This window comes from Bradyrhizobium sp. GW821-FHT13H05 (genome assembly GCF_058804065.1).
In genome coordinates this window covers 55,760-112,640 of sequence record NZ_JBXAPO010000019.1, presented here as the reverse complement: position 1 = coordinate 112,640, position 56,881 = coordinate 55,760, and the positions used below count along the sequence as shown (strand labels likewise).

The 56,881-nt window shown below is 63.9% G+C and carries 51 protein-coding genes and 1 tRNA gene (2 of these 52 cut by a window edge); 18 read left to right on the top strand and 34 right to left on the bottom strand.

The window, feature by feature from the left end; all coding sequences use genetic code 11:
• Nucleotides 1–1,297, bottom strand: the 5' portion of a protein-coding gene (locus tag AC1RR3_RS34990) for an ABC transporter substrate-binding protein (RefSeq protein WP_492829252.1). It extends 17 nt beyond the left edge of the window; 1,297 of the gene's 1,314 nt are visible here — the first part of the coding sequence; its start codon is at nucleotides 1,295–1,297; its stop codon lies off the left edge, out of view.
• Between the two features lie 60 nt (nucleotides 1,298–1,357).
• The gene (locus tag AC1RR3_RS34985) at nucleotides 1,358–2,419 is read right to left on the bottom strand and encodes an ABC transporter ATP-binding protein (protein WP_492829250.1); all 1,062 of its coding nucleotides are present in this window, start codon (nucleotides 2,417–2,419) and stop codon (nucleotides 1,358–1,360) included.
• Between the two features lie 201 nt (nucleotides 2,420–2,620).
• Here AC1RR3_RS34985 and gntR point away from each other — a divergent pair, with 201 nt between their 5' ends.
• The 8 genes from gntR to AC1RR3_RS34945 all read left to right on the top strand — a co-directional run bounded on the left by gntR (nucleotide 2,621) and on the right by AC1RR3_RS34945 (nucleotide 10,228).
• On the top strand, nucleotides 2,621–3,721 hold the full coding sequence (gene gntR, locus AC1RR3_RS34980; RefSeq protein ID WP_492829248.1) for an HTH-type transcriptional regulator GntR: 1,101 nt from the start codon (nucleotides 2,621–2,623) through the stop codon (nucleotides 3,719–3,721).
• 122 nt (nucleotides 3,722–3,843) lie between these two features.
• Nucleotides 3,844–5,673, top strand: coding sequence for an IlvD/Edd family dehydratase (locus tag AC1RR3_RS34975; protein WP_492829246.1), 1,830 nt, complete (start codon nucleotides 3,844–3,846; stop codon nucleotides 5,671–5,673).
• Nucleotides 5,674–5,801: 128 nt separating this feature from the next.
• Complete coding sequence (locus AC1RR3_RS34970) at nucleotides 5,802–6,533, top strand: SDR family oxidoreductase (protein WP_492829244.1); 732 nt, start codon at nucleotides 5,802–5,804, stop codon at nucleotides 6,531–6,533.
• 17 nt (nucleotides 6,534–6,550) lie between these two features.
• A complete protein-coding gene (locus AC1RR3_RS34965) occupies nucleotides 6,551–7,297 on the top strand; it encodes an SDR family NAD(P)-dependent oxidoreductase (RefSeq protein WP_492829242.1) in 747 nt (248 codons plus the stop codon).
• A 31-nt stretch (nucleotides 7,298–7,328) separates the two neighbouring features.
• Nucleotides 7,329–8,501 carry a serine hydrolase domain-containing protein gene (locus AC1RR3_RS34960; protein ID WP_492829240.1) on the top strand — a complete coding sequence of 391 codons (1,173 nt, stop codon included), beginning with the start codon at nucleotides 7,329–7,331 and terminating at the stop codon, nucleotides 8,499–8,501.
• A gap of 3 nt (nucleotides 8,502–8,504) precedes the next feature.
• Nucleotides 8,505–8,897 carry a GFA family protein gene (locus AC1RR3_RS34955; RefSeq protein ID WP_492829238.1) on the top strand — a complete coding sequence of 131 codons (393 nt, stop codon included), beginning with the start codon at nucleotides 8,505–8,507 and terminating at the stop codon, nucleotides 8,895–8,897.
• Between the two features lie 164 nt (nucleotides 8,898–9,061).
• Nucleotides 9,062–9,742: a site-2 protease family protein gene (locus AC1RR3_RS34950; RefSeq protein ID WP_492829236.1), complete on the top strand. Its 681-nt coding sequence runs from the start codon at nucleotides 9,062–9,064 to the stop codon at nucleotides 9,740–9,742.
• A gap of 63 nt (nucleotides 9,743–9,805) precedes the next feature.
• Nucleotides 9,806–10,228, top strand: coding sequence for a hypothetical protein (locus AC1RR3_RS34945; RefSeq protein ID WP_492829347.1), 423 nt, complete (start codon nucleotides 9,806–9,808; stop codon nucleotides 10,226–10,228).
• Here the strand turns inward: AC1RR3_RS34945 and AC1RR3_RS34940 are convergent.
• From AC1RR3_RS34940 to AC1RR3_RS34910, 7 genes are all read right to left on the bottom strand, one after another.
• Complete coding sequence (locus AC1RR3_RS34940; protein WP_492829234.1) at nucleotides 10,216–11,067, bottom strand: TonB family protein; 852 nt, start codon at nucleotides 11,065–11,067, stop codon at nucleotides 10,216–10,218. The genes AC1RR3_RS34945 and AC1RR3_RS34940 overlap by 13 nt on opposite strands.
• Before the next feature lie 9 nt (nucleotides 11,068–11,076).
• Nucleotides 11,077–11,541 carry a TonB system transport protein ExbD gene (exbD, locus tag AC1RR3_RS34935; protein WP_492829232.1) on the bottom strand — a complete coding sequence of 155 codons (465 nt, stop codon included), beginning with the start codon at nucleotides 11,539–11,541 and terminating at the stop codon, nucleotides 11,077–11,079.
• 3 nt (nucleotides 11,542–11,544) lie between these two features.
• On the bottom strand, nucleotides 11,545–12,456 hold the full coding sequence (exbB, locus tag AC1RR3_RS34930; protein ID WP_492829230.1) for a tonB-system energizer ExbB: 912 nt from the start codon (nucleotides 12,454–12,456) through the stop codon (nucleotides 11,545–11,547).
• Nucleotides 12,453–13,142: a Fe2+-dependent dioxygenase gene (locus AC1RR3_RS34925; RefSeq protein WP_492829229.1), complete on the bottom strand. Its 690-nt coding sequence runs from the start codon at nucleotides 13,140–13,142 to the stop codon at nucleotides 12,453–12,455. Before AC1RR3_RS34925 ends, exbB begins: the two co-directional genes overlap by 4 nt.
• A gap of 20 nt (nucleotides 13,143–13,162) precedes the next feature.
• Nucleotides 13,163–15,706 (bottom strand): TonB-dependent receptor, encoded by a 2,544-nt coding sequence (locus AC1RR3_RS34920; RefSeq protein WP_492829227.1) that lies wholly within the window; start codon nucleotides 15,704–15,706, stop codon nucleotides 13,163–13,165.
• 304 nt (nucleotides 15,707–16,010) lie between these two features.
• On the bottom strand, nucleotides 16,011–18,416 hold the full coding sequence (locus AC1RR3_RS34915) for a TonB-dependent receptor (RefSeq protein WP_492829345.1): 2,406 nt from the start codon (nucleotides 18,414–18,416) through the stop codon (nucleotides 16,011–16,013).
• 228 nt (nucleotides 18,417–18,644) lie between these two features.
• A complete protein-coding gene (locus AC1RR3_RS34910; RefSeq protein WP_492829225.1) occupies nucleotides 18,645–18,884 on the bottom strand; it encodes a hypothetical protein in 240 nt (79 codons plus the stop codon).
• Between the two features lie 400 nt (nucleotides 18,885–19,284).
• Here AC1RR3_RS34910 and AC1RR3_RS34905 point away from each other — a divergent pair, with 400 nt between their 5' ends.
• The 3 genes from AC1RR3_RS34905 to AC1RR3_RS34895 all read left to right on the top strand — a co-directional run bounded on the left by AC1RR3_RS34905 (nucleotide 19,285) and on the right by AC1RR3_RS34895 (nucleotide 24,231).
• Nucleotides 19,285–20,457 (top strand): efflux RND transporter periplasmic adaptor subunit, encoded by a 1,173-nt coding sequence (locus tag AC1RR3_RS34905; RefSeq protein ID WP_492829221.1) that lies wholly within the window; start codon nucleotides 19,285–19,287, stop codon nucleotides 20,455–20,457.
• Complete coding sequence (locus AC1RR3_RS34900) at nucleotides 20,454–23,600, top strand: efflux RND transporter permease subunit (protein WP_492829220.1); 3,147 nt, start codon at nucleotides 20,454–20,456, stop codon at nucleotides 23,598–23,600. The genes AC1RR3_RS34905 and AC1RR3_RS34900 overlap by 4 nt, the downstream gene beginning before the upstream one ends.
• Before the next feature lie 64 nt (nucleotides 23,601–23,664).
• On the top strand, nucleotides 23,665–24,231 hold the full coding sequence (locus tag AC1RR3_RS34895) for an invasion associated locus B family protein (protein ID WP_492829217.1): 567 nt from the start codon (nucleotides 23,665–23,667) through the stop codon (nucleotides 24,229–24,231).
• 138 nt (nucleotides 24,232–24,369) lie between these two features.
• Here AC1RR3_RS34895 and AC1RR3_RS34890 read toward each other — a convergent pair whose 3' ends face one another.
• Entirely contained in the window at nucleotides 24,370–26,658 is a 2,289-nt protein-coding gene (locus AC1RR3_RS34890; protein WP_492829215.1) for an arylsulfatase, read from the bottom strand.
• Between the two features lie 97 nt (nucleotides 26,659–26,755).
• Here AC1RR3_RS34890 and AC1RR3_RS34885 point away from each other — a divergent pair, with 97 nt between their 5' ends.
• On the top strand, nucleotides 26,756–27,442 hold the full coding sequence (locus tag AC1RR3_RS34885; RefSeq protein WP_492829213.1) for a TetR/AcrR family transcriptional regulator: 687 nt from the start codon (nucleotides 26,756–26,758) through the stop codon (nucleotides 27,440–27,442).
• On the opposite strand, the gene AC1RR3_RS34880 is transcribed toward AC1RR3_RS34885, so the two are convergent.
• From AC1RR3_RS34880 to AC1RR3_RS34810, 15 genes are all read right to left on the bottom strand, one after another.
• Complete coding sequence (locus AC1RR3_RS34880; protein ID WP_492829212.1) at nucleotides 27,424–28,143, bottom strand: ABC transporter ATP-binding protein; 720 nt, start codon at nucleotides 28,141–28,143, stop codon at nucleotides 27,424–27,426. The two genes, AC1RR3_RS34885 and AC1RR3_RS34880, sit on opposite strands and share 19 nt — an antisense overlap.
• A complete protein-coding gene (locus tag AC1RR3_RS34875) occupies nucleotides 28,140–28,907 on the bottom strand; it encodes an ABC transporter ATP-binding protein (protein WP_492829211.1) in 768 nt (255 codons plus the stop codon). The genes AC1RR3_RS34880 and AC1RR3_RS34875 overlap by 4 nt, the downstream gene beginning before the upstream one ends.
• Entirely contained in the window at nucleotides 28,897–29,883 is a 987-nt protein-coding gene (locus tag AC1RR3_RS34870) for a branched-chain amino acid ABC transporter permease (protein ID WP_492829209.1), read from the bottom strand. Before AC1RR3_RS34870 ends, AC1RR3_RS34875 begins: the two co-directional genes overlap by 11 nt.
• 13 nt (nucleotides 29,884–29,896) lie before the next feature.
• Entirely contained in the window at nucleotides 29,897–30,760 is an 864-nt protein-coding gene (locus tag AC1RR3_RS34865) for a branched-chain amino acid ABC transporter permease (protein ID WP_492829207.1), read from the bottom strand.
• 64 nt (nucleotides 30,761–30,824) lie between these two features.
• Nucleotides 30,825–32,078 (bottom strand): ABC transporter substrate-binding protein, encoded by a 1,254-nt coding sequence (locus tag AC1RR3_RS34860; protein ID WP_492829205.1) that lies wholly within the window; start codon nucleotides 32,076–32,078, stop codon nucleotides 30,825–30,827.
• A gap of 320 nt (nucleotides 32,079–32,398) precedes the next feature.
• A complete protein-coding gene (locus AC1RR3_RS34855; protein ID WP_492829203.1) occupies nucleotides 32,399–32,761 on the bottom strand; it encodes a DUF1428 domain-containing protein in 363 nt (120 codons plus the stop codon).
• A 166-nt stretch (nucleotides 32,762–32,927) separates the two neighbouring features.
• Nucleotides 32,928–33,001: transfer RNA gene (locus AC1RR3_RS34850), tRNA-Gln, on the bottom strand.
• A 168-nt stretch (nucleotides 33,002–33,169) separates the two neighbouring features.
• Nucleotides 33,170–33,373: a hypothetical protein gene (locus AC1RR3_RS34845; protein WP_492829201.1), complete on the bottom strand. Its 204-nt coding sequence runs from the start codon at nucleotides 33,371–33,373 to the stop codon at nucleotides 33,170–33,172.
• A gap of 306 nt (nucleotides 33,374–33,679) precedes the next feature.
• Nucleotides 33,680–34,489: a hypothetical protein gene (locus AC1RR3_RS34840; RefSeq protein ID WP_492829200.1), complete on the bottom strand. Its 810-nt coding sequence runs from the start codon at nucleotides 34,487–34,489 to the stop codon at nucleotides 33,680–33,682.
• Between the two features lie 462 nt (nucleotides 34,490–34,951).
• Complete coding sequence (locus AC1RR3_RS34835; protein ID WP_492829198.1) at nucleotides 34,952–35,923, bottom strand: Bug family tripartite tricarboxylate transporter substrate binding protein; 972 nt, start codon at nucleotides 35,921–35,923, stop codon at nucleotides 34,952–34,954.
• 55 nt (nucleotides 35,924–35,978) lie between these two features.
• Complete coding sequence (locus AC1RR3_RS34830; RefSeq protein ID WP_492829196.1) at nucleotides 35,979–37,109, bottom strand: iron-containing alcohol dehydrogenase; 1,131 nt, start codon at nucleotides 37,107–37,109, stop codon at nucleotides 35,979–35,981.
• Nucleotides 37,110–37,122: 13 nt separating this feature from the next.
• Entirely contained in the window at nucleotides 37,123–38,160 is a 1,038-nt protein-coding gene (gene pdxA, locus AC1RR3_RS34825; RefSeq protein WP_492829195.1) for a 4-hydroxythreonine-4-phosphate dehydrogenase PdxA, read from the bottom strand.
• Nucleotides 38,157–39,263, bottom strand: a complete 1,107-nt coding sequence (locus tag AC1RR3_RS34820) for a four-carbon acid sugar kinase family protein (protein ID WP_492829343.1) — start codon at nucleotides 39,261–39,263, stop codon at nucleotides 38,157–38,159. The genes pdxA and AC1RR3_RS34820 overlap by 4 nt, the downstream gene beginning before the upstream one ends.
• Nucleotides 39,264–39,265: 2 nt before the next feature.
• The gene (locus AC1RR3_RS34815) at nucleotides 39,266–40,705 is read right to left on the bottom strand and encodes an FAD-binding oxidoreductase (RefSeq protein WP_492829193.1); all 1,440 of its coding nucleotides are present in this window, start codon (nucleotides 40,703–40,705) and stop codon (nucleotides 39,266–39,268) included.
• Nucleotides 40,706–40,732: 27 nt separating this feature from the next.
• Nucleotides 40,733–41,653 (bottom strand): dihydrodipicolinate synthase family protein, encoded by a 921-nt coding sequence (locus AC1RR3_RS34810; RefSeq protein ID WP_492829191.1) that lies wholly within the window; start codon nucleotides 41,651–41,653, stop codon nucleotides 40,733–40,735.
• Nucleotides 41,654–41,773: 120 nt separating this feature from the next.
• On the opposite strand from AC1RR3_RS34810, the gene AC1RR3_RS34805 reads away from it, so the two are divergent.
• Nucleotides 41,774–42,631: an IclR family transcriptional regulator gene (locus tag AC1RR3_RS34805; RefSeq protein WP_492829190.1), complete on the top strand. Its 858-nt coding sequence runs from the start codon at nucleotides 41,774–41,776 to the stop codon at nucleotides 42,629–42,631.
• Nucleotides 42,632–42,726: 95 nt separating this feature from the next.
• A complete protein-coding gene (locus tag AC1RR3_RS34800) occupies nucleotides 42,727–43,458 on the top strand; it encodes a DUF3750 domain-containing protein (protein ID WP_492829188.1) in 732 nt (243 codons plus the stop codon).
• Nucleotides 43,459–43,473: 15 nt separating this feature from the next.
• On the opposite strand, the gene rnz is transcribed toward AC1RR3_RS34800, so the two are convergent.
• Nucleotides 43,474–44,376, bottom strand: a complete 903-nt coding sequence (gene rnz, locus AC1RR3_RS34795; protein ID WP_492829341.1) for a ribonuclease Z — start codon at nucleotides 44,374–44,376, stop codon at nucleotides 43,474–43,476.
• Nucleotides 44,377–44,431: 55 nt separating this feature from the next.
• The gene (locus tag AC1RR3_RS34790; RefSeq protein ID WP_492829186.1) at nucleotides 44,432–45,442 is read right to left on the bottom strand and encodes a zinc-dependent alcohol dehydrogenase family protein; all 1,011 of its coding nucleotides are present in this window, start codon (nucleotides 45,440–45,442) and stop codon (nucleotides 44,432–44,434) included.
• Between the two features lie 85 nt (nucleotides 45,443–45,527).
• On the opposite strand from AC1RR3_RS34790, the gene AC1RR3_RS34785 reads away from it, so the two are divergent.
• On the top strand, nucleotides 45,528–45,821 hold the full coding sequence (locus AC1RR3_RS34785) for a MerR family transcriptional regulator (RefSeq protein WP_492829184.1): 294 nt from the start codon (nucleotides 45,528–45,530) through the stop codon (nucleotides 45,819–45,821).
• Between the two features lie 77 nt (nucleotides 45,822–45,898).
• On the opposite strand, the gene AC1RR3_RS34780 is transcribed toward AC1RR3_RS34785, so the two are convergent.
• From AC1RR3_RS34780 to AC1RR3_RS34770, 3 genes are read right to left on the bottom strand one after another with little or no spacing between them, the layout of a single operon-like run.
• Nucleotides 45,899–46,882, bottom strand: coding sequence for an antibiotic biosynthesis monooxygenase (locus tag AC1RR3_RS34780; RefSeq protein WP_492829183.1), 984 nt, complete (start codon nucleotides 46,880–46,882; stop codon nucleotides 45,899–45,901).
• 15 nt (nucleotides 46,883–46,897) lie between these two features.
• On the bottom strand, nucleotides 46,898–48,295 hold the full coding sequence (gene guaD / locus AC1RR3_RS34775; protein ID WP_492829181.1) for a guanine deaminase: 1,398 nt from the start codon (nucleotides 48,293–48,295) through the stop codon (nucleotides 46,898–46,900).
• A gap of 15 nt (nucleotides 48,296–48,310) precedes the next feature.
• Nucleotides 48,311–49,528: a multidrug effflux MFS transporter gene (locus AC1RR3_RS34770; RefSeq protein ID WP_492829180.1), complete on the bottom strand. Its 1,218-nt coding sequence runs from the start codon at nucleotides 49,526–49,528 to the stop codon at nucleotides 48,311–48,313.
• Nucleotides 49,529–50,033: 505 nt separating this feature from the next.
• Between AC1RR3_RS34770 and AC1RR3_RS34765 the strand changes: the two genes are divergently transcribed.
• Nucleotides 50,034–51,530, top strand: coding sequence for an amidase (locus AC1RR3_RS34765; protein ID WP_492829178.1), 1,497 nt, complete (start codon nucleotides 50,034–50,036; stop codon nucleotides 51,528–51,530).
• 154 nt (nucleotides 51,531–51,684) lie between these two features.
• On the opposite strand, the gene AC1RR3_RS34760 is transcribed toward AC1RR3_RS34765, so the two are convergent.
• The 4 genes from AC1RR3_RS34760 to AC1RR3_RS34745 form a co-directional block, all read right to left on the bottom strand.
• A complete protein-coding gene (locus tag AC1RR3_RS34760) occupies nucleotides 51,685–51,867 on the bottom strand; it encodes a hypothetical protein (protein WP_492829176.1) in 183 nt (60 codons plus the stop codon).
• A gap of 41 nt (nucleotides 51,868–51,908) precedes the next feature.
• A complete protein-coding gene (locus AC1RR3_RS34755) occupies nucleotides 51,909–52,214 on the bottom strand; it encodes a hypothetical protein (RefSeq protein ID WP_492829174.1) in 306 nt (101 codons plus the stop codon).
• Nucleotides 52,215–52,496: 282 nt separating this feature from the next.
• Nucleotides 52,497–53,891, bottom strand: coding sequence for an NAD(P)-binding protein (locus tag AC1RR3_RS34750; protein WP_492829172.1), 1,395 nt, complete (start codon nucleotides 53,889–53,891; stop codon nucleotides 52,497–52,499).
• A 307-nt stretch (nucleotides 53,892–54,198) separates the two neighbouring features.
• The gene (locus AC1RR3_RS34745) at nucleotides 54,199–54,837 is read right to left on the bottom strand and encodes a TetR/AcrR family transcriptional regulator (RefSeq protein WP_492829170.1); all 639 of its coding nucleotides are present in this window, start codon (nucleotides 54,835–54,837) and stop codon (nucleotides 54,199–54,201) included.
• A 201-nt stretch (nucleotides 54,838–55,038) separates the two neighbouring features.
• Here AC1RR3_RS34745 and AC1RR3_RS34740 point away from each other — a divergent pair, with 201 nt between their 5' ends.
• Together AC1RR3_RS34740 and AC1RR3_RS34735 are read left to right on the top strand one after the other, a co-directional pair.
• Nucleotides 55,039–56,283: an efflux RND transporter periplasmic adaptor subunit gene (locus AC1RR3_RS34740; RefSeq protein WP_492829168.1), complete on the top strand. Its 1,245-nt coding sequence runs from the start codon at nucleotides 55,039–55,041 to the stop codon at nucleotides 56,281–56,283.
• Nucleotides 56,284–56,447: 164 nt separating this feature from the next.
• A protein-coding gene (locus tag AC1RR3_RS34735; RefSeq protein ID WP_492829166.1) for an efflux RND transporter permease subunit crosses the window boundary here: on the top strand, nucleotides 56,448–56,881 show its 5' portion. 2,770 nt of this gene lie beyond the right edge of the window; the window shows 434 of its 3,204 coding nt (coding positions 1–434); it begins with the start codon at nucleotides 56,448–56,450; its stop codon lies beyond the right edge, outside the window.

The following is a 56,881-nucleotide window of genomic DNA, read 5'->3' as shown; positions in this document are numbered from 1 at the left end:
GCTTGGCGCGCTCGGCAGCGCGCGCGGCCGCCTGCTTCGGCGTCACCGAGCCCGAGGCCGCCTCGGCGAACATGTCGACGACGACGAAGTCGCCCATCACGGCGGCGGAGGCGTAACCGAGATCGCCGGCATAGCCGTTGTCGCGGCAGCGCTTCAGGCAGTCGCGGTACGGCGTGATCTTCGGGTCCGACGTCCACACCGGGTTGTCATTGTAGGCCGGCAGCGGCGGCGACACGTAGCCGTTGGAAGAGACCTCCCAGGCGTCGTAGTTCGCCTTGTCCATCATGAACTTGATGTATTCCTTGACCGCCTTCGGATACTTCGAGTGCTTGTAGCCGTAATAGACGAGCACGTTCTGCTGCTCGGTCGACACACCCACGGGGCCGATCGGCATCGGCGCGTGGTTCATGTCCTTGGCGATTTCCTGCTGCTTCGGATCGGTGGAGTTCTTTCCGACGGTCCAGATCGAGATGCCGTTCAGCGTCAGGCTGAGCTCGCCGTTCAGGAACGCCTTGTTGTTGTTCGAGTCGTTCCACGACAGCACGCCGGGGATGAAGGTCTCGTAGAGCTGCTTGACGTATTCGAGCGCGGCGATCGTCTCGGGCGAGTCGATCACGACCTCGTTCTTGTCGTTGACGACCTTGCCGCCGAATGCCCAGAGCGCCCACTGGCACCAGCCGTTGGCATCGCCCGTGGCGTGACCAAGCGCGAAGCCGGCCGGTGTGTTGTTCTTCTTCAGGGCCTGGCACAGCTTGAGGAAACCGGCGGTGTCCTTGGGGAATTCATCGAAGCCCGCGGCCTTCATGTGGCTGATGCGGTAGTTCAGGCAGCCGCCGGTCGCGCCTTGCGGAATGGCGATCCAGCTGTTGCCCTTCTTGCCGTAGCGTTCGGCAACCGGATACCAGCCACCATATTGCGCGCCGAGATAGTCGGCGACGTCAGTCATGTCGATCAGCTTTTCCGGGAATTTGTGGGGATCGTCGAGCGTGCCGATGATCAGGTCGGGACCGGCGCCGACATTGGCGGCGACCGCCGCTTTGGGGCGGATGTCCTCCCAGCTCTCGGCCTCGAGCTTGACCTTGACGCCGGTCTTCTCGGAGAACGCCTTGGTCTGCTCGGCGAACTTGTCGAACTCGGCCTGGATGAACTGCTTCCAGCGCAGGACGCGGATGGACGCGTTCGGCTCGGGCGTGTTGGTCCATTCTGCAGCGCGGACCGGGACGATGCCCGGGCCGGCCAGCAACGCTGCGCCGCCCAGGCCGGCTTTAAGCACACTTCGCCTGTCGAAATTGCTCATCGTTCTCTCCCTAATTTTTATATTTGTATTTGGTAGTTCTTCGTCAGTCCTTCGGCGTCGCTACAGGCGTTTGCCCGTCGCGTCGTCGAACAGATGAACCAGCGACGGGTCAGGCTTCAGCTTGACCTTGTCGCCCGGATTGAACTGGTGACGCTCGCGGAAGACCGCGACGACCTGCTCGCCACCCACCTTCGCAAACACCTGCGTCTCCGAACCGGTCGGCTCGACCACGATGATCTCGGCATCGGCGCCGTCGTCCGCGATGGTGAAATGCTCGGGCCGCACGCCATAGACGACAGGGCGGCCGTCGGACGCCGCCGGCGCGTTCTTGAGTGGCAGCTTGACGCCGTTCGGTCCTTCGAAGGTCGCAACGCCGTTGACGCGCACATGACCCTTCAGGAAGTTCATGGCGGGCGAGCCGATGAAGCCGGCAACGAACTGGTTTTCCGGCTTGTCGTAGAGCTCGAGCGGCGTGCCCATCTGCTCGACGATGCCGTCATGCATGACGACGATCTTGTCGGCCATGGTCATGGCCTCGATCTGGTCGTGGGTGACGTAGACGGTCGTGGTCTTGAGCCGCTGGTGCAGCTCCTTGATCTCGGTACGCATGGCGACGCGCAGCTTGGCGTCGAGGTTCGACAGCGGCTCGTCGAACAGGAAGACCTGGGGATCGCGCACGATGGCGCGGCCCATCGCGACGCGCTGGCGCTGGCCGCCGGAGAGCTGACGCGGATAGCGATCGAGCAGCGGCGACAGCGCGAGAATTTCGGCGGCGCGCTTGACGCGCTTGTTGATCTCGTCGGAGCCGGCGTTCCGAAGCTTCAGCGAGAAGCCCATGTTTTCGCCGACGGTCATGTGCGGGTAGAGCGCGTAGTTCTGGAACACCATCGCAATATCCCGCTCCTTGGGCTGGATATTGTTGACGACGCGGTCGCCGATCGAGATCGTGCCGGAGGTGATGTTCTCGAGGCCTGCGAGCATGCGCAGAAGCGTCGACTTGCCGCAACCGGAGGGACCGACCAGGACGACGAACTGGCCATCCTCGATCGGAATCGAGACGCCGTGCAGGACTTCAAAATTGCCGAACGATTTCCGCACGTCGCGGATTTGCACAGACGACATCTAGCTCCCTCCTCGAAAGTCCACGACGCCACCTGCGCCGCGACCGTCTTGTTTTTCAGACTTCACCAACCGAAGCCCGATCTTAACGGGCGACATTGTCGGCAGTTTGTGCGGTTTTGGCAATTTGTCTTTGGTTAGTCGTTGCTGGTAGCGCTGTCAACGTTCCTTTGTTTGCGACAGTGACTGTGTTAAGAGCAGCAAATGGGTCGAAAACGCACCAAGTCAGGCAAAATCCGGCTGGCGGAAGTCGCCGAGCTTGCCGGCGTCAGCCCGATCACTGCGTCCCGCTTTTTCCGTAATCCCGAGGCGCTGTCGGTCGCCAAGCGCACGCGGGTGGAAAGCGCAGCCAGGGAGCTCGGCTACGTGCCGAATCTGGCGGCACGCGCACTCGCCTCGCAACGCACCGAGGTGATCGGTGTCTTGATTCCGTCACTGACCAACAACGTGTTTTCCGACGTGCTGCGCGGCATCTATGACGCCTCCGAAGGCAGCCGCTACTCGATCCAGTTGTCCAACACCCGTTACAGCATCCTCCAGGAAGAGAAGCTGCTGCGCCTGTTTCTTGCGCAGAAGCCGGCCGGGCTGATCGTCACCGGCATCGACCAGACCGCGGAATCGCGCGCCATGCTGGAGGCCGCCGACTGCCCGATCGTGCAGATCATGGAGCTCGGGCCCAATCCGGTCGACATGATGATCGGCTTTTCCCACTATGACGCAGCCCGCGCGGCGATCGCGCATTTGTTCGCGCAAGGTCGCCGCCGGATCGGCTTCGTCGGCGCGCGGATGGATCCGCGGGTGCAGCGGCGGCTGGACGGATATGTCTCGGCCATGAAGGACGCCGGCCTGTTCGAGCAGCGCCTCGTCGTCACGACGGCGACACCGACCTCGGTGACGCTCGGCGGCGCCCTGTTCACCGACCTCCTCGCACGCGAGCCCGACATCGATGCGGTGTTCTGCGCCAATGACGACCTTGCGCTCGGCGTGCTGTTCGAATGCCGTCGCCGCGAGATCGGCATCCCCGAGCAGATCGCGATCGTCGGCTTCAACGACCTCGAATTCATGGCCTCCGCCGTCCCGACCCTGACCAGCGTGCGCACCAATCGTTACGAGATGGGCAACACGGCCGCCAGCATGCTGATCGAGGCGATCGACGGACGGCGTCCGGAGCGGCCGGTGCTCGACCTCGGCTTCAAGGTGGTCGAACGGCAGAGCTCGTCGGCACGGCATCCCGACAGCAGGCCGGCCGCAGCGGGCACGGGTGCGGCGAACAAAATGGTAGCGTTACCAAGTAGCCATGACTAGTATCGAACTTGTGAGGAAACGACCCACCAACGGGCAGGCACACCATCGCTCACGCCGTTGGGCATCGCACAAGCCGACACCATGATACGGACGCCCGTGCGTTTGCATTGCAGGAGAAACCAATGACAAAAAAGCCAACCAATGGGCACGCGCCCGCCGGTAACGGCACCCGCCGCCACCTTCGCTCGCAGGAATGGTTCAACAACCCGCACAATCCGGGCATGACCGCGCTCTATATGGAGCGCTATCTGAACTACGGCCTCACCCGCGCCGAGCTCCAGTCCGGCAAGCCGATCATCGGCATCGCGCAGACCGGCAACGACCTCTCCCCCTGCAACCGCCACCACATCGAGCTGGCGCATCGCGTCCGCGAAGGCATCCGCGAGGCCGGCGGCATCGCGATGGAATTTCCGACCCACCCGATTCAGGAGACCGGCAAGCGCCCGACCGCGGCGCTCGACCGCAACCTCGCTTATCTCGGCCTCGTCGAAATCCTCTACGGCTACCCGCTCGACGGCGTGGTGCTGACCACCGGCTGCGACAAGACCACGCCCGCCTGCATGATGGCGGCGGCAACGGTCAACCTGCCCGCGATCGTGCTGTCGGGCGGCCCGATGCTGAACGGCTGGCACAATGGCGAGCGCACCGGCTCCGGCACCATCGTCTGGAAGTCGCGCGAGCGGCTCGCCGCCGGCGAGATCGACTATGAGGAGTTCATGGAGATCGTGGCGTCATCGGCGCCCTCGGTCGGCCATTGCAACACCATGGGCACGGCGTCGACCATGAACGGGCTTGCCGAAGCGCTCGGCTTCTCGCTGCCGGGCTGTGCGGCGATCCCCGCCCCCTATCGCGAGCGCGGCCAGATTGCGTATGAAACCGGCAAGCGCGCCGTCGAGATGGTCTGGGAGGACCTCAAGCCCTCGGACATCCTGACCCGCAAGGCGTTCGAGAACTGCATCGTGATCAACTCGGCGATCGGCGGCTCGACCAACGCGCCGATCCACATCAACGCGCTGGCCCGCCATATCGGCGTCGAGCTGTCGATCGACGACTGGCAGAAGGTCGGCCACGACGTGCCGCTGCTGGTCAACATGCAGCCGGCCGGCTTCTATCTCGGCGAGGAATTCCACCGCGCCGGCGGCGTGCCGGCCGTGGTGCGCGAGCTGATGAAGCACAAGCGCATCCATGAGGACGCGGTCACCGTCAACGGCCGCGGCATCGGCGAGAACTGCAAGGATGCGCCCGCGCCCGACAACGACGTGATCCGGGCCTACGACAAGCCGCTGGTGAAGGACGCCGGCTTCCTGGTGCTGAAGGGCAATCTGTTCGACTCCGCGATCATGAAGACCAGCGTGATCTCCAAGGAGTTTCGCGACCGCTACCTGAGCAATCCGAAAGACCTCAACGCCTTCGAAGGCCGCGCCATCGTGTTCGAGGGCCCGGAGGACTATCACGAACGGATCGACGATGCCTCGCTCGACATCGACGAGCGCTGCGTGCTGTTCATCCGCGGCACCGGCCCGATCGGCTACCCCGGTGGTGCCGAGGTCGTGAACATGCAGCCGCCGGCAGCCCTGATCAAACGCGGCATCCACTCCCTGCCCTGCATCGGTGACGGCCGCCAGTCCGGCACCTCGGGCTCGCCCTCGATCCTGAACGCCTCGCCGGAAGCCGCCGCCAATGGCGGTCTCGCGATCCTCAAGACCGGCGACAAGGTGCGCATCGACCTCAACAAGGGCAGCGCCAACATCCTGATCTCGGACGACGAGGTGAAGAAGCGTCACGCCGAGCTGATGGCGGGTGGCGGCTTCAAGCATCCGGCAAACCAGACGCCGTGGCAGGAGCTTTATCGCAACACCGTCGGCCAGCAATCGACCGGCGCCTGCATGGAACTCGCCACGCGGTATCAGAACGTCGCCGGCACCTTTGGTGTGGCGCGGGACAATCACTGACCACTCGTCACTGCGAGGAGCGAAGCGACGAAGCAATCCAGACTGCCTCCACGGCAAGATTCTGGATTGCTTCGCTTCGCTCGCAATGACGGCTCGAAATTCCAATTCAAGGTGAGGAGAACAACACCATGGCAGACCGCCTCAAGGGAAAACGCGCCGTCATCACGGCCGCGGCAGCCGGCATCGGGCGCGCCTGCGCTCTCGCATTCGCGCGTGAAGGCGCAACCGTCATCGCCACCGACATCAACGAGAGCGGCATCGCTGATCTGACCAAGGAAGGCATCGCCGAGGTCGCCAAGCTTGACGTGCGCAACACCGCCGACGTCAACGCCTTTGCCAAGCGTATCGGCAAGATCGACATCCTGCTCAACGCAGCCGGCTTCGTGCATCACGGCACCATCCTGGAATGTTCGGAAGAGGATTTCGACTTCTCGTTCGACCTCAACGTCAAGTCGATGCACCGGACCATCAGGGCGTTCCTGCCCGACATGCTCGCGGGCGGCGGCGGCAGCATCGTCAACATCTCGTCCTGCGCCGCGCTGCGTCCGCCGGCCAACCGTTATGTCTACAGCTCGTCGAAAGCCGCCGTGTCGCTGTTGACGCGCGCGGTCGCGCTCGACTTCATCACCAAGGGCATCCGCTGCAACTCGATCTGCCCCGGCACCGTCGAGACCCCCTCGATGCTCGACCGCGCCGCGGCGCAAGGGCCCCAGGGCAAGGAGATGTTCATCTCCCGCCAGAAGATGGGCCGGCTCGGCACCGCCGACGAGATCGCGTCCATGGCGGTCTATCTCGGCAGCGACGAGAGCGCCTTCACCACCGGTGTCGACCTCGTCGTCGACGGCGGCTACATGCTCTGACGCCAGAGGCCTCCAGCATGAACAAGATCGATCTCAACGGCCGCGTCGCAATCGTCACCGGCGGCGCGCAAGGCTTTGGCCGCGCCATCACCGAGCGCTTCGTCGCCTCCGGCGCCAAGGTCGCGATCTGGGATTTCGATGCCGCACTGGCTGAGAAGACCGCCAAGGAAGTCGGCGGCGAAACAAAAGTCTTCAAGGTCGACGTCACCGACACCGCAGCCGTCGAGCAGGCGCGCGATGCGACGCTGGCCGCGTTCGGCAAGATTGACATCCTCGTCAACAATGCCGGCATTGCCGGCGTCAACAAGCCGGTCTGGGAGACCGACCTTGAGGAATGGCGCAAGGTGCTGCGCATCAACCTCGACGGCCCCTTCATCGTCTGCAAGGCGATCGTGCCGGTGATGCTCAAGCAGAAATACGGGCGCATCGTGAACATCGCCTCGATCGCCGGCAAGGAAGGCAATCCCAACGCCTCGCACTATTCGGCCTCCAAGGCCGGCCTGATCGCGCTGACGAAGTCGCTCGGCAAGGAATTGGCCGCACATGACATCCTGGTGAATGCGGTGACGCCGGCCGCGGCGAAAACCGCGATCTTCGACCAGATGACGCAGCAGCATATCGACTTCATGCTGTCGAAGATCCCGAAGGCGCGCTTCGTGCTGGTGGAAGAGCTCGCCGCTATGGTGAGCTGGCTCGCATCCGAAGATTGTGCCTTCTCCACCGGCGCGGTGTTTGATATTTCCGGTGGACGGGCGACCTACTGAGGCAGTGGCCGCCCTTGCGAAGGGGCGGACCATGCGGCTTGGACGTCGGGATTTTGGACGACGGGATGTCGTGAAGCTCGTGGCGGGCGCGGGCGCGCTGCCACTGCTGTCGCGCGCGGCGCTCGCGCAACTCGCGCCCAACCCACCGAGCATCCGTCCGCCCTCGCCGGCCGAGCGCGGCGCCATGGCACGGCTCGCACACAGCTTCATGGACAAGTACGGCGTGCCGGCACTGTCCGTTGCGATCGGCTATGCCGGCACCGTTGTCCACGAGGAGGCCTTCGGTGTTGCCGATATCGAGCGGAGCGAGGCCGTGACGCCGCGGCATCTGTTCCGGATCGCCAGCGTCAGCAAGATGATCACGTCGGTCACGATCTTTCGCCTGATCGAGGAGAACCGCCTCAAGCTGACCGATCGCGTGTTCGGCCCGGGGGCGCTGCTCGGCACCGATTACGGACCGCCGCCCTACTCCGCCGGCATCGACCAAATCACGCTCGAGCATCTCCTGACCCACACCGCTGGCGGCTGGAGCAACGACAACCGCGATCCCATGTTCACGCATCCGCACATGGATCACGCGCAACTGATCACCTGGACGCTTGCCAACCGGCCGCTCGACCGGCCGCCCGGCCAACGCTACGCCTACTCGAATTTCGGCTATTGCGTGCTCGGCCGCGTGATCGAGAGGCTCACCGGCCAGCCCTATGCCGAGCATGTCCGCACCGAGGTGCTCGCGCGCTGCGGCGTCACGGACATGACGATCGCGGGCGACACGCGTGAGCAGCGCCAGGCCGGCGAAGTCGTCTATTACGGCCAGGGTGAAGGCCCCTACAGCATGAATGTCCGGCGGATGGATTCCCATGGCGGCTGGATCGCGACGCCGGCGGATCTCGTGCAATTCCTGATGCATGTGGACGGCTACACCAGGCCGGCCAACATCCTGCGGCCGCGCACCATCGAGGTCATGACCACCGCGCCCAGCTACAGCCCGGACTATGCCAAGGGTTTCTGTGTCAACAAACACGACAATTGGTGGCACAATGGCAGCCTGCCGGGCACCAGCACGATTGCCGTGCGCACCCATGGCGGCTTCTGCTGGGCCGCCTTCACCAACACCAGACGCAGGAATTCCGACATGGATGGCGATCTCGACAATCTCAACTGGAACATGGCGCGCCAGGTCGGCGAATGGCGGGTGGGCTGAGCCATGATCCGGGAAGGTGGATGCCTGTGCGGCGCGGTGCGGTTCAAGGCGGAGGGCGAGCCGCTCAACGTCCGCATCTGCCATTGCCGCATGTGCCAGAAGGCGATGGGCTCGCCCTATTTTGCTCGCGCGCAGTTCGACCAGCGCGCCCTCACTGTCGAGGGCGACACCGAGCGCTATGCGTCGTCCGAGGCCATCGACCGCGTGTTCTGCAAGCGCTGCGGCACGCGCCTGTTCTCCTGGCGGCGCAACGGCACGCTGGCGGGCGTTTCGCTCACGACCTTCGACGATCGCAACGCCTTTACGCCGACCGAGCACATCTGGGTGTCGGAGAAGCTCGCCTGGCTGAAGCTCGACGACGGCCTGACGCAATATCAGGGGACGATTCCGGCTTGAATTCGCGCGGCGCCACGGCTGGCCCGGCGCGACGGCTGCGGTCTCACCCGTCATTTGCAGCGTGGCATTTCAGAATCGGCCACCCTATGTTCAGGTGAAGCAGCGCTGCACCGCCGGTTCGGCTGGTCGGCTGGAAGCCGCAGGCAGCACCGGAAAGACGAGCCGTGAACATTTCCTTCTATGACCTTTCGGTGTGGGTACTGCCGCTGGTGCTCGCCATCACCTTTCACGAGGCCGCGCACGGCTTCGTCGCGCATCGCCTCGGCGACAACACGGCCTGGCAGCTTGGCCGCGTCAGCTTCAATCCTATCAGGCACATCGAGCCGTTCGGCACCCTGATCCTGCCGGCGATGCTGCTGTTTGCGCATTCGCCGTTCCTGTTCGGCTACGCCAAGCCCGTGCCGGTGAATTTCCGCAAGCTCAATAACCCCAGGCTCGACATGGTCTGGGTGGCGCTGGCCGGGCCCGTCACCAACATCCTGCTGGCGCTCGCCGCGGCCCTCGCCTTCCACGCCCTGCCCCTGGTGCCGGCAAGTGCGGCGAAATGGGTCGCCGACAACCTCAAGAACGCCCTCGTGATCAACGCCATCCTGGCCGTCTTCAACATGATGCCGATCCCGCCGCTCGATGGCGGCCGCGTCGCGGTCGGGCTGTTACCGCGGCCGCTCGCGCTGCCGCTGGCCCGGCTCGAGCCGTTCGGGATGTTGATCCTGATCGGCCTGTTGATCCTGCTGCCGCTGGCGGGCTCGCAGTTCGGTCTAAATCTTGATGTTATTTCAGCAATACTGCGAACGTTGACCGGTTATGTGATTCAGGCTGTTCTCTTTCTGACCGGCAATGCGTAGTTGAACAGCCACCCACGAACACAAGCCGAAGGGCCAGAGGCCGACTTGGTCAAAGCTGCCGATATGCTGATCGCGCGACGCGCGGACACCCGTGCCCGCGCCGATTTTGCCACCTGGAAGATGATGGCCAAGCTCAACGGCTCGTCCGCGCTGCCTCCGGAGGCCCAGGAGTTCCTCGCCAGCTACAAGAACCTGCTGGCGCAGATGAGCGAGGGCGAGGCCAGCGAGGCCACGATCGGCGCGATCTACAGGGCCTACTATGCCGAGATGGGCGGCGCGGGAACCCCGCCCGACGTCCGCACCCGCCCGCCCGAAGCGGCAGCGGACAATGTTACCGCCTTTCGCCGCCCGGCCCCGAAACCGAAGAAGGCCAGCTTCTTCGGGGCGGCCGCGGCTGGCGGAACCCAGAAACGGCCCCTTCCGGTGGCGCTGATCTTCGCCTGCCTGGTGGTGGTCTATGTCGGGATCCGGCTCTACTGGCGCTGAGCCTGTTTCTTCTTTTTCTTCTCTTCCGATGGCGGCTTGAAGACGATTTCGACCGTGCGCTCGATCCGGTCCTCGGTCAGCGCGGCAGGCGGTTGCGGGAACGGGTCGGACTTGCGGACCATGGCGATCGCGGCGGCATCGTAGGATTTATCCCCTGATGACGTCACGACCTCCACCGAAAGCACGTTGCCCATCCGGTTGAGCGCAAAGCTCACCTTGGCCGTCTCGTTGTTGGGGTCCTTGCCTTCCGGATTGACCTTGTGCGCCGAAAGATGCGCGCTGATCTTGCGGTTCCAGTCGGCCGTCAGCTTCAGGAGGTCCTTGCCGATACCGAGCACCGGCGCCATGGCTTTCTCGGCCTCGCGCGTTGCATCCTCGAAGGTCTGCCGCTCCATCGCAATCGACTTCTGCGCGGCCTCCATGGCCGGCGTTTCGACGGCGGCGATCTTCGGCTCCTCGTCCGGCTCTTTCTTCGGCTTGTTCTCGGTGACGAGGCGATCGGCCTCCTCAACTTGTTGCGGCCGATCCTGCGGCAGGTCCGACTCTTTGACCTCGGCCTTCTGCTCGGGCATTTCCGGGCGCTCTTCCTGCTCCTCGGAATCCTGGGGCCCGGGTGCCCTGTCGGATTCCTGAGCCGGCGGCGACGTCATCTCGACCGCGAACTCCGCCCCTGCAGCGCCCAGCCCTTCGTCGCCGTCGTCGGCCTTCAGATTTGCAAGCGCGAGCGCCGCACCACCCACATGGAGGGCGACCGCCGCGACGGCAGCCAGCGTCCAAAGGGCGACAGGCAAAATCCAAAGCCTTCGGAACGATCTGGGTTCGAGCTCGGCGTCTGACATGACGAACCTCTAATGCTGCGCGGCGCCCACAGCAGGCGCTCCCGCCGCCGTGGGAGGCCCTTCGAGCGCAACCAGCTTCACCCGCGAATAACCGCCGGAACGCAGCAGCTCCATGACGTTCATCAACTCGCCGTAAGGAACGGAACGGTCGGCACGCAGGAACACGTACTTGTCCTTGCTCATGTCGGACATCGAGTCGAGGGTCATGGTCAGCTCGGCGCGGTGGACCGTCTCCTCGCCGATGGCGATCGTCAGATCGCGCCTGATGCTGAGGTAGGTCGGCTTGTCCGGCTTCTTCTGCGGCATCGCGCTCGACGTCGGCAGATCGATCGGCAGGTCGACCGTCGAGAGCGGAGCCGCGACCATGAAGATGATCAGCAGCACCAGGATGACGTCGATGAACGGCGTGACGTTGATGTCATGCGTTTCCGAGAAATCGTCGTCGTCATCGTTGTCTGTAAGCGAAACGGCCATGGTTCACTCCGCCGCGCGCGAATGCACGCTGCCGTGGCTGCGGTCGAGATCGCGCGAGAGCAGCCGCGCCGCCGCGCCGGAGGCACGGCTGACGAGCTCGAGATAGCTCTTCGTCACGCGCGAGAAGTGGTTGTAGATGATGACGGCGGGAATGGCGGCGACGAGGCCGATCGCGGTGGCGAGCAGCGCCTCGGCGATGCCGGGCGCGACGACGGCGAGGTTCGTGGTCTGCGACTTCGAGATGCCGATGAAGCTGTTCATGATGCCCCACACCGTGCCGAACAGGCCGACGAAGGGCGATGTCGAGCCGATGGTCGCGAGCACGCCCATGCCGATGCGGATGCGCCGCGCCTCCGCGCGCACGATCTCCGAGAAGCTCGAAGCCGCCCGCTCCTTGATGCCGGTATCGCTGGACAGGCCGGCCGACATCCGCGCTTCGCGCAACGCCGCCGCCAGGAAGGACGGAAGGATGCCCGCCTTGGCGCCCAGCGCCATTTGCGCCTCGGCCAGCGAGCGCGCTTCCGCGATCTTCTTCAGCGCCGAACGCAGCTTGGCGGACGCGACCGACAGCTCGAACGACTTGGCGATCAGGACGGTCCAGGTCATCAGCGAGGCAAAGGCGAGCCCGATCATCACCGCCTTCACGACGACGTCCGCCGACAGGAACATCACCCAGGGCGACAATTCCTTCATGGCGGGCACGCCAATGGACACCACGTCGGACTTCGCCGCCGCCGGTGCGGTGGCCGAGGGCGCGGCCGGCGCAGCAGCAGCCGGGGCCGGACTGGCGGCGGGCGCTTGAGCTGCCGGCGGCGCCGCCGGGCTTTGTGTCTGGGCAGAAACAGGGGATGCGAGCCAGGCGGCCGCCAGCATCAAGGCGGCGGCGAGGCTTGCTTGGAAGGACATGATCTTCATACTTCGGCCCAGTAGCGAATGAGGTTGTGATAGATACCCGTCAATTTGACCGTTTCGGGATCGTCACGCCCGAGCCGTTCCACCAGCGCCTGAATCGCGGTGTCGAGGTCAAAAATCATGGTACGGGCTTGATCGTCCCGTATCATGCTCTGAAGCCAGAAGAAAGACGCAACCCGCGTCCCCCTTGTCACCGGCGTCACGAGATGCAGGCTTGTCGAGGGATAGAGCACGCAGTCGCCGGCTGGCAACTTGACTTCGTGCGAACCGTAGGTGTCCTCGATCACAAGTTCGCCACCATCGTACTCGTCCGGCTCGGCGAGGAACAGCGTAACCGACAGGTCTGTGCGGATGCGAAGGCCGGTCAGGCGGTCGCCGCGGATCGCATTGTCGACATGCAGGCCGAAATGGTGGCCGCTGTTGGCCGCATAGCGGTTGAACAGCGGCGGGAAGATCTGGAGCGGGATCGCAGCAGCCAGGAACCGCGGATTCGACGTCAACGCCGAAATGATGCGGTTGCCCAGCTTGCGTGCGACCTCGCTGTCAGGAGGCAACTGCTCGTTGCGCTTGACCATTGCTGACTGCGCGCCCGCGGTGGAACGGCCGTCTTCCCAATCGCTGGCGTCCATGATGCGGCGGAACTCCGCCACATCGTCCTTGCTCAGAACGCCCTCTATGCATGTCAGCATGGCACCTCGTCATGTCTCCATCAGTAGCGCGCCGAAATCACCAGATAGGCGGCGCGACCCGGTGCTTCGAGCACGAAGGGCGCGGCGCTCTGGTACAGAGCGTCGTAGTAGCGTTTGTCGAAGATGTTGTTCACGAACAGCTTCAGCTTCCAGTGCTGGTCGAGCTTGGCTTCAGCGAAGGCGTCGAACCGCCAGTAGCTCGGGATCGAGGTGCCCTGGTTGGCAGCGAGGAACGTGCCTCCGTAGACCTTCGACCGGTAGACCGCTTGGCCGCCGAGCTCCCACATGTCGTTCACCTGGTACTTGCTGAGCAGGCTGAAGGATTGGTGCGCGACGTTCGAAAGCGGAAGGCCAACGTTCGTGGTGTAGAGCGCCAGATTAGCCGGCTTGATCAGAGATTTCGTAACCTCCGACTGCATCAAGACGAGACCGCCGAAGACGCTCCACTTGTCGGTAATCTTGCCGCTAACTCCAAGGTCGATGCCGCGAATGCGATACGCGGCCCCTGCGCTTATGCAGGAGACATTCCCCGATGTCGCCGTGTAAGGACACGCAGCGGTCGCAGTCGCGGCGGTCACGTTGAACGACTCGCGAGCATTTTCTTTTTCGGTCTGGAAGAGCGCAGCCGTGAGCAGCAAGTTCCGGTCGAACAGCTCCCACTTGGTACCGAGTTCGATCGCCTTGTTTTTCTCCGGCCCGAAAATCTGAGGAGGGTTGCCGTTCAATACGGGCGAAAGTCCGCCGTACTGAATGCTCGTGCCATCGAACTCCGCGCCGACCGGATTGGACGACGTAGCGTAGGCAACATATACGCTGCCGTTCGGCAAGGGCTTGAGGGTCAAGCCGAGATTAAAGTTGGGCAGGCCGTAGTCCTGCTGCTGCTGTCCGAAGATGCCGGCAACGCCGTTGACGGTGCCGTAGCCGTTCACCCTGACGTTGTAGTCGTCGTATCGGACGCCGCCGTTGAGAATCAGCAAGTCGTTGTAGTTAGCCGTATCCATCACGTAGACACTCTTGGTGTCGATCTTGATGTTGGTTGGCCGCCCCGTCAGACCGCCGGGAATTCCGAAGGCGAGGTTCGTGTATTGCGGACTGAACACGCTCACGCCTGTCAACGAGCTTCCAGTGAACCCGCCCGGCAAAGCTTCCGAAGCGAGGCCGGTATAGCTGTCGATGGACGATGTTTCGTGATCATATTCGAAGCCGGCAAGCGCAGTGTGCCTGAAGCCGACGCCGTCAGCGAACTTGTAGGTCGCCTCGGTCTGGTTGGCGATCACGTCAGTGGCCTGGTAGCGGCTTTGCGGATTCGCGCTCAACGTATAAGCCGTAAACGGAGCTCCAGCGACCAGCGTCGGCGCCTCCGGCAGCGTTCCGATATAGTTCTGGGTGGAATGCGAATCCCGGAACCTGTTGGTGATCAACAGGTCGGGCGTGACCTGCACTTCGGCATTGAGCGAGCCGATGTCCTGACCGGTCCGATAGAAGTCGCGGTTGAGAAAGCCATACCAGTTCTTTCGGTTCGAACCGAAATCCGGGAACGGGCCGCCTGCGGTGGTGGCAGTGCTGGGCCGGTAGTAAGGCACGCCGAAATCCGGAAGGCCAGTCAGCTCGGTATGGATGTAATTGGCGGTGATTTTGGCCGCATCGACCGGCTTCCAGGTCGTGGCGACAAACGCGCCGTCGCGATTGTCCGTCACATAGTCACGGCCGGCGACATTCGCGTCCTGAAACAGGCCGCCCGCACGCACCGCCCAAGTCGGATTGATCACCTGGTTGACGTCGAGCACCACGCGCTTGGTCCTGTCGGTGCCAAACGTGCTGTCCATGTTGTAGAAATTACCTGCAGTCGTCGCCTGCTTGGTCACGATGTTGATCGCGCCGCCGGTCGTGCCGCGGCCGGCGAAGGACGAGCCGGGACCACGCAGGATCTCGACCTGCTCGGTGAAGAAGTTTTCACGGACGCTGACGCCGGAATCGCGCACGCCGTCGATAAAGACGTCGTTGCGGGCATCGAAGCCGCGGATGAAGAAGCGGTCGCCAAAGGCATTGCCGCCTTCGCCGGTGCCGAGGGTGACGCCGGCCGTGCTCAGGATTGCCTGCTTCAGCGTCGTGGCGTTCTTGTCCGCGAGCACATCCTTTGTAAGCACGGTGATCGTTTTTGGCGTGTTGAGGATCGGCTCGGGGAATTTGCCCGACGCCTGCACCCGGGTGGCCATGTAAGGCGCGGCAGGATTTGCGTACGGATCGCGATCGGGAGCGCCAGGGCTCGGGTTGGCAACCGGAGCCGTTGCGGCCTGCTGCCGCTGCGCCGCGCGCCGCAGCGCGTTACGCGCGCGGACCTGCTCGGCGGTGGGCTTCGACGCTACGGGACGCGGCCGGGCAACCGGCGCTTCGACCGCGACCGGCGGAACCGGCGTTTGCGCTTCTGCGCCAGAACATGAAGCAACCGCGATCAGCCCAGCGACCGCGGAGACGGTTTTGCCCGTCGCAGCATCGAAATTATTGCCGAACGATTTCTGAACCGCGACCGAACGCAACGATCGCGGTGTTTTTGTCATGCCCATCACACGCCCCACAGTGCTTATGCTTCCATTGGCCGCGTTGCGACAACGCGACGCATCGGTGCTATCGGGCGTGTTAATGGGGGTCAACGCGATCACGGCAACACTGCGGGGGAATCCGCCCGTTTCAAAGTAATTCTAAACTTGTCTGAGCGCGTCACTTTGTAATCGTTCTAAGCTTGAGTTTGTAACCGTTCTAAACTTGCGTCGCTCTTGTCCTTCGATGCTGGTGTCACACACGCGCCATCGGGTGCGGAAGCCGGAGGGATGCCTGCGATGGCAGACATCCCCGATCTGACCGGCGCGATCAGAACTTGGCCGTCGTGATGAGATAGAACGCCCTGCCCGGTGCGACCGCGACGAACGGCACTGCGCTGCGATAGAGCGTGTCGTAGTACAGCTTGTTGGTGAGGTTCTGGGCGTAGAACTTCATGGTCCAGTTCTTGTCGATCTTCTTCTCGACGAACGCGTCGAAGCGCCAATAGCTCGGCAGCTCGTTGCCGGTGTTGGCCGCGAACGTGCCGCCATAGACCTTCGAGCGGTACACCGCCTGCCCACCCAGCTCCCAGCCGTCGTCGAACTTGTACTTCGTGAGCATGCTGAACGACTGGTGGGCGACGTTGGCCAGTTGGAGGCCGATGTTGGAGGCGATGTTGCTCTGGGTGACCTTCGACTGCATCAGCACGATGCCGCCAAAGACGCTCCAGCGATCGGTGATCTTCCCCTCGGCCTCGATGTCGATGCCCTGGATGCGGTAGGCCGCGTTCGCGGTGAGCAAGCCTGCGGCGTTGGTTTCACGCGCATTGTCCTTGGTGGTCTGGAACAGCGCGCCGGACACCAGCAGGTGACGATCCACCAGTTCCCACTTGGTGCCGACTTCGGCGGCCTTGTTGCGTTCGGGTCCGAGCAGGACGGTCGTGTTGGCGGGAACGCCACCGTAATCGGTGCCGGTGGCGTCAAGCTCGGAGCCGAACGGATTGGCCGAGGTTGCATAGGCGGCATAAAGGCTGCCGATCGACACCGGCTTGTAGACGAGGCCAACGTTGTAATTGACGAGATCGTTGTTCTGCTTGAGGTAGGCCGTGTTCGTGGACGAGCTCTGGCTATAGCCATCGTAGCGCACGCCGCCATTGACGATGATGGTATCCTGCCAGTTCGCGGTGTCCATGACGTACACGCTGCTGGTGTTGACACCATAACGCGTCGGATTGCCCGTCAGCGACGGTGTACCGAAAGGAGCGTAGGTGTACTGGGGCGAGTAGAGATTGACCCCCGAGACGGCTCCACTGCTCGTGAACGCGCTGCCGGCCAGTTCCGACGCGAGGCCCGAGTAACGGTCGATCGAAATATTCTCGTTCGTATATTCGACGCCGAACACCGCGGTGTGCTTGACCCCACCGGTATCGAGCTTGAACGTCGCCTCGTTCTGGTTGGCCCACACGTCCACGGTCTGGTAGCGGCTCTGCGCGCTCGCCGTCGTGGTCCACAGCAGCGGATTGGCGTTGGTCGTCACCGGATTCTGCGGCAGCGTGCCGATGTAGTTCAAGAGCGAGTGCTCGCCGCGCACCTTGCTGCTCAGCGTGATGGCCTCGTTGACCTTGTACTCCACCGTGCCGGTGCCGAAATCCTGCCGCGCGGTCTGGAAGTCGCGGTTGAGGAAGCCGTACCAGGCGCCACGCGGAATGCCCGCCGACGTCACCGGCACGTTGCCCTGCTTGTAATAGGGAACGCCGAAATCCGGCAGGCCGCTGAGATCGGTATGAACGTAGTTCGTCGTGATCTTGAGATCGGTGGTCGGGGTGTACTTGGTGGAGAGGAAGGTGCCCCAGCGATTGTCGGTCACGTAGTCGCGGCCTGCGACATTGGCGTCCTGGAACAGGCCGCCGGTGCGCACCGAGAAGGTCGGATCGACGACCTGGTTGACGTCGATCGTGACGCGCTTGGTCCTGTCGGTACCGAACTCGGTATCCATGCGCTTGAAGTTGACGTCACCGGCCTGCTTGGTGACGATATTGATGGCGCCGCCTGCGGTGCCGCGGCCGGCATAGGAGGATGCCGGACCGCGCAGGATCTCGATCTGCTCGGTGAAGAAGTTCTCACGGATGGAGACCGCGGGATCGCGGATGCCGTCGATGAAGACGTCGTTGCGCGCATCGAAGCCGCGGATGAAGAAGCGGTCGCCGAACGCGTTGCCGCCCTCGCCCGAGCCCAGCGTCACGCCGGCCGTCGAACGCCCGATTTCCTTCAGCGTCGTGGCGTTTTTGTCCTGGAGCACTTCCTTGCTGAGCACCGTGATGGTCTTCGGCGTGTTCAGCATCGGCTCGGGAAACTTGCCCGAGGCCTGGACGTGATCGACCTTGTAGGGCGCAGCCGGATCGGAATAGGGATTCCGGTCCACTTCGCCGGCCGGGACGGCGGGAGCGGCTTGCTGGGCCGCCTGCTGGCGCTGTGCGGCGCGGCGCAGTGCGTTGCGCGCGCGGACCTGATCCGGCGTCGGCTTCGACGCCGCCGGACGCGGACGCTGGACCGGCGCATCGACCGTCACCGGCGGCAGGTTCGACTGCTGCGCCTCTGCGCCGCTCGACACCGACGCCGCCGCGATCAAGCTCGCGACCGCCGAGACCTTCTTGCCGGAAATGCCCGCGGACTTCTCATCCACCGGATTGAACGCTGCCACCGCACGCAACGACTTCGGTGCAACCACCTGCCCCATACCAACACGCCCCATCTTCATGTCCGCTCATTCACTTCGATGAGCGATAAGGCGGTGCTATCGGTCGCAAAAAATCACGTCAATGCAGCGGGACCGGCTAGATCACTTGAATTGGTCTAGTTCAAATCGATTCTAAAATTTCGAATCTGAAACCGCTGAAATCTCGAGCGACAAATTGATGCAGTCAGACACAGTGAGGTTGCTTTCAGACCTCAATTTGTGCAGCCGTCAGTCACTGCTCGGTGGCTTCATCAGCGAGAACAATTCGTCGACGGTCTGCTGCGCGACCGCACGCACGCGATCGGAATTGTCCATACCGGCGATATTGACGCCTTTCACAACGGCTTTGATCTCGTCGCGGAAGTCGGTGAGGAAGCGCAGGGGATCGCGCTGCTCGTTGGCGACGCGCGCGATCAATCCCGTGATCAGAATCTGACACGCGATCAGCTTGCCGTTCAGTTCGTCCATCCTGCGCTCCTATGTGGTGGCGCCGCTATGAACGATGCGGATTTTCCTGACAACCGAAACGCGACCCGCGCGACTTAGAACCATTCTCGCAAAGCACAAATCCCGCGGCTCCCGGCCGAGCGAGGCGCCAGCCCTCTCCGGACTCGCCGCGCTCGGCCTACACCGGCTGCGAGCATTGCCCAATTTTTGCACGCCGATCGTTCGCGCCGGGAAAATGCAGCACTGCACACCGGCGCGCCAGAGAGTTGCCTAGGCAGTGCAAAGCTTTCCAATTGTTTAGGATTCTCAGCCGATAGTGCTGTTTACACTGGAACTTGGCGTGTATTATACAAGCGCGCTGGAACCCTATCATTGCCCCAAAATTTCTTTGCCTAGGGCATACGAGCCGACACGAGACGATATGAAAAAGTCCCGGCCGATCCTCTGGATTCTGATCATCGCGGCCGTGGCCTCCGCGGGTTACTATGGTTGGCAGAAATTCGGCTCGCCGGAGGCGGGAAAAGCCCAGACCGCACAGAAAGGCCCGCCCCGCGCGCCCGCCATTCCCGTGAGCGTTGCGCCGGTCCAGAAGGTTGATTTCCCGGTCTATCTGACCGGTCTCGGCACGGTTGCGGGTTTCAACACCGTACAAGTCCGGACAAGGGTTGACGGCCAGATCGACAGGATCGCCTTCACCGAGGGCCAGATCGTCCGGGAAGGCGAGCTTCTGGCCTCGATCGATCCCCGCCCCTATCAGGCCACGCTCGACCAGGCCAAGGCCAAGAAGGCGCAGGACGAGGCGAATATCGCCAATGCCAATCTCGAACTCCAGCGCGCCATGAAGCTCGGCGAGTTCGCCACCGCGCAGCGGGTCGACACCCAGCGCTCGACCGTCGCCCAGCTGACCGCGCAGATCGCCGCTGACGAAGCTGCGATCTCGAACGCCCAGACCCAGCTCGATTACACCCAGATCAAGTCGCCGATCACCGGCGTCGCCGGCCTGCGCCTGGTCGACGTCGGCAACATCGTCACCGCTTCCACGCAGACGGGGATCGTCACGATCTCGCAGGTGGAGCCGATCTCGGTGATCTTCACCGCGCCGGAAGATCAGCTGCCCTACATCGCCGAGGGCCAGAAGGCCGACGCCCTGAAGGTGATCGCCTTCACAACCGATGGCAAGAAGACGCTGGCCGAGGGCAAGCTCGCGGTGATCAACAACCAGGTCGATACGACCAGCGGGACTATTCGGCTCAAGGCGGTGTTCGACAACAAGGACCACGCGCTTTGGCCGGGCCAGTCGGTTTCGACACGCCTTCTGGTACGGACGCTGAAGGACGCGACCGTGGTTCCGGATGACGCGGTCCAGCATTCCACCAACGGCCTCTACGCTTATACCGTCAATCAGGACAACAAGGCCGAAGTGCGCAAGATCAAGGTCAGCTACGCCATCGACGGACGTTCGGTCGTCGACGAGGGCCTCACGCCCGGGCAGCAGGTGATCACCGGCGGACAATTCAAGGTACAGCCCGGAAGCCTCGTCTCGACGGCGGTGGCGAGCTCGGATCCGGCCCAGAACAAGGTACGACAGGAATGACCGAGGGCGGGATTTCGGCACCTTTCATCCGTTATCCCATCGGCACCTCGCTGCTGATGGCCGGCATCCTCTTCGTCGGTCTCGTCGCCTACCCCCTGCTGCCGGTCGCCCCGCTGCCGCAGGTTGACTTCCCGACCATCCAGATCACCGCCAATCTGCCGGGCGGCAGCCCCGAGACCATGGCCTCGTCGGTGGCCCAGCCGCTGGAGCGCCAGTTCGCCCAGATCCCCGGCATCGCCCAGATGACCTCGACGAGTTATCTCGGCACCGCGTCGATCACCATCCAGTTCGACCTCAACCGCAGCATCGACGGCGCCGCCAACGACGTGCAGGGCGCCATCAACGCCGCCAGCGGCCAGTTGCCGAAGAACCTGCCCTCGCCGCCGACCTACCGCAAGGTCAACCCGGCCGACGCGCCGATCCTGCTGCTGTCGGCGACGTCGGAGACCATGCCGCTCACCAGCGTCAGCGACGCGGTCGACGCCCAGCTCGCCCAGCAGATCAGCCAGCTCTCCGGCGTCGCGCAAGTCTTCATCGGCGGCCAGCAGAAGCCGTCCATCCGCATTCAGATCGACCCGGCGAAACTCGTTGCCAAGGGCCTGTCGATGGAGGACGTGCGCAGCCAGATCGCGATCACCACGGTCGACAGCCCCAAGGGCAATATCGACGGCGACAAGCGCGCCTACACGATCTACGCCAACGACCAGCTGACCCAGTCCAAGGACTGGAACGACGTCATCATCGCCTATCGCAACGGCGGTCCGCTTAGAATCCGCGACATCGGCCAGGCGGTCAGCGGCGCTGAAGACGCCAAGCAGGCAGCCTGGGCCAACGGCAAGCGCGGCGTGTTCCTGGTGGTGTTCAAGCAGCCGGGCGCCAACGTCATCGAGACCGTTGACCGGATCAAGGCGACCCTGCCCCGCCTCGTCGCGGCAATCCCGCCCGCGATCAAGATCGAGGTCATCAGCGACCGCACCACGACGATCCGCGCCGCGGTCGAGGACGTGCAATTCACGCTGCTGCTGACCATCGCCCTCGTGGTCATGGTCATCTTCGTCTTCCTGCGCAGCTTCTGGGCGACGGTGATTCCTACCATCACGGTTCCGCTGGCGCTGCTCGGCGCGTGCGCCCTGATGTGGGTCTGGGGCTATTCGCTCGACAATCTGTCGCTGATGGCGCTCACCATCGCGGTCGGATTCGTCGTCGACGACGCCATCGTGATGCTCGAGAATATCACGCGCTATATCGAGGAAGGCGAATCGCCGATGGCGGCGGCCTTCCGGGGCTCCAAGGAAATCGGCTTCACCATCGTCTCGATCAGCATCTCGCTGGTCGCGGTGCTGATCCCGCTGCTGCTGATGGGCGGCATCATCGGCCGCCTGTTCCGCGAATTCGCGGTCGTGCTGGCGATGACCATCTTCGTCTCGATGTTCGTGTCGCTGACCCTGACGCCGATGATGGCCTCGCGCTTCCTGCGCGCCCATGGCGAAGTGACCCACGGCAAGTTCTACCAGTGGAGCGAAGCCGCCTTCGACGGCATGCTGCGCGGCTATGAATACGTGCTCGACCATGCAATGGCCTGGCGGCGCACCACGCTTCTGATCTTCTTCGCCACGCTTGGCCTGTCGATCTACCTGTTCATCCTGATCCCCAAGGGCTTCTTCCCGCAGCAGGACGTCGGCCTGATCACCGCCACCTCGGAAGCCTCCCAGGACATCTCCTTCGCCGAGATGCAGCGCCGCCAGGTCGAGCTCGGCAAGATCGTGATGGAAGATCCTGACATCGCCACGATCGCCATGAACATCGGCGGCAGCGGCCGCGCCGGCAACAACGGCAACATGTTCATCACGCTGAAGCCGCGCGACGAGCGCGGGGCCTCGGCACAGCAGATCATCGCGCGGCTGCGTCCCAAGCTCGAGAAGGTGTCCGGCGCCCGCCTCTACATGCAGGCGGCCCAGGACGTCCGGCTCGGCGGCCGGCCGACGCGCACGCAGTTCGAATTCACCTTGCAGGATGCCGATCTCGCCGAGCTCAACGACTGGGCGCCGAAGATCCTCGCCAAGATGGCGACGCTGCCGGAGCTGCGCGACGTCGCGACCGACCAGCAGACGCAGGGCACCACGGTCCAGCTCAAGATCAACCGCGACACCGCCGCGCGCTACGGCATCCAGCCGCAGCTGATCGACGACACGCTGTACGACGCCTTCGGGCAGCGGCAGGTCACGCAGTATTTCACCCAGCTCAACACCTACAAGGTGATCCTCGAGATCCTGCCGGAGATGCAGGGCAACCTCGAGAGCCTGAACAAGCTGTATCTGAGATCACCCCTGACCGGCGACCAGGTGCCGCTGTCGACCTTCGCGACCTGGAGCACCGATCCGGTCCGCCCGCTCTCGATCAGCCACCAGGGCCAGTTCCCGGCGATCACGATCAGCTTCAACCTCGCGCAAGGCGTCGCGCTCGGCCAGGCCACCGAAGCCGTGCAGAAGGCGATGGCCGAGCTCGGCGCGCCGCCGACACTGAACTCGAGCTTCCAGGGCACCGCGCAGGCGTTCCAGCAATCGCTCGGCACCGTGCCGCTGCTGATCCTCGCAGCCCTCGTGGTGGTCTACCTGATCCTCGGCATCCTCTATGAGAGCTACATCCATCCGATCACGATTCTGTCGACCCTGCCCTCGGCCGGTGTCGGCGCGCTCGCGATCCTGATGGCGGCCGGCTTCGAGTTCAGCCTCATTGCCTTGATCGGCGTCATTCTGCTGATCGGCATCGTGAAGAAGAACGGCATCATGATGGTCGACTTCGCCATTGCGGCAGAGCGCGACCACCACAAGACGCCGGAGGAATCGATCCGTCAGGCTGCGCTGTTGCGCTTCCGCCCCATCATGATGACGACGATGGCCGCGCTGCTCGGCGGCGTGCCGCTGATGCTCGGCCACGGCACCGGCGCCGAGATCCGCCAGCCGCTCGGCTACGCCATGGTCGGCGGCCTGATCGTCAGCCAGGCGCTGACGCTGTTCACCACACCCGTCGTCTATCTCTATCTCGACAGGCTCAACAACTGGTTCTCGGGCTGGGGCCGTTCGGATGATGCCGAGGGCCACGAAACGCCCACGCACGGCACCGTCAAGGAAGCCGCCGAGTAACCTTGCGCCGCGGCTCTCGCGACGCTACAGCGAGGCCCTCGGTTCACGCCAACGCGGTTTCGCCATGCTCGCTCAATCCAGACTTGTCGCCCTCGCCGCAGCGCTCCTGTTGTCGACGGGCGCTGCGTATGCCCAGCAGGGCGCCAAGAAGAACGCTGCTCCCCCTGCTCCGGCCGCACAGCCCGCGCCCGCTCCGACGCAGCCCCAGGCTGATGGTGCGCAGCAGGGCGGCTGGGTCGTGCGCTGCACCAGCGTCAGCCGCGACGCGCCGCTCGAATGCGCGATGGAGCAGAACGCGGTGCTGACCAAGACCGGCCAGACCATCATCCTGATCAACATCCGCATCGCGCCCGACACCCGCACGCCGGTGGCGCTGTTGCAATTGCCGCTCGGTCTCAATTTGCCCGTCGGCGCCAAGCTCCAGGTCGACGAAGGCAAGTCGGTCGACCTCCAGATCCAGACCTGCGAGAACCGCGGCTGCTACGCCTCGACGCCGATCGCGGCGGACCTGCTCGCGACCTTGCGGTCCGGCAAGCAGCTGAAGGTCTCCTTCCAGAACATGGCCAAGGAGACCATCGCGATCCCGATGCCGCTCGGCGATTTCGCCGCGGCCTACGACAAGATCAAGTAAGGCTGCTCTCGCCTCCCGCTGGAGTGCACGCCCCTCACCTCGTCATTGCGAGCGTAGCGAAGCAATCCAGTGCTCTTTCCGCAGAGGGCAGTCTGGATTGCTTCGCTGCGCTCGCAATGACGGCGCCGATGCAGCCCTCTACTGCCGCGCCATCTGTGCATTGCCGACGGCATCGCCGTCGAGCTTCTGGTCGGTGTGCATGGTGACGGTGACGCGGAGCAGCCTGCCCCCGAATTCGAACGGCGCCTCGTAATGCGACACCGGGCTGCCGCGGTCGCGGCCGATGTCGAGGCCGGACCACGAGATCAGCGTGTGGAAGCCGAGCTGGGTCTGGAGCGCGCCCGCAGGTTCGCCGTCAATCAGCAGCGTGTATTCGGTGACGCCGGTGCGCGAGCCTTTTGCGGGCGGCTGCTTGCGCACGAGACGTTCGACATGCACGCCGAGCCGCCGTACGCCTGAAGGCACTTTGGAATCCGAGCGGACGATCTGGTGGCTGCCGCCGATGTTGAGGTCGTGCACGAGATGGCCATCCCTGACATAGAGGCTGTAGCCCGACGTCGCATCGCCATGCGAGATCAGCACGCCGTCAGCGCCCTGCTCACCGAATTCGACATGCGCCTCGATCGTGTAGCTGCGGCTGCGCACATCGGGCGCAACGTCGGTCGGCACGTGCCCCATACCGGCATGGAAGACGAAATGATGGCGCGCACCGTGGAAGCGCGCGGCGTTCTCCGCAAAGCGCGGTCCGAAGCGGTCGTCGAGCGGCAGCACATTGTGCTTCTCGGCTTCCGCCCACCACGTCGCGATCATCCGCGCGAGACGCTCCGGCTCCTTGGCCGCGAGGTCATTGGTCTCGGAGAAGTCTTCGTCGAGATGGAACAGCTCCCATTTGTCGTTCTCGAATGGCGTGCCCGATGGATGGAAGGCGACCGCTTTCCATCCCGCCTGCCAGAGGCCGCGATGGCCGAACATCTCGAAATATTGCGGCGAGCTCTTTGAGGGCGCGGATGCATCGATGATCGAGCGCGCAAAGCTCTCGCCTTCGAGCGGCATCTGCCGGCAGCCCGCGATCGTCGTGGGCGCCTCGATGCCGATCAGCTCCAGCAGCGTCGGTGTGAGATCGCTGGCGTGGACGAACTGGTGTCGCAACTCGCCTTTGCCTGCGATCTTCTTCGGCCAGTTGATGACGAAGGGATCGCGAATGCCGCCGCCATGGGTGTTCTGCTTGTAGCGCCGCAGCGGCGTATTCGACGCCATCGCCCAGCCATGGGGGAAATTGCTGTGCGTATCCGGCCCGCCGATGTCGTCGATACGGCTCAGCTTCTCCGCGATCGGCTCCGGCTTGAAGTTGAACGGCCCCATCGCATTGACGAAGCCGAGTGGCCCGCCCTCCTGGCTCGCACCATTGTCGGACATCACGATGATCACCGTGTTGTCGCGAATGCCGGCCGTGTCCAGAAATGCGACAAGCCGCGCAAGATGCCGATCGGAATGGTCGAGCATGCCGGCGAAGGCCGCCTGCAGGCGCGTAAAAACGCGCCGCTCGTCGGCGGAGTGCTCCTCCCAGGCCTTCACGCCGTCATTGCGCGGCGGCATCCGCGTTCCCTCAGGCACCAATCCCATCGCCTTCTGGCGCGACAGCCGTTGCTCCCGTTCAACGTCCCAGCCATGCGCGAAGGCCGCGTCGTAGCTGCGGATGATCTCCATCGGCGCCTGGTGCGGCGCGTGGCAGGCACCGAGCGCGACCCAGGTGAGCCACGGGATATCAGGACGATCGGCGACATGATCGCCGATGAAGCGGATCGACTGATCGATCAGGTCCTCGGTCAGATGATAGCCATCGGCATAGGTGCCCGGTGGATCGACATGCGTGTTGTCCGAGACGAGTTCTGGCGCGTATTGATCGGTCTCGGCATCGAGGAAACCGTAGAAGCGATCGAAGCCGCGGCCGAGCGGCCAGCCGTCGAACGGACCGGTGGCGCCGCTCTCGGTCAGCGGCGTAACGTGCCATTTACCGACCATGTAGTTGCGATAGCCGTGCACGCGCAGCATCTCGGCAAGCGTCCCCGCCTCGCGCGCGATCTTGCCGCGATAGCCGGGATAACCGGAGTCGAAATTGGCAAGGCACCCGACGCCGACCGAATGATGATTGCGTCCGGTGAGCAGCGCAGCCCGCGTCGTCGAGCACATCGCGGTCGTATGGAAACCGCTGTAGCGCAGGCCCTCCGCCGCGAGCCTGTTGATGGTCGGCGTCTTGATCGCCGAACCATAGCAGCCGAAATCGGAGAAGCCGACGTCGTCGAACAGCACGACCAGGATGTTCGGCGCGCCTTCGGGCGGCCTCGCTGCCTCCGGCCACCAGGGCTTTGACTCCGCAACCGTCTTGCCGACGCTGCCGCGGAACGGCGTGCCGCTGCCTGCGCTCATCTGCTCCTCCCTGTTTAGCCGGTAAAAGGGCCGCGGTTGACCCGCGGCTCGCCCCGATCTAAATTATAATCCGAATTATGATTATGATTTGGGGCAGATGCAAGCACGGATGCGGCCATCGTCGATAGAGCCCGGATCTCGCGATTTCGACCTGCCGGGCGTCGCCCCGTCGCGGCAGAAGCGCAGCCGCGAGACGACGCTGGCGCTGCTGCGCGCCGGCGCCGACATGCTGCGGACGCGCAGCCTTGCCGAGCTCTCGATCGAGGCGCTCTGCACTGAAGTCGGAGTTACGGTCGGTGCCTTCTACAGCCGCTTCGAGAGCAAGGAGGCCTATTTCAACGCACTGATGGCGCTGGCCGTGCGTGACGGCGAGCAGCGGCTGGGCGAAATCAGGCAGCCATCAGTCGAGACGAGCCTCGACAAGCTCTGCCATGTCATCGTCAGCGGCATCGTCGCCTGGATCCGCAACCACGAGGGTGTGCTGCGCGCCGCGCTTCAGCATGACGACACCCGTCCGGACAAATGGACCCCGTTCAAGGCGCTCGCGAAGGCGACCACGCTGCGTGCCACCCCTCTCCTGCTGCCGGCCATGGGCAAGGGCCGCAAGGCGGCAAAGACCCGCACCATCGCCTTCGGCTTCCAAATCGTGCTGGGCACGCTGGTGAACGCGATCCTCAACGATCCCGGCCCGCTACAGCTTCGGTCGAAGGAGATCGAGACGCGGCTGGCCGGGTGCCTGTTGCTGCTGCTTCAGGCCGAGATCAATCAGCTCCCGCCGAGATAGGCCTTCTGCACCTGAGGATCCTCGGCCAGCGCCGCCGCTGTGCCGGACAATACGCTCTTCCCGACCTGGAGCACGGTCGCAAAGTCCGAGACTTCCAGTGCAAGCTCGATCGACTGCTCGGCGAGCAGGATGGTCAGGCCCTCGCGATGCAGGCGGCCAAAAGTCTCGTACATGGATTCGACCACCGCCGGCGCAAGGCCGAGCGAGGGCTCGTCGAGCATCAGCAGCTTCGGATCGCTCATCAGCGCGCGGCCGACCGCAAGCATCTGCCGCTCGCCGCCGGACATGGTGCCGGCGCGCTGGTTGCGGCGCTCCTTCAGGCGCGGAAAGAACTCGTAGACGCGCTCGAGCAGCGTGGCCTGGCGCGACTTGTCGTGCAGCGGCGTGGCACCGAGCATCAGATTGTTCTCGACGCTCTGCTGCACGAATAGCCGCCAGCCTTCCGGCGACAGCGCCAGGCCCTTGCGCACGATCGCAAACGCCTTCTGGCCTGCGATCTCCTCGCCGCGGAAGCTGATCGATCCTGAATGCACGGGAATGAGCCCGGCAATCGCATTCAGCGTTGTGGTCTTGCCGCCGCCATTGGAGCCGAGCAGCGCGACGACGCTGCCTTCGGGCACCTCCAGCGAGACGTCGGAGACGCCGATGAGGTCGCCATAGCGCACTTCGAGGTGCTCGATCCGCAGCAGCGCCCCGCTCATAGGTCCGGCCCGCCCATCAATTCGACCGGCGTATGGCCGGCGGCCGCCTTGGCCGCGCGCTTGCCGAGATAGGCCTCGATCACGGCCGGATTGGACGTGACGTCGCGCGGCGAGCCGCGGGCGATCTCCTTGCCCTGGTGGAACACCATGACGCGGCTGGCGAGCGACATGATCACTTCCATGATGTGCTCGACGATGACGAGCGTGATGCCGGAGCGGTGGATGTCGCGGACGAGATCGATCGCGAGCCTCACCTCATGCGCGTTGAGGCCGGCCATGGCCTCGTCGAGCAGCAGCACCTTTGGCTCGGTCGCAAGCGCACGCGCAATCTCCAGCCGCTTGCGGCCGGGCGTGCCGAGCGAGCGGGCCGGTGCATCGGCAAGCCTGTTCATGCCGACCCGCTCCAGCACCGCGCGTGCTTTTGTCTCAGCCTCCTTGCGATGCGAGGTGCGCAGGAACGCCCCGATCATGACGTTCTCGAGCACCGTCATGCCCTCAAAGGTTTGTGGCACCTGGAAGGTGCGCGCGAGCCCGAGCCCGGCGCGCTGCTCCGGCGCGAAGTCGGTGATGTCGCTCCCCTCGAACAGCACGCGGCCGGAGGTGGCCTTGAGATCGCCGGTGAGGCAGTTGAAGAAGGTGGATTTTCCGGCTCCGTTCGGGCCGATCAGGCCGAGAATGTCGCCCTGCTCCAGCGTCACGGAGGCATCGTCCACCGCCTTGAAGCTGCCGAACGCCTTTGTGATCCCGCGGGCCTCAAGGAGCATGGCCGGCTCCCGCGTCCGTCTTCGACGTATCAATCTTGGCCTTGCTGCGGCGCGTGAACAGGCTGAGCAGGCCGCCGGGCTGGAAGCGCGCGATCAGCACGATGATCGCGCCATAGAGCACGAAGGTGAGGCCTGCGCCCCGGCCACCGAGCCAGCTGTTGGAGATCTCCTCCAGCGGCACCAGGATCGCGGCTCCCACCAGCGGTCCGAACAGCAGCCCTGCCCCGCCCAGCGCCGCCATGATCAGGATCTTCACCGAGATCAGGATGCCGAGGCCGGACTCGGGATCGACGAATCCGAACATCATCGCATAGAGCGCACCCGCAACGCTCGTCAGCGCCGCGCTCAGCATGTAAGCGTAGAGCTTTGTGCGTGCGGCCGGCGCGCCGAGCGAACGCGCGGCTCGCTCGGAATCCTTGATCGCGCGCAGGTAAAATCCCATCCGGCTGTTGGTCATCCACCAGGTGATCAGCAGCGTGATCGCGAGAACGGCGAGGAAGAGATAGTAATACGGCAGCGACGACAGGAACGAGAGATCGAAGATATTGCGCGGCACTGTCGGACCCGAGAGGCCGACGGCCGCCCCCAGCCACTCGGTGTTGGTGACGATCAGCCGCATCGTCTCGGCGACGGCGATGGTCGCCATGCTGAAGTAATGGCCTGACAGCCGCAGCGTCGGCACGCCGATGATCGCGGCGAGCCCCACCGCGACAACGATGCCGCCGGGGATACCGAACAACGGCGAGAGGCCGAATTTGGCGTAGGACCCCATTGCGGCATAGGCGCCGCAACCGAAGAACACGACGTGTCCCACCGACACCTGCCCGGCATAACCGCCGACGATATTCCAGGCGGACGCCGCAATCGCATAGAGCAGCACCAGCGCGCCCAGCCGCTGCTGGAACGGCGAGGACAGCAGCAGCGGATAGGCGATCGCAAAGGCTGCGACGACCGAGAGCCAGATCAGGCGCCGCATCACATCTTTCTCATCAGGTCTTGCCCATCAGGCCCTGTGGCCGGAACCAGAGGAAGAGCAGGAACAGGACATAGACGACGATGTCCTTGTAGATCGCGCCGATCAGATAGCCGGAGAGCGACTCGATGACACCGATCAGAAGGCCCGCAACCAGTGCACCGGGCACGCTGCCGAAGCCGCCGAGCGACACCGTCACGAAAGCGACGATGCCGAGCGTCTCGCCGACGGTCGGCACGATGTAGAAGAAGTTCGCGATCAGCGCGCCGGCAAGGCCGGTGGCACCGGCCGCGATCGCCCAGGCGATCGCCTGCATGGTGTCGGGCCGAATACCCATGAGCTGGGCCGCGGTCTGATCCTCCGCCACCGCCAGCATTTTCGAACCGAGCGAGGTGCGCGTCAGGAGCAGGTGCAGGCCGAGCGTTACCAGCAGTGCGACGACACCCGCGAGCAGCCGCGAGGCCTCGATGCGCAGGCCGGCGAACGCGTAAGTGCCGCCGACGATATCCTGCGGCATCGACAGGAAGTTGGCGCCGAACCACCAGAACACGGAATAGCGCAGCAGCAGCGCGAGCCCAAACGTGCCGAGGATCTGGGCCAGCATCGGCCCCTTCATGATGTCGCGGATCAGGGCGAAATAGACCACGACGCCGACGGTCGCGAGCACCAGCGTCGCCAGCGGGGCGCCGAGAAGCGGCCCTCCCCCCATCAGGGTGTAGACGACATAGGCGACGTACATGCCGAGCATGACGAAATCGCCATGCGCGAAATTGACGATGTTCATCATGCCCCACACCAGCGTGAGGCCCGAGGAAAACAGGGCGTAGACGGCGCCAAGCAGAAGCCCGCCGACGATCACCTGCACGAGAACAAAGGACATGAGCCGCGTTGCTCTGATCAAATCATTTTGGGAATGGCGGGGCGCGCGGCCCCGCCTTCAAATCTCACCAGCCCCTGTAGGGCAGCACGGGCGCCTTCTCGGCACTGGCCTTCGGCCATACCGCCGTGTAGTTCTCGCCATCCTGGAGCTGGATGATGAGGCCGGAGGCGAGGACGTTCTGGCCCTTGTCGTCGAACTTCACGCCCTTGTAGCCCATCATCAGCTGCTCGGGCTTCAGGTCGGTCGCCTTCAGCGCGGTCTGGATTTTTGCCGGGTCGGTCGAGCCGGCGCGATCGATGGCATCGGCGAGCACGAAGAAGCCCTGCATCTGGCGGCCGACGGTGTCATCCATCTCCTCGCCGCTCTTCTTCTTGTACATGTCGGCGATGATGGCCGACGGCGAGCCTGATGGCCCCACGGCCCAGGACGAGCGGTTGAAGGCGCCCTGCGAGATCTTGCCGACCGCCTTGATGAAGGACGGATCGGAATAGCCGGCATCGTCGGCGAGCAGGATCGACGGCTTGTAGTCGAGCGACTGCATCGTCTTGGCGAACAGGATCGCATCCGACGTGTAGCTGATCATGATAATCACGTCGGGCTTCTTGTCCTTGAGCTGGAGCACCTGGCCCTGCACGTCGGTCGCATTGACGGGATAGGCGACGTCGAGTGCGACCGGCTGGCCCTTGTCCTTGAAGGCGGTGCTGATCGTGTTGGCGACCGAAGTGCCGTATTCGGTGTTATCATGGACCAGCGCGATCGCATCGGTCCTGGCGCCGGCCGCCTTCATGTCGGCGAGGAAGTCGACATAGGCCTTGGCGAAATCTGTCGCGATCGGCGTGGTGCGGAAGAACCATTTGAAACCGCGCTCGGTGAGATTGGCGGCGACCGACTCCGAGTTCAGATAGGGAATGCCGTATTTCTCGGCGATCGCGCTCGAGGTCAGCGTGATGCCGGACTGGTAGGCGCCGAACACGGCCGCCACCTTGTCTTCCGTGATCAGCCGCAGCGCCTGGTTCTGCCCCGTCGCCGGGTTGCCCTGGTTGTCGGCGAACACCGCCTCGATCTTGGCGCCGCCGAGGCCAGCAAGACCCGCGTTCTTCGCCAGCGGAAGATTGCCGAGCTCGGGATGGGCGTTGTTGATGATGTCCATGGCGACTTCGATCGCCGCCTTGGCGTGTGCGCCGATCGAGGCGGTCCCGCCGGACATCGGCAGGATCACGCCGATCTTGACCACCTTGTCCTGGGCCTGCGCGCCGGCGGCGAGCGCAAGGGACATCGCGGCTGCGCAAAGCAGCCCGGTGACGTGCTTCAATGTCATAAAATCAGACCTCCCAAAGGGTTTCCCCAACCAAGGTTTTTTGGAAAGCTAGGGCAAGCCGCCCGCTTCCGTTTGATTATGCCTGGCGATGAGAGGATGGCATGCCAGCCGATTACCGGCAAGGTGAAACGGATTGCGACGATGCTGCATAAGGGAGCAGCGATGATGCGCGTTCAATCTGACGTCGATCAGCACAAGCGAAACAACTGTAGCGACAGAAAAGAAGCGTAGCCCGCATGGAGCAAAGCGGAATGCGGGACGGTGGACCCGGATTTCGCTTGCGCTCCATCCGGGCTACGGGCCTCCCCGCTCCACTTCGCTCAGCCGATGACGTCGCTCGCCCGCAGCAGCGTCGTGAAGCCGCCATAGATCATGCGCTTGCCGTCGAACGGCATGTCGGCGCCATGGAAGCGCTCGTCGGCCATCACCTTCTTGTTGACGGCATCGCGCGTCTCCCGGTCGCGGTAGACGATCCAGGAGAACACGACCACTTCGTCCTCCTTCGCGATCACCGCCCGCGGAAACGAGGTCAGCTCGCCATAGGGCACGTCGTCACCGATGCATTCGACATAATCGAGCGCGCCGTGCTCCATCCAGACATTACAGGCGGTTGTGGCCAGCGTCTTGTAGGCCTCGATCTTGTCCTTCGGCACGGCCAGCACGAAACCATCGACATAGGGCATCACGGATCTCCCGGGGTTGTGTCTCCCAAGGACGACGGGGCAGTCAGCGATCCGACGGCAGAGGCGTGATTTCAGATGAGGCAAACCGTCGCGAGCCGGCGGCGACGGTTTCGCGGCCGGAGCGGCTGCGGCAGGCAAATCATGAGCTTGGAGAAGCGCCGGGAATTGGCTGGGGAACCTGGATTCGAACCAAGACAAACAGAGTCAGAGTCTGTTGTGCTACCGTTACACCATTCCCCAACGGAATAGCCGAACAAATTCAATATCTTATTGATCTGTCCGGCTGTGGCCGGAAGCGCGTTTGGCGCAAATCACGGCTCAGGCGTGGCAGCGTTCTACCCGCTCGGACTTAGGCTGGCAAGCACTGCGGTGCAGAGGGTTGTTGACCGGGCGGGGACCCGGATGCACCTAATCCGGGGCGAGCGTCGCGAGGCCAGCTTCTATGATTGTGATCTCCTCGCTGACCTGCGCGATGGACTGCCGCGGGTCTATGCCGGTGACCGACACCAGCTGCCGCAGCAGATCCTGCCGATGCGCCAGAATATCGTGAAGCGCATCGCGATCGTTCAGCCGGACATATCCATCGACGATCAATTCAAGGGAACGGGACATCGTGCTCTCAAAACATGGGTCACTCTTCGGATACCCGGAATATAGCGATTGGGTCCCCTTGTGCGGACGATGTGGCGTCAACCTTGACCGGTAAGGCTAACGGCCAGGCGAATGCCGCGACACGCGCCGATCGAGCCCTTCCCCGACAATGCGGGCGTCTGACGTTCGCGCCGGGCTGGCACGTCGCACAACTGGGCGGCGGTACCGCGCGCCAACTCCCCGCACCGGCACCTTCAAAACCTCGCACTCGGCGTTGATCGATCCACGGCTCATGCGCGCATGGTCCAATTGACGGCGGGCAGCCGGCTACCGAATTTCCTTGTGTTGAACCCGCTTTCGATTTTTCCGCCGCTCGACCGCGTAGCGGCCCGGCGAAAATGCTTCGGGCTCATACAGCAAACTGACCGACGCGCGATATCCGTCCCAGTCCGCTTCCCTCATCCCGGTTTCCGTATCGCCAATGGGCACGATACCGTCCAGCTCCTCGCAGCGCATCGTCTCGTCCGAGAAGCAGCTTTCATGCACCGGCTTCACCTGAAACAACGGCCGGCTCTTGGAAATGAAAATCTCTCGGCCGGTCGCAATCAACTGCACGTTGATGAACAGAGGCCGACAATAGTTCGCCTCGACGATCGCTTCGTAGGGGACGTAGTCGCTGGAGCTGCGCAAATTGCATGTCGGGCCGACACTCAGCCCCCACCCCTTTGCGGTCGTGACCAGCAAGCCCGACCATATTTGCAAAATGCCCGGATGAAACAGCCCCGTGACCAACGGGGGCCAATTCTTCTTCATGTCGTGCGGCGCGAACTTGCCCCAATAATCGATGAACGTCGGATCGATATCGTTCACGATGTCATAGGGTACTGCGTCCAACGGGCACCACTCCCCGTTCCTGGCCAGCAGGATCTGGGTGCCATCCCATAGCGCCCGGATATCGCAGGGAGGAAAGATGTACCAGCCAAAGGAGGACGCCGTCCGAATTGCTTCACAATACTGGAATGCGGCTGTGGGAAGCGTTCCCAGCGCAGAAGCGTCCGCGCGAAGTGGCCCGGGTGAACTCAGCAGGGCCTTGCGAAAGACCACGACAGGGCTTCTGGTCGGCGCTTCGGTTTCCATCTTTTCGCTCTCGCTCACGAGCGGCGACGCAGCCCGGCTACGACATGTCTCAATGAACCCAGGCTGCGTCCCACTGCGCTCCTGGACTCTACTTGGCCGACACACTCGATGTCGGTTTCTGCTGGTCCTTTGTCGTGCCCTTCTTCAGGTGCTTGGCGATCTTGGCAGGCATATTTCCGCCGTAGCCCATGCCGACCGTAGCTCTCATCGGATTTGAGGGCTTCCGTTCAGAACGTTTTCCCATTGAGTGCTCCTGTCTGAGAACGTCGCCCCGAAAGTGGCGACTTGGGAGTTATAGGATCAGCTCAGGGAGACGTCAATTTAAGGTTGCGTTACTAGGTGCAACATTTACATTCACCCGCCATGGTTGCGTGGCGCCAACGGGGCCGCGCGACTGCACCCGCCGAGGCGCAATCCGCGCTGGTCCACTTCGAAGGTCGGCAGCGCAGCCGATCTGGCCGCCTACTCCAGCTTGATGTTTGCGGCCTCGATCACCTTCTTCCATCGCTCGGTCTCGGAGACGATGTAGGCCTTGAACGGCTCGGAATCCACGGCGACCGCGGCGGCGCCGAGCTCGGCCATCTTCTGCACCGTCTCCGGCTGCTGCATGAAGGCACGGATCTCGGCGGAGAGCTTTTCGACGATCGGCTTCGGTGTCGCGGCGGGAACGAAGAAGCCGTGCCAGGCCACGGCCTCGAAGCCCGGCAGGAATTCGGCCACAGCCGGGACTTCCGGATCGAAGGCCGCACGCTTTGGCGTTGCTGTCGCCAGCATCGCGAGCTGGCCGGTCTTCACCTGCGGCAGCAGCAGCGGCACGTTGTCGAAGGCGAGATCGATCTGGCCGCTGAGCAGGTCCGTCAGCATCTGGCTCGAGCCCTTGTAGGGCACGTGCACCATCTTGGTCCCGGTCATCTGCTGAAACAGCTCGCCGGCCAAATGTTGCGAGGTCCCGACGCCGGCCGAGCCGAACGAGACCTTGTCCGGGTTTGCCTTCAGATAGGCGATCAACTCCGGCACGGTACGCGCCTTGATCTTGGTGGGGCTCACGACCAAAACATTGGGCACGACGCTGATCTGAGCGACCGGCGCCAGATCCTTGTCCGGCTGGTAGCTGAGCTTCGGACCGTAGAGCGACGGGTTGATCGCGAGCGCGGAGGTGCTGGCAAGGCCGAGCGTGATGCCATCCGGCGCCGACTTCGCCAGCCGCGTTACGCCGAGGATCGAGCCGGCGCCGCCGACATTCTCCACCACGAAGGGCTTGCCGAGCTTCATCTGCAAATGGTTCGAGACCATGCGCGCAAAGATGTCGGCGGTGCCGCCGGCAGCGAAGGGAACGATCACCGTCACCTGCTTGGACGGATAGCCGTCCTGCGCCTTCGCCGGCGACATCGCCAGCAGCACCATTGAGGCAAGACCAAGCCACATCGATCTCATCGAAGTTTCCTCTGTTTTCACTGTGTTGTTGATTGGCTGCCGCGCCACGGGCGCGTTAGAATGCGACCTCATACATCCCGAGGATCGCGTCCCGGCTCAAATCGCACGGATTGTTGTCGAGCAGGCGGCGAATGGCATGCGCTTCGTCAGCCATCACGCCGAGATCGTTCTTGGGCACGCCGAGCGTGGACAGTCGCATCTCGACGCCGAGATTCTTGCAGAACCCGTAAGTCGCGTCGAACGCAAGCTTCGGATCGCTGCGCACCGACAGTCCAAGCGCATCCAGCACCGCGAGAGTCTTCGCCTCCACTGCCGGCATGTTGAAGGCCAGCGTATGCGGGAAGATCACCGCGCAGGCGAGCCCGTGCGCGATATGATGGCGCGTGCCGAGCGGATAGGCCACGGCGTGGCCGGCGGTGGTGTTCACAGGTCCAAGGCAATAGCCGCCATAGAGCGAAGCCAGGGAAAGGCCGGCGCGCGCCTCGCGGTCATCGCCATCCGCCACCGCGCGCTTGAGATAGCGTCCGACCAGCCGCGCGCCCTCGAGCGCGTAGAGGTCGATCGTCGGATGCGCCTTGCGACTGGTATAGGCCTCGACGCAATGCGCCAGTGCATCGACGCCGGTGGCCGCAGTCACCTCCTTCGGCACCGTCATCGTCAGGTCGGGGTCGACAATGGCGATATCGGCCAGCATGAAGCGGCTCTGCACCGCCTGCTTGTTCTGGCTGACGGGATCGGTGACGAGCGCGCGGGTGCCGGCCTCGCTGCCGGTACCCGACGTGGTCGGGATCTGCATCAACGCCACGCTACGGCCGGCGACCTTCTCCGGACCGACGATGTCGGCAAAGGGCACGTCGCTCGTACACATCACCGCGACTAGCTTGGCGAGATCCATCGCGCTGCCGCCGCCGAAGCCGACCACGAGGTCGGGCTTGACCTGTTTCGCCATCGCCACCGCCTTTTCGAGATTGGGCAGGTCCGGCTCAGGCTTGACGTCGCCAAACACTTTTACCGCCCCCGGCAGCGCCAGCGTGTCGACGCGGCGCGCGTTGAACGCATCGGAGATCACCAGCGGCCGCTTGGCGCCGATCCGCTCGGCGAAGCGCGCCGCAGCACTGATCGTGCCGTTGCCGAATTCCAGGATGGTGGGACGTTGGATTTCGATGGGCGTGAAGGCGTTGGTCATCGTGCGATCGATCTCATGATTTGGACACGGAGGCGCCGGCGGCCAGCCGCTCGGCATAATCGATGGCCTCGATCAGGCTGTGCTCGTTGGCGATGCCCTTGCCGGCGATGTCGAAGGCGGTGCCGTGGTCGACCGAGGTGCGGATAATCGGCAGGCCCAGCGTGATGTTGACGCCCGAGAGCTCCTGCCAGCGGCCGGTCGCGGGATCGACCTGGAAGCCGAGCAGCTTGACGGGGATGTGCCCCTGGTCGTGATACATCGCGACCGCGGCATCGTATTGGCCGGCACGCAGCTTGACGAAGATGGTGTCGCCCGGCACGGGGCCGACGACGTCGAGGCCGTCGGCGACTGCTTTCGCGATCGTCGGCGCGGACACGTCGATATCCTGCCGGCCGAACAGACCGCCCTCGCCCGCATGCGGATTCAGCGCCGCGATCGCAATCTTCGGCTTGGCGATACCAAGCCGCAGCAAGGCGTCGTTGGTGAGGTCGATCACCATGCGCAGCCGCTCCGGCGTCAGACGCTTCGGCACATCCTCCAGCGCGACATGGGTCGAGACATGGCTGACGCGCATGTTGCCGTGGGCGAGCAGCATCACTGAGCCGCGCACGCCGGTGAGATGCGCCAGCATCTCGGTATGGCCAGGGAAATGATAGCCGGCCTTGTTGAGCGCTTCCTTGTTGAGCGGTGCGGTGACGATCGCCCCGGTCCGGCCCGCCTGCGTCAGGCGCACACCCTGCTCGATCGCCTTGTAGGCGAAGCGCCCGCCATCGGCACTCAGCACGCCTGGCTTGATGGGATCGCCTTCGGCGTCGGCCTGCAGGTAACACAGATTGGGCCATTCGCGATCGTCGGCCGCGACCTCCGGGATCGCGACGTCGGTGCCGAGCGCGGCCTTGGCGCCCTTCAGCGCTGCGCCGCTGCCGATGATCAACAGGCGCAGGTCGCCGCTCGCGATCCGGTCCCTCAGCCCGACACAGGCCTTGACGATGATCTCGGGCCCGATCCCGGCGGGATCGCCCATGGTGATGGCAAGGTGACGAGAGGTCATATCGGACTCTCCATTCTGAGCAGATGATTGTCCCGGAGCAGGTCGCGCCACAGCTCGCTGGGACCGAACGCGCCGGATTTCGAGATGACATCGACGCCGGTCCAGCGCCCGCCTTGCAGGATCGAGCGCGGCAATCCCGGCACGATGCGCCCTGTCACCTCAAGGGCATGTGCGTCAAGGGCAACACATGCAGCTTTCAAGGTTTCGCCGCCGGCGACGATCAACGTGCCGGGCGGGTCGAGCGCGGCAATCAGCGCGGTCATTTCGCGTGCGATCCGCCGCGCCGCCTCCGCGCGTGACAGCCCCTCGGCGAGGGAGAATTTGACCAGTGCCACACCATCATCTGCCAACTTGCGCTGGACGCGTGCCGCGCCCTCACCCTCCGCAAGCGCGATCGTCGCCTCGCCGCACGCGGCGAGCTGCGACGCGGTGGCGGGCTGGTCGGAGCCGAATAGCCCCAGCACCGGCAGCTTCAACTGGCCAGGCGCATCGGCGCGGTGGCTACGGGCGAGCGCGCCGGCCAATCCGCCGCTTCCGCACCACAGCACCGGCCCCGGCATGCGCTGTCCCATCTCGACAACGCGATCGAGATCAATGTCACTTTCGGCATCAAACACCTGAACGCCGCCTTGCGACAGCGTCTCCGCATGCCCTTGCCGCGCCTCGATGCCGTCCTGTCTCAATTGATCCAGCAAATTGTCGCCAACGCGATGCCATTCGCCTTGCACCGTGCGCGCGAATTGCTGGCCACCTACGGTGCGACGTCCCTGATAATCGAAGGCGGGCGCGACCACGCAGGAGGCCCACTGGTGGCCACGCAGGCAGGCGCCGAGCTCGGCCGCCCAGGCACCACGCAGGAGGCTATCGACCTTCTTGTAGGCGATCGTCGCCCCCTGGAGCTGCGGCGCCAGCCGTCCGACGATCTCGACGCTCTCGGTCTTCGACCGTTCGCGGGTGCCGCTGTCGATCGCAAGGCTCCGGGAGCCCGGTGTCGCCGACGCTTCCGGCCAGGTGACGTCGAACGGTCCGCACAGGCCGACGAACTCCGCTGCGGTGTCGAGCGCACCGGTGAGATCGTCGGCAAGCAGGCGGACGCTCGTCATCGTCATGCCGCTCCCGTGCTGAATATCTTGCCCGGATTCATCAAGCCGTGCGGATCCAGCAATCGCTTGATGTCGCGCATCAGCTCGATGTCGAGGGGATCGGCAACGCGGGCGAGCCGGCCGCGATTGGTGACGCCGATGCCGTGCTCGGCACTGATGGCCCCGCCCTGCGCAGCGGTCTCGTCATCGACGATCTCATTGATCTCGGCCACCAACCTGGCGGTCGCATCCGGGTCCTGGCAATGCACGCGATCGATCAGCGCCACGACATGGATGTTGCCGTCGCCGATATGGCCGTGCATCACGACGTTCGCATGCGGCACGGCGGCCTTGATCCGGGCTTCGACATTGTCAACGAACGCCGCCTGGCGCTCCAGCGGCACCACGCTGTCATGCGACACGACGTAACCGCTGCGCTTGTTGCCTTCGGATACGCTGTGCCTGACGGACCAGATCGCCTTCGCCTGCGCCAGGTTGGAGGCTAATATCGCGTCGTCCGCGAGCCCGGCTTCCATGGCATCCGCAAGCACCGCAGCCAGCGGCTCGTTCAGGTCGACGCCTGGAAGCGTGTCGGTCAGCTCAACGATCAGATACCACGGTGTCGTCAGTTCGAAGGGAATGGCGACATGCGGCACTGTCGCGGCAATCGCCTCGATCTGCGAGCGCGACATGATCTCGAGGCTGCCGAGCCGATCACCGACCGCGCCGCGCAGGCGCGCCATGATCTCGAGCGCCTGCTCGACGCCCTGCAGCTTCAACAACGCCAAGGCCGAGCTGCGCGGCGGCGCGAATAGTTTCAGCACCGCCGCGGTGACGATGCCGAGTGTGCCCTCCGCGCCGATGAACAGCTGCTTGAGCGCGTAACCCGTGTTGTCCTTGCGCAGCGCGCGCAGGCCGTTGAAGATTCGCCCGTCAGGCAGTACGACCTCCAGCCCGAGCACGAGATCGCGCGTCGGCCCATAGCGCAGCACGGCAGTGCCGCCCGCATTGGTCGAGATGTTGCCGCCGATCTGGCAGGAGCCCTCGGCCCCTAAGCTCAGGGGGAAATAGCGGTCGGCGTCTTTCGCCGCGTTCTGCACCTCGGCGAGGATGCAGCCGGCTTCGACCGTGATCGTGTTGGCAAGCGGGCTGACGTCGCGAATGGCCCTCATGCGGTCGAGCCGGATCACGACATTGCCGGTATGGTCGTCAGGTGTTGCAGCGCCGCACATGCCGGTGTTGCCACCCTGCGGCACGATCGCGAGCCGCCTTGCCACGCAGAACTTGACGATTGCGGCGACCTCCGCGGTCGAGCCGGGCTTCACCACCGCAACGGCGCGGCCGTGATAACGCCCGCGCCAGTCCACAACATAAGGCTCCTGGTCAGGCCCGGACGCGATGACGTGCTTGTCGCCGACGATCGCGGCAAGCCCGGTCAATGCATCCTGGAAAGAATAGGACATCGGATCGCCTCGCCGTCCGTACCAGCTTTAGGCGGAGGCTGCGAACGCCGCAGCATTCGCGAGCAGCTCTTTCAGCTGGTCGGGCTGCAATGACTCCAGCGGCGGCCGCAGACGCTGCCATCCGGCATGCCTGGTGCGCTCGGCGACCAGCGCCTTCAGGGAGGCCATCTGCGGAAATTTCGAGACCAGCTCGCGCGCCTTGACGATGCGCGCCTGCGCCGCCCCAAGCGCCGGGTCGTCGTCGCTATCCCGGAAGTGCTTGTAGACGTACGCAAGGCTGCGCGCGACGATATTGGAGGTCGCTGTGATGCAACCCGCGCCGCCCTTGCGCAGCAGCGGCAGCATCAACGGATCGGCACCGCCCAGGACGGCGAAGCCAGGGAAGCGCTCCACCATCGCAGTCATGTTGGCGAAGTCGCCGGACGAATCCTTGATGCCGGTGAACGTCGCCGGATAGGTCTTGCGCAGCCGCTCGATCAGCACATGCGAGATCGGCTGCGCCGACATCTGCGGGTAGTGATAGAGGACGGCTTTCAGGCGGGCATCGCCGATCCGCTGCACCACCTCGCTGTAGGAGGCATAGATGCCGTCGTCGGTGACGTTCTTGTAGTAGAACGGCGGCAGCATCACCACGGTGTCGACGCCGACCGAGAGCGCGTGACGCGTCAGCGCAATGGTCTCGGTCAGCGCGGCAACGCCGGTGCCGGGCAGCAGCCGCTGCGGCGCAATGCCGGCAGCGACCACGGCTTCGAGCAGCGCCATGCGTTCGGCGGCCGAGAAGGAGTTCGCCTCACCCGTGGTGCCGAGCAGCGCGATGCCGTCGCAGCCTTCGTCCAGGAGGTAGCGGCAATGCTCGACAAAACGCGCGTGATCGGGCGCGAGCTCGGCATCGAGCGGCGTCAACGCCGCGGAGAACACGCCATAAGGGTGCAGCGATGATGTGGACAAAACTTCCTCCGATCGTCAAAATGATATTGTTCGGAATGCGAACATTTGTTATGATCTGACCTGTTGGTAAGATCAGGCTGCCGCGGCGTCAAGGGCAGCTTCATGGCGGGGCATTCGAGCATGGCTAGGGCTGAGAGCAAGGCCGAAAAGAAGGCCGCCAAGCGCACGGCGGAAACGACGCCGAAAACTCCCAAGAATAACCCGAAGAATTACGTCGCTTCGGTCGGCAAGGCGTTCGCCGTGCTCAAAAGTTTCAGCAGCGAGGCCTTCGAGCTCACCTTGAGTGAAGTTGCCGCACGTGCTGATCTCGATCGCGGAACTGCGTTCCGGCTGATCCAGACCCTGGTCGAGCTGGGTTATCTCCAGGCCGTTCCCCAGAGCCGCCGGTTCCGCCTCGGCCTCGCCTGTCTCGACCTTGGCTACACCGTGCTGTCACATGGATCGCTGCGGCCGATCGTCGAGCCGCTGCTGCGCGGCCTCGTGCCCGATGTCGGCGATGCCGCCTCGCTCGGCATCCTCGACGGCGGCGACGTGATCTATCTCGCGCGCATCAGCGCCGGCCTCGACCGCTACAAGATGGATCGCCGGCCGGGCACGCGCATTCCCGCCTACAGCGCCGCACTCGGCCATGTCATGCTGGCGCATCTGGCGCGGGACGAGCAGATCTCACGATTGGAGGCGCGGCCCCGCGTCAAACTGTCGGAGCGGACGCTGACCGATCTCGACGCCCTGCTCGCCCGGCTCGATCAGGTGAAGAAGAAAGGTCATGCCGTCTCCGACGGCGAGAACGCCTATGGCCTGCGCACGCTGGCAACCCCGGTCTTCGACGGCCAGGGTCTTGTGATCGGGGGATTGAGCGTCACCGTCGATGCGACGCGGATGGACATGACCGCCTTTCGCGACCAGGCGCTGCCGCGGCTGATGCAGGTGACGAGCCAGGTGCAGGACCTCGCGATCAAGTCGGGATTGTCGAGCTGAGGGCGTTCTTGGCTGACTGGGCTGGCGTGAGAGCTCGATCGAACTATATCTCGTTGGTTCGCCCTCCCACTCCCGACCTTCTCTTGAGAAAAGCCGTGCTCACATTTCTGCTGTTGGTGTTCGTGCCGATCGGCGTGTCGGCCGCGCGGTATTACTGGCTTGGAGATGGTCGCGGCAATTGGCAGACGGCCGACCGTTCCAGCGCAGGTCTGTTGCCTCCGGCCTCGTCCCATCCCGATGCCCTGATCCGGATCTACGCGGCGCGAACGGTGCGGTGGCGAAGCATCTTCGCGGTCCACACATGGATCGTCATCAAGGAAAAGGACGCAACCAGCTACAGCCGATACGACTACACGGCGTGGGGCGAGCCGATCCGGAGCAACGGATTCGCTCCCGATGGACGATGGTTCGGCGCCCTGCCGGAAACCGTCGTGGCGGTCGACGGGCCACAGGCCGAGCTCTTCATTCCCAGGATTCGATCTGTCATCGAGACCTACAAGTTTCAGGCCTATGGTGATTACAGCGCCTGGCCGGGGCCGAATTCGAACACCTTCGTTCAAGCCGCCTTGAATGCCGTGCCCGAACTTGGCGCGGTTCTGCCGCCGACCGCCATCGGCAAGGACTATCCCTATTCCGGGCAATGGATCGGGCTGACCGCCTCTCGCACCGGCTTCTACGCCTCGCTCTCCGGCTATCTCGGCCTCACTCTCGGCTGGGTCGAAGGTCTTGAGATCAACTTCTTCGGTGCCGTGCTTGGCCTCGACATCAGACGTCCCGCCGTCAAGCTGCCCGGCATCGGCCGCCTGGGTGTTGCGATCGGCCTGTAAGGCTCGTCACGATCACTAGACAACGATGTGATCGAAATCAGCGGCGATCCGTGTGTTCGGAAAGACCTTCATCGCCTCGGCGAGAATCTCTTCGTCCTCGTAGCGTCCCGACATATGGGTCAGCACGAGCTGCCCGACGTTGTTCGCCGCCGCGAACGAAGCCGCCTCCGCCGCGGTGAGATGGCCGTAATTCCGCGCGGTTGGCGCGTCGCGATCGAGGAACGTCGCCTCGATCACCAGCAGGTCGGCGTCAGCGACATATTGCGACAGTCCCTCAGTGGTCTCGGTGTCGCCGATCACGACGAGCTTTTTGCCGCCGCCCGGCGGCCCCAGCACGTCCTCCGGATCGATCCGTCGGTCGGCGATGACAACCGGTCGTCCCTGCGCCAACTCGCCGCGCAAGGGACCGTCGGGAACACCGAGCGCGGCAAGGCGATCGGACCGAAGGTGGCGGCGCGCGGGACTCTTGAAGGCGAAACCAAAACTGCCGGTGTCGCGGTGGCGCACCGGAAAGCAGTCGATGGTGAAGTCGCCGGCGTCAATGACCTGGCCTTCAGTCAGCGCCACAAACTCCACCGGGATCGGCGCCCTGCCCGCGCCCCACAGGCCCGCCAGCATCCGGATGACGAAGTCGAGCGTGCCTTCGCTGCCATGAACGGTCATCACATCGGAGGTCTGCCGCAAGCCCAGCGTCGAGAACAGGCCGGGGATGCCGAGCACGTGATCGAGATGCGCGTGCGTCAGCAGGATGCGATCAAGCCGCCGAAAGCCCGCGCCGCTGCGCAGCAACTGCCGCTGCGTGCCCTCGCCGCAATCGACGAGGATACGCTGGCCGGCCCCCTCCACGAGGAGTGCCGGGTGGTTGCGTTCCGCGGAGGGAACGCTGGCCGAGGTCCCGAGAAATGTCAGGGCGAACATGGTCATCACTTGTCGAGAGGTTGGGCAGCTGCTTCGCCCTGACTTGCCTGAGACCTTACGGTTTCACAACGATCTTGCCGAAGTGTGAGCCAGTCCGGAGATAGGCGAACGCCTCGGGGGCCTCGTCGAAGCCGTATACCCGATCGACGATCGGGTGGATCGCCTTGTCGGTCAAGAATCGATTCATCGCGGCAAAATGTTCGGCTGATCCGACAGTGACACCGATGATGTCGGCGTTCTCCCACTGAAGGCGCGCGAGATCGGGCTTCGGGCCGAACCCGGTCAAAACACCGATCTGGACGATCTTGCCGCCCGAAGCGACCGATCGCAGCGATCGGTCATAGGTGCCGGGACCGCCGAGCTCGAGGACATGAGTGGCACCTTCGCCGTCCGTCGCCTTCATCACGGCGACATCCCAGTCGGGCGTGTCGCGGTAGTTGATGAGGATCGAGGCGCCCATCGCCTTGGCGCGGGCGAGCTTCTCATCCGACGAGGATATCACAATTGCACGCGCGCCCAGTGCCGCGGCGAACTGGAGGCCGAACAGCGCGACGCCACCTGTTCCCTGGACCAGCAGCGTGTCGCCTTTGCCCATCCCGCCCCGCGCGATGAGGCCGTGCCAGGCCGTGACGCCTGCGCAGGGCAAGGTCGCGGCCTCGACCACGGACAGATGCGCCGGCACCGAGACGAGCGCGGTTGCCCGCAACACGACGTATTCTGCCAGCATTCCGTCCATCGTGTTGCCACCGAGGGCCGACGGAACATAGCTGGTCCTGAACGGCCCGGAGACCCAATCGCGAAAGAACGACACAGCGACGCGGTCTCCAACCTGCCATTGCAGAACGCCGGCGCCGATCGCGTCAACGACGCCCGCGCCGTCGGAGAGCGGCACGCGGCCGTTGAGCGCGCCTTGGCCGACGCGGTCGAGGATCAAAAGATCGCGATAATTCAGACTTGCTGCTTCGACCCGGATGCGAACCTCACCCCTCGCGGGTTCGGGTTTACTGACATCGACCCGCACAAGGCCGCCAGCACCGGGCTGGTTGTTCAATTGGTAGGCTTTCATTGTTGCTCCTCCCGCAGGGGTGTTCACAGGGACGAGCAGAGTCTGTAAGGTCTAACAGCACTGTCAGGGTCAAGAGGGTTTTGCAGTGAAGATTGGTGAACTCTCCCGCAGGACGGGGGTCAGCATCCGAATGCTGCGGTATTACGAAGCCGAAGGGCTGCTTGCGCCGCCACGCACAGACGCCGGGTATCGCGATTATGGCGCGACGGAAGAGCAAACCGTTCGGCGGATCAAGATGCTCGGCGCGGCCGGGATGACGCTCGAAACGATCCAGCAATTGCTCCCGTGCGTGAGGAACAACGATCCGGAATTTACGCCGTGCAACAATCTACGAAAAATACTCGCTGATCAGGTCAGCCTCATCGACGAACGTATCTAGACGCTCAGCCAAAGCCGGACAATATTGGCGGGCTTCCTGTCGAGCGTGAACTGATCGCCGGATCGTGAACTGGGGCCTCACCGCCCCCAATGCCACGCAAGCAGCAGTGCGTACAGGCCCATCGACCCGGCGTAGAGCGCGGCGAGCAACGCGTAGCCCGCGATCTGGCGACTGATCGCCGCCTTGGGCGTGATCCACCAGTCGAGCGCCCTGAAGGCGGCGGGCACGAGCCACCAGCCGAGCAACTGGGTGCTGACGAGATTGCCGACGAAGAGCGACAGCCAGATCGGCACGCCATGGCTGTCGATCAGCGGCCGGCTGATAAAATAGCCCCAGAGGTAGACCACGGGATAGAGCACCAGCAGGACGATGAGATTGCTCTTCCAGATCAGCGCAGGGCCTTGCTCCGGCGCCTGCGTCTTGCCGGAAGGAAACCAGAAATTGAAGCCGTAGCTCGCCCGCTTGACGTTCATGCCGGCGTTGAAGCGCGCGCCCTCCTTGAGCAGGGTCTGCCGCAAGGGCGAGTCCAGCCACGCATTGAGGTTGGCATCGCTGTCGAACGACAGGATGACGATCCATTCGTCGTGCAGGCCCGGTATTGGCCGTTCGATCTTGTGGCGAAGGAAGCCTTTGAACTCGGCTTCCGCAGCCTGGATGCGCTGCTGCCAGGTGAGGAATGCGTCCTCTAATCCAGCAGGCACCTTGAAGGAGATGACGGCGGAGACGGCGCTGTCGCGCTGCACGCCGGTGTCGGGCAGGATATGGACATCCTCCGAGCCAACGAAGAAGCGCTGCACCTCCGCGATCAGCTTTGTCCGCACCTCGCTCTGAAGCCAGGCGCGCGCCGCGGCCGGGCTGGCGAAGCGCACGATCGTCACCCAGTCCACATGCGCCGGCGGCTGCGGCGGCACGACCTCCTGGCTGAGAAAGCCGGGCCACGTCTTGAGCACCTCGCCCACCTCGCCGTTCCACCGCGCGAACGCGGCGAAGCCCTCGTCGGCGATGCGACGCTGGATGACGAGGGCGACCGGCTGGCCGGCCTTATCAGGTGACCCGTTCATCGGCGGCGGTCCGCTTCAGCTCTTCTTGTAGAGGCGCTTGCCCATCACCCAGGTCTCGTCGACGCAGCGATCGTCGCCGACCATCATGACGGCGAAGAGCATGTTCGCGGCTTCATCGACCGTGCGCGGACCGGCGCCGTCGGCGACCAGCGACTGGTGCCAGGGCTGCGCCACCGGGCCGCCATTGGGATCGAGCGCGACGAAATCGGCCTCCTTGCCGGGCTGGAAATTGCCGAGCTTGTCGTCGATGTAGAGGCCTTCGGCACCGCCGAGCGTGACCGACCAGAAGCCGCGATAAGGCGAGAGCTTGTTGCGCTCGGCCTCGGCGAGATCCTTGCGCGCCGGATCGATGCTGCCGTCGAGCATCGTGTTGTTGCACATGCCGACCTTGTAGGCGTCATCGAGCACGGAGATCATCGAGAAGCGGTTGCCACCGCCGACGTCAGTGCCGAACGACATCTTCACCCGATGCTCGGGATCGGTGGCGCGGCCGAGGCGGAACAGGCCGCTGCCGAGGAACAGGTTCGAGCACGGGCAGAACACGACCGCCGCGCCCTTCTTCGACATGCGGCGGAATTCGTTGTTCGAGAGATAGACGCCATGGCCGCCGGAGAATTTTGGACCGACCAGGTCGAACTTCTCGTAGACGCCGAGATAGTCCTCGCAGTCCGGGTGCTCGACCAGCACGCCGCTGCATTCGGCCGGGTTCTCGGAGATGTGGGTGTTGACCCAGCAATCCGGATGCTCGTGCTTGAGACGCTGACACGCTTTCAGCAGCTCCGGCGAGGCGCCGAAGGCGAAGCGCGGCGTGATGGCGTAGAGATTGCGGCCCTTGTTATGGTACTGCGCGATCAGCCGCTTGCTGTCGCGATAGAAGTTCTCGGGCGTGTCGATGAACTCGGCCGGCGCGTTGCGGTCGATCCCGGTGAGGCCCGCGATCACGCGCATGTTGCGACGGGCCGCTTCCTCGAACAGCTCTTCGGTCGAGACCGGTGAGGAGCTTGTGAAGGCCTGGCAGGTGGTGGTGCCGGCGGCGAGCAGCGCGTCGAGAAAACGCTTCACGCCCTCGCGCGCGTAGTTGCGATCCCGGTACTTGATCTCCTCGGGGTAGATCGACTTCTGCAGCCACGGCAGCAGCTGCTCGCCATAGGCACCGAGCACGCGGGTCTGCGGCAGATGGATATGGCCGTCGATGAAGCCCGGAACGATGATGCGGTCCTTGATATCAGTGATCTGCACGCCCGGATGTGCGGCGGCAATCTTGTCATAGGGACCGAACGCCTTGATGACGCCATCCGTGACGACCATCAGGCCGTCCTGATGAAAGCGCGCGGCCGCCTGCTCGTTGCCGATGTGCTTCCAGGGATCGTCGACGAAGTCGAAGAACGTGCCGCGAATACCGACGGTGGTCATGAATTGGTTCCTTCCTTAAGTCTGTGTGGTCTGGCGCGCCGCGGGAAGCGAGAGCGCAAGCAGCGTGCCCGCAATGGCGCAGAGGCCGAGATAGAGCCAGCCGATCGGCTCTTGCGTCGCTTCGGGCAGCACCGCCGCGATCGCCATGGCGCCGCTCACGGCGAGATAGCAGAGCGCGCTGATGAGGCCGCCGATCAGGCCGTGGTCGCGCTCGAACAGGCCGAGCGCCATGCCGTACATCATCGGGCACAGCACGCCGCAGCCGCCAAGCACCAAAGCGCCGCCGAGCGTGATCGACGCAAAATCGAGACCGACGACCATGCCGGTCGCGGTCAGGACCGCAGCGCCGGCAAGAAACAGTGCGAAGGCGCCGAAGCCCATGACACGAGCCGGCATGAAGTGCGCGAAATGTGCGCAGCCGAGCTCGCCGGCGAGGTTGACGCCGCCAAGACCGAGCGCAACGAGGCCGTAGATGGCGGCCGAATAGCCGAGGCCGCTCTGGTAGAAGAACGGCGCGACGACGCCGAATGCCAGCTGCGCGCTGGCGGCGGCGGCAAAGACCAGCACGAAGGCCAGGAAGCCTGGACGGACAAGCGCCTCGCGCAGAATACCGGCGGTACGGCGCGGATCGAACGGCGCGCGTCGCTCTGCAGGCAGCGTCTCGGGCAGAAGAAAGAGGACGATCGTGGCGACGATGGCCGCAGCAATGGCGATGATGACGAACACGCCGCGCCAGGACGTCAGCTCGACGATGAAGCCGCCGGCTGCCGGCGCCAGCACGGGCGCAAGCCCCCAGGCCGCACCAAGCAGGCCGGAGATCGCGGTAAGTTCTCGGCCGCGAAAACAATCGGCCGCGACCGCATAGGACACCACGAGGCAGGTGCAGCCGCCGATGCCTTGCAGGAAGCGCAAGCCCAGCAGCAGCGAGGCGCTGGTGGCGAGCGCGCAGGCGATGCTCATCGCGATGAGCACCGAGAGCCCCGCAAGCAGGACGTTGCGGCGGCCGAGCGTGTCGGAGGCGATGCCGACCGGCACCAGCGCCAGACTCATGCCGAGCATGTAGGCGGTGACGGTGTTCTGCATCGACGCGGAATCGGTTGCCAGATCCACCACCATCTGCGGCAGGCCCGGCGTATAGGCATCGAGCGGAATCTGGCTGAACGGCACGACGCACAAGAGGATCGGCACGATCCCACCCTTCGCGCGACCGGCGTCCGAAGCAAGTGCAGTCATGGCTTACGCCCCCTCGATGCCCGCGGGCCCCATCTTTTCGTGCGCGCAATGAGAGGCGACGATGCAGGTTGCGGATATTGACGCGCGGAGCGTGCCAGAACTGTGTGTAAAAATTCTTAGGAGGTCCGGTCCGATATGGGCGGCCTCACGCCCCGAACCATGCGGCGCGGTGACGCTCCGGCAAAAAATGCGAAAACAACCCCATGCACAGTAGGGATCTGATCGAAATCATTGGTCTTTCCAAAATTCGGTAAGAGCGAAATATTCACTTGCTCCGTCGGGCAAAACAGGAGCATAATTGCATCATCGCCGACCGTGGGGTCGCCGCCGCAGCGGGGCCATTAACCGTTCGGAAGGCATGGTCGTTTCGAACGGCGCTGTTCCCCAAATCGGCGGGCAGGTCTGAGGCCCGTTGCACGGCCCTTCTCATCCCCTTTCAAGATCGCACGTTCGATGCCCCGAGCCATCTGCCACGGGAATAGCTTCGACGCGGCAATGAGATACAATGGAGTTCATGATGATCGTGGATGGCGCTGACGTGGACTATGGCTCGATCGGCGCACTGCTGAGCGCACTCCACGCGCGAAAAATATCCGCATCGGAATTGCTCGCGCATACGATCGCCCGCATCGAGGCGCTGGACGGCCGGATCAACGCGATCATCGTTCGCGATTTCGACCGCGCTCGGGACGCCGCGCGCGCCGCCGATGCCGCGCTGGGCCGCGGCGAGCGGCTGCCGCTGCTCGGCATTCCCGTGTCCCTCAAAGAGCCGTTCAACGTCGCCGGCCTGCCGACCACTTGGGGCTTTCCGCATTTCAGGGATTTTCAACCAAAGGAAGATGCCCTCGTCGTCTCGCGGCTGAAGGCGGCTGGCGCCATCATCATCGGCAAGACCAACATCCCGATCGGCCTCAGGGATTTCCAGAGCTACAACGAAATCTACGGGGCGACCAACAATCCGTGGGACCTCGGCCGCTCGCCCGGCGGCTCCTCGGGTGGATCGGGCGCGGCGCTGGCCGCGGGGTTCGGCCCGCTCTCGATCGGCTCGGATATCGGCGGCTCGATCCGGGTGCCCGCGCATTTCTGCGGCGTGTTCGGGCACAAGCCGAGCCTCGGCCTGGTCCCGCTGCGCGGCTACAGCCTGCCGCCAGCACCGCCCGTCCCGAGCCAGGGCGATCTTGCCGTCGTCGGGCCGATGGCGCGCACCGCCTCGGACCTCGCATTGTCGCTCGACGTGATTGCCGGTCCCGACGAGACGCGCGACGGGATCGGCTATCGCCTTGCATTGCCGGCTCCGCGCCATAGCGATCTCCAGGATTTCAGGATCCTCGTGATCGACACCCATCCGCTGATGCCGACGGGCGATGCCGTGCGCTCCGCCATCGGACGGCTGGCGCAGCAGCTCGAACGATCGGGTGCGCGTGTCGCGCACACGAGTGCGTCGCTGCCCGATCTCGCCGATTCCGCACGGCTCTACATGAGACTGTTGAACGCTGCGCGAAGCCCGCGCCTGACACCCGTCGCCCTCGCAGAAGCGCAAGCAATTGCCGCAGGCCTCTCGCCCGATGACCGCAGCCTGCAGGCCGAACGCGCCCGCGGCTGGGGCATGCTCCATCGCGAGTGGCTGGCGATCGACGCCGCCCGCCTTCAGCTGCAACAGAAGTGGCTGCAGTTCTTCCGCGACGTCGACGCCGTGATCTACCCGGTTGCAGCCGTGCCGGCCTTCCCGCACGACCAGTCCGAGCCGTTCGACGCGCGGCAGCTCGACATCGACGGAAAGCTCTACAACTATTCGGATGCGTGTTTCATCTGGGCCGACCCCGCTTCGACCTGCGGTCTGCCGGCAACCGCCGTTCCGATCGAGCGCACGCCGTCTGGCCTGCCGGTCGGCGTGCAGATTATCGGGCCTTATCTCGAGGATCGCACGACGATCGCGCTGGCCGGATTGATCGAACGGGAATTCGGCGGCTTCGTCCCGCCGCCGGGGCTGGCTGCAAAGTAACCCGCGCCAGGCCGACCATGCCACGGACTCGTTCAGCGGCTGGCCGCCTGATGTCGGCTCAAACCCCGACAGCGGCGGAGAAGGAGCATCTTCCGATGTCGCCGAAGGGCCAGAAGCTGATGTTGAGGCGCAACACCGTCCAGTTTGTAGGACCTCAGATGAGGTGGCAGGTAATTGCGCTTAAGAAGAACACGACCAGTCCGATGCCAACCATCTTGAAGATGTAGGCATCCTCGACATCTCGCCCAAGCCATTCGAAATCTGCCCCCCACAGGACGGTTGCGACAAACCCTAGAACGAACGTAGTGATCACCAGCATCGCATAAATGGTGCCCATTAATGAGCTTTCATTGGCCTGCGCGATTTTGCGGGATCATATCAACGACGGTCCGTCGCGGCGATGACACCGAATACGCCGATAAACAATCCGGCAAAAATCGAAACGAGTAATACCAAACAGTCCGCTGTGACGGCAGTAAATTCCGAACCTAGAACGCGACCTAATAGAAGCATCAGCAGCAGAAAAAATCCCAAGCAGAGCACCGGCAAAAGCGCACGCCGCCGCGCCGCGAGCCGCTGAGTCGCGCTGGCAACACGAAAGTCCTGCAACAAGTTCCAGGGCCGACGAGACGATACGTGGGCACTCAGGGCTCCTACGATCAAGCAGGCAGTGAGGAAGTACATCAGGCAATCTCCCGCCTTTACCGCGACCTTGGGTAGAAGGAGCGGGTGAATTTCTCGCTTACGTGCTTGGTTTAGCTTTGGTTGCGGCGATTGCTTAAAAGCGTCAGATCCGATGAACCGGGCACGAAGTGAGCGCTAGTGTGAGTCTGCTTTGGGTCAAACTGAGAAGAACTCAGCCTGAGCAAATCTAGTTCGCCGTGCCCCAATAAGCGGACCTCCACGAGGTGCGCCGCCACTTCGCTGATGGGCCAACAACTGACGTCGATTCACGCCGTCACAAACCTAGAGAGGCCCATCAAGTTCGGCGACAAGCCGCGCCAGGTTTTCCGTCGCTCGCGGGCGGGCTTCGCGCAGACGTTCAAGAACGCGTTTGCCTTCAGGGCTAGACGCGGCGCCCGTATCCGGGAATCCCGCGCCTGATAGCCTGTGATCGGCGACCCACGGACCTAGCGCTTTTTCGGCCGCCCACCGTTGTCCATTTCGCAAGTCCGACAGGACGTTTCTAAGCCGATCCGCAGCAACGTCAGGTGTCGCAATCGGCACACAAATGTCGTTCTTCGTCGCGTCATCGTCATAGACCGCCTCAACATGTGCGATGAATGCAGCACTGAAGCTGAAACGTCCGGGCCGCACCATCTGAGGCGTGATCCGATCCCCGTTGAAGACCGGAACTGGAGGACGCCTCCTGAAACCCTTCGCCGTGCAATCCACATAGAGATCGTCCGGCGTTCCATCGACTATGCCTTGCTCAAGGACAATCGCGTCTCGCGAAATCCGTTTGACGCGTCCTTTGCGCACGACGTCCTTGATGGTGCTAAGGGCTTCCACTTCAGGAATCGCGAGCGTTGCGCCGCGAAATACCGTCGGCCACACAGTGCGGTCGATGCGCAGCATCTGACCTAGTTGTTCCAACCGCTCGAAGTAATCGGCCACTGACGTGGCTTCGGCTGCGGCCTCGAAGTGCTGAACCATTCCATCGACGGTACGCGCAAAAAACGCGTCACCGGGCTGAGTTGTCTCGCGATTTATCAGCCAGGAGTCTCGCGGTACGACCCATCGAATATTTTCTGATCGAGCGCCCATCTGCAGCAACCAGATGCCGACATCCATCGCTGTCTTACCGCCGCCCAAGATAACGGAGCGTTGGCGCCCAGGCGCCGCAATTGGCAACAGGTTCGGCGTTACGAGCTTGACACCTTCAGCGACTTCAAAAGAAGGGGTGTGCGTCGAAGGTACCTGGGTTTCTACAAACGTCGTGTCGACAAGCCTCTTGTTCCACGCGACCTGCTGGACTGTGCCCGAAAGGAGGGAAACAAATCGTCCGTCTCCCAAATAGTCACACATCGGAAAATACTGGACGCGACCCGACGGCAGAAAGCGATCTTGCACGAGTCGGTCGAAATAGCTCACGATCTCTGCACCCGAAGCCAGCTCGTAGTACCCCTTGTTAAGCCCGGAGACGTCGATCTGGTGATTGCCCAGCTGGCGCGAGCCAACGCCGTAAAATGCGGATGGTGCGTGCAGACGGACAAACGAATAGGCGTCGTTCCAGTGGCCGCCCGGCATATGATGCCGATCCACTAGGACAATATTTGCATCCGTGTCGGTCAACAGCTGATCTGCGAAGGACATGCCGACGGCACCGCTCCCGATGATCAGATAGTCGGTCGTCAGCATCGCTATCCTCCAGCCGCTGTTCCTCGGATGGCCTTGCCACATGCAGCAGTATTTTCCGCATGCAGACGGGATTGCCGTTTGCGGAAATTATGTCGTGGTCATCATAGAATGGAAATGGGCGCCCGTGCAGAAACTCGCATAATCCTATTGCTGGAATGTCCGCTGTGGGTCAAAAGCGGCGGTGGACGCCAAGTTGGATCGGCGTCCGGTTTGGCCCTGATAGCGGACATGAATACGCGCTCAATTGATCTTCGGCTAAGGGTCACAATCGGCAATGCGCTGGCCCATCAGAAGATTGATTCCTCCCTCAGGCGCCGACATTGGTCTTATGAGCGACCCTCGACGTCCTCTCGGCCGACTGCGCCTCGACCGCCTGCACCGCGACATCAGCCACCTGCCGCAACGCCTCGCGGTCCGAGCCTGAGGACGCCATCACGCCCATGCCGACGGACACCGCCATGACATAGCGCGCGAGCGCGGCAGGATCGGATGTCGGCTTGAGATCGCCTTCGGCCTTGGCGCGGACAAAGCGGTCGCGGAGCTGGTCTTCATTCTCGGCGCGGCGGGCGGCGAGCTCGAAGGGGACGTTTTCGGAGCCGGTGCCGCAGGCAATCCCGCCCTGCACCAGCAGGCAGCCGGGCGGATTGGCGGGATCGGTCTGCTTCTCGGCGATGCCCATCAGCATCCGCTCGGCGACATCACGCGCGGTGGGCTCGGCGACGATCTCGTCGATCCAGGCACCGCGCAGCTTGGTGTAACGGTCGAGCGCCGCCTTCAGCAGGCCCTCCTTGTTGCCGAAGCAGGCGTAAAGGCTCGGGGGATTGATGCCCATGGCCTCGGTGAGCTGGGCGATGGTGGCGCCCTCATAGCCATGGCGCCAAAACACTTCCATCGCCTGGTCCAACGCCGTTTCTGCGTCGAATTCGCGGGGGCGTCCCATGCCCATGTGCCTGTTCTCCTCGAAATCGGCGCCGTCCCTGAACCTAACGCCAGATCCTATCTATTTGTTCTCACTTTATTTTCTCTTCCGCTTGCCAACTCTTGCGGTAAGCGGCTACAATTTTCTTAGTGAATGGTACATAAGTATCTTGCACTGCGGCATCCAGCTCCACATCTGTAGTGAACACTACATATCTGGAGCGCGCAAATGCATCCCTCGCAAAACTCCCCCCGCAGCGGCCGTATCCGCCGCCTTCTCGGCGGCGTCGCCATCGTGGGCGCCCTCGCTGTTACCGGCTCGATCGCGACCGGCCACTACTTTCGGGCCGCGCAGGCAACCGCTACGGCGGCCGCGGCCGAGCAAGCCGTCCCCGTCACCGTCGCGCTGATCGAGCCAAAGCAGACCGTGCTGTGGGACGATTTCTCCGGTCGGCTCGAAGCCATCCAACGCGTCGAGCTTCGCCCGCGTGTCGCCGGTGCGATCATGTCGACGAACTTCACCGAAGGTGCGCTGGTGAAGGCCGGCGATGTTCTGTTCAGGATCGATCCGGCGCCCTACGCGGCCGAGGTCGACAAGGCCGCCGCCCAGCTCGAAGCGGCGAAAGCACGCGTTGTATTTACGCAGAGTGAGCTCGAGCGTGGCGCGCAGCTGGTCGGTAACGCCGTGGTCACGCGGCGTGACTACGACCAGCGCGACAACGCCAATCGCGAGGCCATCGCCAATGTGAAGGCGGCCGAGGCTACGCTCCAGACCGCAAAGCTCAATCTCGACTACACCGAGGTGCGTGCGCCCGTGGACGGCCGCGTCGGCAAGATCGAGATCACCGTCGGCAATCTCGTCGCCGCCGGCACCGCGTCCCCGGTGCTGACCTCGCTGGTCTCGGTCAATCCGATCTACGCGTCGTTCGACGCCGATGAGGAGGTCGTACTGCGGGCGCTGAACTCGATCGCGGATGCCTCCGGCAAGCGCGGCAATCTCGACCAGATCCCGGTGGAGATGGCGACCTCAGGCGGCCTCTCGGCGAAGGGCCACATCCAGCTCATCGACAACCAGGTCAACGGCCAGAGCGGCACCATTCGCGTCCGTGCGGTATTCAGGAATGAGGACGGGCGTTTGATCCCCGGCCAGTTCGCCCGCGTGCGCATGGGCCAGCCGAAGCAGCAGGCGCTGGTCATGATCGACGAGCGCGCGATCGGCACCGACCAGGACAAGAAGTTCGTGATGGGGGTCGGCGACGACAGCCGCGCGGTCTACCGGCCGATCACGCTCGGCGGCTCCGTCGACGGCCTTCGCATCGTGACGGCCGGGCTGAAGCCCGGCGACCGCATCGTCGTCAACGGCCTGCAGCGCGTGCGTCCCGGCGCCCTCCTCAAGACCGAAATCGCGGCAATGGGCGCGCGCGGGCCGCAGCAGGCTTCCAACCACAGCAACCAGGACGTGGTGCAACGCTAGTGCTTTCTGTCATCCCGGGGCGCGCTTAGCGCGAACCCGGGATCTCGAACTTACGAAGCTCCGACCATCTCACTTCTGGATTCCGGGTTCGCGGGCTTCGCCCACGCCCCGGAATGACGGCGGCGCGGTCGGAGAACCGCACGATATTGCCCAGGGGCAAGGCCATGAATCTCTCAAAATTCTTCATCGATCGTCCGATTTTCGCCGGCGTGCTGTCGGTCCTGATCTTCCTCGCCGGGCTGATCTCGCTGTTCGCAATGCCGATCTCGGAATATCCCGACGTGGTGCCGCCCTCGGTGCTGGTCCGCGCGACCTATCCCGGCGCCAACCCGAAGGTGATCGCGGAGACGGTGGCAACACCGATCGAGGAGCAGATCAACGGCGTCGAAGGCATGCTGTACATGTCGAGCCAGGCGACCACCGACGGCGCGATGACGCTGACGGTGACGTTCCGGCTCGGCACCGACCCCGACAAGGCGACGCAGCTGGTGCAGAACCGCGTGCAGCAGGCCGAGCCGCGCCTCCCCGCAGTGGTACGCCAGCTCGGCATCATCACCAAGAAGTCGTCGCCCGACCTCACCATGGTCGTGCATCTGCT

Bases quoted from the DNA above. Each gene is read 5' to 3' on its own strand.
- AC1RR3_RS34985 (WP_492829250.1), bottom strand. From the start codon at position 2,419: ATGTCGTCTGTGCAAATCCGCGACGTGCGGAAATCGTTCGGCAATTTT.
- gntR (WP_492829248.1), top strand. From the start codon at position 2,621: ATGGGTCGAAAACGCACCAAGTCAGGCAAAATCCGGCTGGCGGAAGTC.
- AC1RR3_RS34975 (WP_492829246.1), top strand. From the start codon at position 3,844: ATGACAAAAAAGCCAACCAATGGGCACGCGCCCGCCGGTAACGGCACC.
- AC1RR3_RS34970 (WP_492829244.1), top strand. From the start codon at position 5,802: ATGGCAGACCGCCTCAAGGGAAAACGCGCCGTCATCACGGCCGCGGCA.
- AC1RR3_RS34965 (WP_492829242.1), top strand. From the start codon at position 6,551: ATGAACAAGATCGATCTCAACGGCCGCGTCGCAATCGTCACCGGCGGC.
- AC1RR3_RS34960 (WP_492829240.1), top strand. From the start codon at position 7,329: ATGCGGCTTGGACGTCGGGATTTTGGACGACGGGATGTCGTGAAGCTC.
- AC1RR3_RS34955 (WP_492829238.1), top strand. From the start codon at position 8,505: ATGATCCGGGAAGGTGGATGCCTGTGCGGCGCGGTGCGGTTCAAGGCG.
- AC1RR3_RS34945 (WP_492829347.1), top strand. From the start codon at position 9,806: ATGCTGATCGCGCGACGCGCGGACACCCGTGCCCGCGCCGATTTTGCC.
- AC1RR3_RS34940 (WP_492829234.1), bottom strand. From the start codon at position 11,067: ATGTCAGACGCCGAGCTCGAACCCAGATCGTTCCGAAGGCTTTGGATT.
- exbD (WP_492829232.1), bottom strand. From the start codon at position 11,541: ATGGCCGTTTCGCTTACAGACAACGATGACGACGACGATTTCTCGGAA.
- exbB (WP_492829230.1), bottom strand. From the start codon at position 12,456: ATGAAGATCATGTCCTTCCAAGCAAGCCTCGCCGCCGCCTTGATGCTG.
- AC1RR3_RS34925 (WP_492829229.1), bottom strand. From the start codon at position 13,142: ATGCTGACATGCATAGAGGGCGTTCTGAGCAAGGACGATGTGGCGGAG.
- AC1RR3_RS34920 (WP_492829227.1), bottom strand. From the start codon at position 15,706: ATGGGCATGACAAAAACACCGCGATCGTTGCGTTCGGTCGCGGTTCAG.
- AC1RR3_RS34915 (WP_492829345.1), bottom strand. From the start codon at position 18,416: ATGGGGCAGGTGGTTGCACCGAAGTCGTTGCGTGCGGTGGCAGCGTTC.
- AC1RR3_RS34910 (WP_492829225.1), bottom strand. From the start codon at position 18,884: ATGGACGAACTGAACGGCAAGCTGATCGCGTGTCAGATTCTGATCACG.
- AC1RR3_RS34905 (WP_492829221.1), top strand. From the start codon at position 19,285: ATGAAAAAGTCCCGGCCGATCCTCTGGATTCTGATCATCGCGGCCGTG.
- AC1RR3_RS34900 (WP_492829220.1), top strand. From the start codon at position 20,454: ATGACCGAGGGCGGGATTTCGGCACCTTTCATCCGTTATCCCATCGGC.
- AC1RR3_RS34895 (WP_492829217.1), top strand. From the start codon at position 23,665: ATGCTCGCTCAATCCAGACTTGTCGCCCTCGCCGCAGCGCTCCTGTTG.
- AC1RR3_RS34890 (WP_492829215.1), bottom strand. From the start codon at position 26,658: ATGAGCGCAGGCAGCGGCACGCCGTTCCGCGGCAGCGTCGGCAAGACG.
- AC1RR3_RS34885 (WP_492829213.1), top strand. From the start codon at position 26,756: ATGCAAGCACGGATGCGGCCATCGTCGATAGAGCCCGGATCTCGCGAT.
- AC1RR3_RS34880 (WP_492829212.1), bottom strand. From the start codon at position 28,143: ATGAGCGGGGCGCTGCTGCGGATCGAGCACCTCGAAGTGCGCTATGGC.
- AC1RR3_RS34875 (WP_492829211.1), bottom strand. From the start codon at position 28,907: ATGCTCCTTGAGGCCCGCGGGATCACAAAGGCGTTCGGCAGCTTCAAG.
- AC1RR3_RS34870 (WP_492829209.1), bottom strand. From the start codon at position 29,883: ATGCGGCGCCTGATCTGGCTCTCGGTCGTCGCAGCCTTTGCGATCGCC.
- AC1RR3_RS34865 (WP_492829207.1), bottom strand. From the start codon at position 30,760: ATGTCCTTTGTTCTCGTGCAGGTGATCGTCGGCGGGCTTCTGCTTGGC.
- AC1RR3_RS34860 (WP_492829205.1), bottom strand. From the start codon at position 32,078: ATGACATTGAAGCACGTCACCGGGCTGCTTTGCGCAGCCGCGATGTCC.
- AC1RR3_RS34855 (WP_492829203.1), bottom strand. From the start codon at position 32,761: ATGCCCTATGTCGATGGTTTCGTGCTGGCCGTGCCGAAGGACAAGATC.
- AC1RR3_RS34845 (WP_492829201.1), bottom strand. From the start codon at position 33,373: ATGTCCCGTTCCCTTGAATTGATCGTCGATGGATATGTCCGGCTGAAC.
- AC1RR3_RS34840 (WP_492829200.1), bottom strand. From the start codon at position 34,489: ATGGAAACCGAAGCGCCGACCAGAAGCCCTGTCGTGGTCTTTCGCAAG.
- AC1RR3_RS34835 (WP_492829198.1), bottom strand. From the start codon at position 35,923: ATGAGATCGATGTGGCTTGGTCTTGCCTCAATGGTGCTGCTGGCGATG.
- AC1RR3_RS34830 (WP_492829196.1), bottom strand. From the start codon at position 37,109: ATGACCAACGCCTTCACGCCCATCGAAATCCAACGTCCCACCATCCTG.
- pdxA (WP_492829195.1), bottom strand. From the start codon at position 38,160: ATGACCTCTCGTCACCTTGCCATCACCATGGGCGATCCCGCCGGGATC.
- AC1RR3_RS34820 (WP_492829343.1), bottom strand. From the start codon at position 39,263: ATGACGAGCGTCCGCCTGCTTGCCGACGATCTCACCGGTGCGCTCGAC.
- AC1RR3_RS34815 (WP_492829193.1), bottom strand. From the start codon at position 40,705: ATGTCCTATTCTTTCCAGGATGCATTGACCGGGCTTGCCGCGATCGTC.
- AC1RR3_RS34805 (WP_492829190.1), top strand. From the start codon at position 41,774: ATGGCTAGGGCTGAGAGCAAGGCCGAAAAGAAGGCCGCCAAGCGCACG.
- rnz (WP_492829341.1), bottom strand. From the start codon at position 44,376: ATGTTCGCCCTGACATTTCTCGGGACCTCGGCCAGCGTTCCCTCCGCG.
- AC1RR3_RS34790 (WP_492829186.1), bottom strand. From the start codon at position 45,442: ATGAAAGCCTACCAATTGAACAACCAGCCCGGTGCTGGCGGCCTTGTG.
- AC1RR3_RS34780 (WP_492829183.1), bottom strand. From the start codon at position 46,882: ATGAACGGGTCACCTGATAAGGCCGGCCAGCCGGTCGCCCTCGTCATC.
- guaD (WP_492829181.1), bottom strand. From the start codon at position 48,295: ATGACCACCGTCGGTATTCGCGGCACGTTCTTCGACTTCGTCGACGAT.
- AC1RR3_RS34770 (WP_492829180.1), bottom strand. From the start codon at position 49,528: ATGACTGCACTTGCTTCGGACGCCGGTCGCGCGAAGGGTGGGATCGTG.
- AC1RR3_RS34765 (WP_492829178.1), top strand. From the start codon at position 50,034: ATGGAGTTCATGATGATCGTGGATGGCGCTGACGTGGACTATGGCTCG.
- AC1RR3_RS34760 (WP_492829176.1), bottom strand. From the start codon at position 51,867: ATGGGCACCATTTATGCGATGCTGGTGATCACTACGTTCGTTCTAGGG.
- AC1RR3_RS34755 (WP_492829174.1), bottom strand. From the start codon at position 52,214: ATGTACTTCCTCACTGCCTGCTTGATCGTAGGAGCCCTGAGTGCCCAC.
- AC1RR3_RS34750 (WP_492829172.1), bottom strand. From the start codon at position 53,891: ATGCTGACGACCGACTATCTGATCATCGGGAGCGGTGCCGTCGGCATG.
- AC1RR3_RS34745 (WP_492829170.1), bottom strand. From the start codon at position 54,837: ATGGGCATGGGACGCCCCCGCGAATTCGACGCAGAAACGGCGTTGGAC.
- AC1RR3_RS34740 (WP_492829168.1), top strand. From the start codon at position 55,039: ATGCATCCCTCGCAAAACTCCCCCCGCAGCGGCCGTATCCGCCGCCTT.